Raw genomic sequence first — 57,671 nt, forward strand, 5'->3', positions numbered from 1 at the left:
TTATGGATTGGAGCAATTGTGGTGATGGATAATTTATCAGTACATACTGCTGCGGTGATTCAAGACTCAATTGAAGCAGTTGGCGCACGTCTTGTCTTTTTACCTCCTTACTCACCTGACTTATCTCCAATTGAATTATGCTGGTCAAAACTGAAGCACTGTTTGCGAGCAGCAAAAGTTACAACACATGAGGCACTAAATCAACTTTTAACTCAGATTGTGAATCAGCAAATTTCCTCTGATGATGCTTGGGGTTGGTTTGCCCACTGTGGTCTATTCATTTGAAAACTGCTGTAAACTGCTCAAAAATTTGCCCAAGTTATTGACCAAAAGCTGTCAAGTTATGGTTTTGGCGGATACTGCATTCAGTAGTGCCGATTTTATTCGCTGAAAACAACGATGATTGCAGGTTGGGAGATTTATAATTGTAGGTGGCTACAGCTAGATTTACGGATATTTGTAACTTCCACTCAATACGCTTCATAGGTTATTAGATAAGATCAAACACAAGAGCAGTTGCTGAGATCGCCTTAATACTCAATTGCCCCTAATGCTTTCAGGGTAGACTTTTGAGCTACTGTCAACCCGATCGCACCCTGAATATTCATGCCTTCATACAAGCGCTCAGCTCTCAGCGTTTTGAGACACTCACCTGTTGTCGGATTCCACAACTTAATGGTTTCATCCTGACTACCACTGACCAAAAGTGCATCTGAAGCGGATGGTAGGCTAACGTCGATTGGACTAAACTGAACCGAACAGACCCGACTGGTATGCCCTTGCAGTACTTTTTGGCAGGTGCCGTCTCGGACATCCCACAGCCGAATCGTTTGGTCGTCACTGCCACTGGCTAGGAAACGACCATTAGGGCTGAAGGCAACGGAGCGAACTCCATTGGTATGGTCGTTTAACGTTGTCAGGCACTTTCCGTCTCGCACATCCCACCATCGAACTGAGCCGTCCATGCTACTCGTCGCTAAAGTCTGACCATCGGGGCTAAAGGCAACGGACAAAACCCAACAGGTATGTCCKTGAAGAGTTCTAAGGCACTTTCCGTCTCGCACATCCCATAAACGCACCGTGTGATCATTGCTGCCACTTGCAAGGGTTTGTCCATCGGGGCTAAATGCGACTGCCCAAGCCCAACCCGTATGACCTTGTAGAGTTCTGAGACAGGTGCCATCTTGCACATTCCATAGCCGCACCGTTTGATCATTGCTGGCACTTGCAACTAATTGACCATCAGGGCTGAAGGCAACAGAAAAAACCCAACCTGTATGTCCATCAAGGATTCTGAGACAGGTGCCATCTTGCACATTCCATAGCCGCACGGTTTGATCATTGCTGGCACTTGCAACCAGTTGACCATTCGGGTGAAATGCCACTGCCCAGATCCAGCTTTCGTGTCCTGGCAAATCCTTGAAGCAAGTTCTCTGTCGCATATCCCATAACCGCACGAGAGCATCATAGCTGCCACTGGCTAAGGTGGAACCATCCGGACTAAAGCTGATTGAACAAATCCCATTAGTTCGCCCATGAAATGTTTTGAGGCAGGTACCACCTTGAACATCCCACAATCGAGCGGAAAGGTCTGCACTGCCGCTGGCGAGGGTTTGACCATCCGGATTAAAAGCAACTTTCCAAACACAACTGCTATGACCTTGCAGCAGTTTGAAACACTTTCCATCCTGCACATTCCATAATCGCACTGAAGCATCTTCACTGCTACTGGCAACCGTTTGACCGTTGGGACTGAAGCTAAGTGAAGTGACCCAACCTGTATGCCCTTGCAGTGTTTTAAAGCAGGTGCCTGTTTCTACCTCCCACAGTCGAATGGTGCCATCTTCACTCCCACTGGCAAGGAGTTGACCATCGGGGCTGAAGGTAACTGTCCTCACCCAACGGCTATGTCCCTGCAAGGTTTTGAGGGTAGTTCTGCGATCAACACTCCACAATCGGATCGAAGCGTCTTCGCCAGCACTCACCAGCAACTGTCCGTTAGGACTAAAGCGGACTGAAGTCACCCCGCCTGTGTGACCTGGTAAAACCGCCAGACATCTGCCGTCTTGGGCATCCCACAGCCGGATCGTCTGGTCATCGCTGCCACTCGCCAGCAGTTGACCATCGGGGCTGAAGGTGATCGTCCAAACTCGATGAGAATGACCCCGTAGTGTGTTGAGACAGGTTCCAGAGCGATGGCTAGAATCGCTTGCTGCATCCAGGTTTGCCGAATTGGATTGCTTAAGATCGATGCTCTGCACGTCCCACAACCGAATCAGCCAGTCATGGCTGCAACTGGCGAGCGTTTTTCCGTCGGGACTGAAGGTGACCGCCCAGATCCAACCCCCATGTCCCTGCACTGTCAAAACCTGTTGACCATCGACCACGCGCCACAGGTAAATCTTACCATCCAAATCGCCGATCGCCAGCAAACTACCATCTGGGTTGAAACTGACTGACATGACACTACTTAAGGTCTCTGCAAACACAGATGTGGTGAGATCAGCGTTGCGAAAATTGACACCCGCCAAGTTGACCTGCCGCAAGTCGGCTTGCCATACAGCTAGCTCCGACAAATCACAGCCTCGTAAATTGCTTTGCAAATACACCAGCAGATTGAGGAAATTACCCACAAGATAATTGGGCTGAGGTGCTTGTTTTTGCTGTTCCAACAGAGTTTTTAACTGCTGTTCAAGGGTTTGTGACTTGCCAAACTGAAGCTGCAATTGTTCAGCGATCGGCTCCACAATCAATCGTTTTTGCATCTCTCGCACGTAATCTTTTGCCTGGGCTTTAATCAGGGCATGGTTTTTGAGACGCTCTGGCGATTGGCTGGCAATTTCCCTGGAAATGCACTGCACGAGTTGGTCGGTGGCATACTCCATCACAACGGGTTGGAGAAAAAACCGCTCCCCCTCCTTTTCGATGAGCGATCGCCGCAATAACGACTGCATTGCATCCGGTAGTCTGCGCCTAGAAGCCTGAGTTACCAAATCCTGATTCAACTTGGAAAGCGAGACTGGTTCGCGATTAATCGCTAACTCAAACAGCATTTCCTGCTCAATCTCACTCAGGCGATCGAACTGGTGCTGGAGCAAGTCGCGAATATCATCAAAGACCGCAAACCCCTGCTGCACATAGTTCAATATTTCAGCAATGCTACCACTAAAGAGGTCTTGGGTTGTGGCTGCCACCAGCTTCAGCGCCAGGGGGTTGCCACCGTAATGGGTGACTAATCGCTCCCATTCTGAGTCGGTTCCCGCGAAGTTTCCTTTACAGCGAAATAGTTCTTGTCCTGCTTCTGGGTTCAGTCCTTTGAGTAGGAATGTTCTGACTGCTTGCTGCTCCCCTTCCAGTGGCACAATCTCTCTAGGCTTTTCCCGACTGGTAAGCAGCAAGCAACTCTGATGGGGAACTCCCCCAATCTCTTTGAATAGCTGACCATAGCTCTCATAACCTGCTCGATACTGTGCCGATTGTCCGGCACTCAGGATCGTCTCCACATTGTCCAAAATCAGCAAACAGCGCTTTTGACACAACCCCGACCTCAGCTTCAGCAGTTTCCCATCCAGGCTGCTTGGCACAGCAACATCTTCTCCCTGTGCCCGCAATAGCAGCGGCAGCACTGTCTCTAACCATTCTTCAAACAGTGGGGCATTTTGCAGCGATCGCCACACCACCACCTCAAACTTGGTTTGAATCTGCTGCACCAGTTTGACAGCTAGGGTACTTTTACCGATTCCACCTATCCCCAGCAGTGCTACGACTCGACAGCGCTCTGTCACAATCCATTGCTCCAGGGTCTGTAGTTCTCCAGCTCGCCCACAAAACTGGGTTATATCCATCGCCTCTCCCCAGTCAGCCCAGATATGAGGGAAAACGGTCACAGTAGGAGTGGCTGGAGATGCGGCATTCGGTTGTTCAACGGCTAGAGTCTGAGTTTGGGTGGCATCAATCAGCGATCGCCGCCACTGATGTTCTAATGCCCCGCGAAAGTTAGTTTTACTGACGGGTTCCCCGCAGGCTTGCTCCAGCACGTTCCAAAGTTTGGGGCCAACGTTGCGCTTGATATAGCTGAGTGAGTAGCCAGACACTTCAGCAATTTGCTCGTAGGTCTGCTCTTGCAGGGCACCCAGAAGAATGGCGACTTCTACTTCATTGAGCCGTCTACCTGCTTGGGCGAAGACGACGGAATTAGCAACATGCAAAGCATCTTCTAAATCCATCGTTTTTTACTCCATTAATGGTAGTGGACTGATTTTATCACCAGTTGAGGTGAACTTTTTGTTTTAAACACGACCAGACTAAAGCTTTGGCAAGAGAAGGGATTCAGCTAAATCAAACCAAACTCGATCGCAAAAAAGTTCACTTATCCTTTATTTAGCCTCATCCTATTGACCTCAAAGTAGTGAATTTATAGGCAACGACAAATCCAAAAAACTTCTCTAATGTAGTGACATCAGGTTCAAAGGTGCGAGGGAAAGGACATAGCAAACCGCTCACTCCTAGTCGCCTGATAACCTTCACAATTCCCTGATTTCTAGCAGTAACCCAATTCTACGATCGCTTAGCTAAGTTTCTGCTGCAAGGGATTCACTATTTAGGAGATTCAGTATGAAGATTGTCGTTATTGGTGGCACTGGACTCATTGGAACAAAACTCGTGAACAATCTGTGCCAGCTTGGCCATGAGGTCGTGGCAGCATCACCCAGATCAGGTGTCAACACCATCACAGGTGAGGGACTGGCGGACGCACTTAAAGGCGCTCAGGTTGTAGTCGATGTGGCGAACTCGCCTTCGTTCGAGGATAAGGCAGCGATGGAGTTCTTCGAGACAGCCGGTCATAATCTCCTTACAGCAGAAGCCGCCACTGGCGTGGGGCATCATGTGGCGCTATCGGTTGTTGGCACCGATCGCCTGCTAGAGGGGGGGTACTTCCGCGCGAAAATGGCTCAAGAGAAGCTGATCAAGGACTCCAAGATTCCCTATACCATCCTCCGCGCCACGCAGTTCTTCGAGTTCCTCAGCAGCATCACCAGCCTGAGCAGCATCGCCAACCTGAGCAGCGACGGGCAAACGGTTCACTCGTCACCTGCCCTTGTGCAACCCGTCGCGGCGGATGACGTTGCCGCTGCATTGACCGACATTGCAGTCGGGGCACCCGTAAACGGTACGGTGGAGGTGGCGGGTCCCGAAAAATTCCGTCTCGACGAACTTATCTGCCGATTGTTGAGCGCGAACCAGGACACACGCCAAGTGATCACAGACATCCACGCCCGCTATTCCGGCGTAGAGCTAAACGATCATTCCCTCACCCCTGGCGACAAGCCGCGTATCGGCACGACGAAATTCGATCAGTGGCTTGGTCACCAAGCGAAAGCCGCCTAGCCAGCCCATGTTTCTTCAAGTGATTGCTTCCTGCCCGTCGCGACAAGGCGATGGGTGGGAGTCCCAAGGAGCTAATTTACCAGAATAACTCTATGGAAAAACCCATTCGCATTTTGCTACAAACGACCATTCCGGCATCAGAAGATGATTGGAGTATCGAACGGTTCTCCTTGTTGCGCGATTACCTCAAATCTCTAACTGATCAAAACGGTTTCCCGCTCTGTCAGGTCGTGGCACGGAACCGGGAATCAGATGCTGAGGGAAACGACCCGATTTTAAGCACCCTTGAGCACTCAGAATTCGACGAGCTATGGCTGTTTGCTGTCGATACTGGCAACGGCATCACACCAGCGGAATGTGCCAGCATTAATGGCTTTCGTCAACGCGGTGGCGGTAGCCTGATTACACGCGATCATGAAGATTTAGGTTCCTCTATCTGCAATCTGGACGGAGTTGGGGCTGCACACTATTTTCACACGCACAATCCAGACTCAGATGAATCCCAGTGGCAGATTGACGACACCGAGACGACCTCGATTTCCTGGCCTAACTACCACTCCGGGCACAACGGCGACTATCAAAGAATCATACCCGTTGAACCCATTCATGAACTCCTGCATACCCCGGACTCCCCTTCCAGGTATATCCAATTCTTTCTATCTCATCCCCATGAAGGGGCAGTTGGAGTTCCCACAGAGGCTAACAATGCTCGTGTGATTGCGATGGGTAAAAGTCTCATTTCTGATCGTCTGTTTAACCTGGCTGTCGCCTTTGAGCGGGAACAGGACGCCGCAGGCAATACATTAGGGCGTACCGTTGCGGAATCCACCTTTCACCATTTTGCCGATCACAACTGGAACCCGGATATGGGTGCTCCCAGTTATGTCACTGAGCCTGTAGGGGATGGCTTAAAGCGAGAGCCACACACCCTTGAGGACATTAAGACCTACGTGCGAAACCTGGCTTTGTGGCTAGCTACCGCTTACCTGAATGCTGATGCACGTGCGTACAACCCAGTTCGATCGCAATCTTTACTCAATATTTCAAGGTGATCAATCATGAAAGCAACTGCAAGTTCTCAAACGATTTTGGTCGTGGGATTCATCCTAATCGCGTTTAACGTTCTATTTCTGTTTGGCAACGGACTGTTTATGCTGGTCGCTCCGCTAGCGTGGTATAACATCGTTCCTGGCGTGACCCACACGGGTTCCTTTAACCAGCACTTCATCCGCGATATTGGGATGATTCAGATGTTCCTCGGTGCTGCGTTCGCGATCGGGATGTTCCAGCCAGCGCACCGCTTTGATCTGTGGACTGCGGCAACATCGTGGCTAATCGCCCATGCCAGTTTTCATCTGTGGGAAGTTGCAGTCGGCATTTCCGCTCCATCAACTATCCCGCAAGACTTTCCTGCTGTCACTCTCCCGGCTTTGATTGGTGCTGCACTGACGACATGGGCTTGGCGCACCAGTCTACGCTTGGCATCGATCGGTCTGATGACCAGAAATTCTTTGTGATTTAAATTGCCAAGGAAGAGCCCAAATGTTCACTAAATTCCTCCACAGAGTTGCCTTCGCAGCACTCTCCATATTCGCAGCTTTTTTCGTATTTACAGCGCTTCCTGTATCCGCAGCCTCAGCCGATAACACGTCTACTGAGTCCAAAATAACACTGGTCTTTGATCATGCCCTTCCCAATGTGCCCGGCAAGAGCATGAAAGGCGTGCTAGTCGAATATGCGCCCGGTGACTCATCGCCTGCTCACACCCATCCAAGCTCGGCTTTCATCTATGCAACGGTTCTGGAGGGCACGATTCGTAGCAAAATCAATGACAATCCGGAACAGGTGTATCACGCAGGTGAGAGTTTTTTTGAAGTACCTGGCAATCATCATCTTGTCAGCGCAAATGCCAGTGATACTCAACCCATGCGGATGCTAGCTGTCTTTGTCGTCGATACCGATGCAACGAAACTGGTGACACCCGACAAATAGTGGAACGCAAAATTACACATCTCAGGGTCTGAGTAAGCTGAGCAATCTAGAAATGCACTGGCGGGAAGTTATACCGCTGTGTTTGATCAACCATTTACAAATTTAAGGAGAATGTATGACTGTTCAAGCAAAACCACAAAGGCTAAACATTTTGGAACTTGCAGATGATCCACGTCTTTCTCAGGGCACAAAGGCATTCTTGAAGGAGTTAAATTCAGCCGGTGTGGCGTTAGAAACACTCACTCCACTCGAAGCCCGGCAAGTCCTCGTGGATGCTCAAGTTTCTGTTCAAGTTGATCTTTCAGGCATTGATGAGTCTGAGAAAACGATTATTGCTGATGGTTATGCAATCACGCTCAACATCGTGCGACCTGCGGGTGTCAAAGGTACATTGCCCGTTTTCATGTTTATTCATGGGGGTGGATGGGTCTTGGGTGATTATCTAACCTACAGGCGTATGGTTCGCGATCTCGTTGTACTTTCAGAGTTTGCGGCTGTCTTTGTCAACTACACCCGCACGCCAGACGCGAACTATCCCCAGGCAATTAATGAAATCTATGCCGCCACAAAATGGGTTGCCGAGCATGGTGAGGAGATTGGAGTGGATGGCAAAAACCTGGCGATAGTTGGCAACAGTGTTGGAGGCAATATGTCAACAGTAACGACGTTAATTGCGAAAGAAAAGGGCAGTCCACACATCAAGCTGCAAATCCTGATGTGGCCGATCGTCAATGCAAATTTTGAAACGGAGTCCTATCACCAATTTGGCGATAAACGGTTTCTCACAACGCCGTTGATGAAGTGGATGTATGACATGTACATCGCTAATCCAGAAAAACGCAAAGACATTTATGCCTCTCCCTTGCAGGCTACAGTTGAGCAACTCAAAGGATTGCCCCCGACGTTAATTCAAGTTGCAGAAAGCGATATCTTGCGGGATGAAGGTGAAGCCTATGGACGCAAGCTCGATAAAGCTGGGGTAACTGTGACCACCGTGTGTTACAATGGTATGATTCATGACTTCGGACTGCTGAATGGTTTAGCCAAGCTTCCAGGCACCCGTTCTCTTTTTGTCCAGGCAGCCGCTGAACTGAAGAAATATCTGCAATAGGGAACGATTGGGTTTCTGAACCGATTTGCTCAATCACTCGAAATGCACTGGCGGGGAGTTATACCAATGTTTCTGAAGTTCCCCTAACCTTTTGCAATGACCCAATTTCCCAGCACTTTTTTAGAGAAATTAGAGGTTTTGTCTCATGGGAGTTAGTTACTAAGTCAGGCTGTTTAATGAAGCCGAAGACATTGATCAAACCGTTGCAGTTCAAGATGATCGCTACATTCTGGAAACGGCGGAAGAAGCAGGAATAGATTTGCCCTACTCCTGTCGGCAGGGTGTGTGTTCTACTTGTACGACAAAACTGATTGAACGCGCAGTTGACCAATCCGAACGATCCTCTCTCAGTGAAGAGCAGATGGCTGAAGGGTATGTGCTCATTTGCGTTGCTTATCCCAAAGCAGATTGTGTGTTAGAGACGCACAAAGAAGAGGAGTTGTTTGATTGAACACGTTGGTGAACCAGTAACGTAGTGAACAAATGATAGATTTTCCAAGCTTTTCTCATACTACTCAGGAAGTACTTATGGAACGATATAAATGTCCGGTCTGTAGTCACATTTACGATCCGGCGGAAGGCGATCCAAAGTCTGAAATTGCTCCAGGAACAGCGTTTGAGGATCTGCCGGAAGATTGGAAATGTCCAGTCTGTCGCACGAAGAAAGCAAAGTTTCAACCAGAGCTATCAGCGGCAGTTTAGCGGGTTGTGTCGTAAAAGGTAATACGTTCTAAACCGTAAAATATAGATTAAGAGACAAACTCATGAGTCGTGATTTGCAATGCCTTGACTCTACTCCTGTCGATAGCCTTGAAGTGTCGCGCAGCTTTCCGCAACAACACTTTGACTCCCGTTTGAATAGTGCGCTTACCTTTGTTGCACAAGAGGTGAGTGAATTACTTCAGCAAGCTTATTCGGTTCAGGTTGATGGCAACAACCCTGCTGGTACAATTGCTATTCGAGTGATCGAGCCAGAGTGCAGGCAAATTATTACGATTGAATCGTTGACTGAGCGCGAGTTAGAGGTATTGCAACTGATTGTTGATGGGCACAACAACATTGAAATCGCCGGGAAGCTTTATATCACGGTGGGTACAGTAAAGACCCATGTTCGCAATGTTTTGAAGAAGCTCTATGTGAGCGATCGCACTCAAGCAGCAATTCGGGCACTCCGCTCTGGTCTTGTCCACTAAAGTTACATCAACGGCATGATTTATGACTTCGGCTTGCTGAATGGTTTAGCGGAACTTCCAGCCACCCGTTCTCTTTTCGTTCAAGCTGCCGGAGCTCAAGAAATATCTGCAATAGGGAACGATCGTGTCAGAGACCCAATTTGCCCAATCACTCGAAATGCACTGGCGGGGAGTTATACCGCAGTGTCCCCTTGCTGGATCTTAGAGGAGAGCGATGTCAGAGATCCAGACAGTGCTGACTAACCATGACCGGAACGATGGGGAGTTTTTATCGCTTCCTCCCCTTTATTGCCACCAACGGCAGGCGAAACCCTGCATCAGAGCGGTCAGAGGAGGCGATGGCCTCCGGTCATGCCTACCTGTTTAGCCCTCACGTCCTCCGTTCAATCTAAATCACTACAAAAGGAATCACAACTATGTTATCGGGACTTAAACAAAATATTAAGCCCAAATGTAGCCCAAAGTGGCTTTATAAGCAGCAAAAAGGTCACGATTGAGAGTCAACCAATCGAAAAATCGGAAGGACATAGCTGTTCTAAAAGCCTCTAAAGCTTCAGTAAATGTGTTTAAAGGTTTGTTAGCCCACCTTCGTCTTAATCCTCCAGTTAACTGATGCCAAAGAATAAAACTATAGGCACAAAAAACTAAGATAAAATGTCGAATTAGACTTCTTTTATCTCGGACTTGATATTCTTTGAGTCCTAACCAACCCTTAGCCTCTCGATAACTGATATCTTGCACCTAACTGGATAAACACGGAATATGTAGAATTAAAGTATTAAGTATTGCATATTATTAAGTGACTATACTAGATGTATAGTTATTTAAAATACCTAATAATATTTTAACTACTTAGTCCGCTCAGTAACTAATTAAATAGAAAATGATAATCACGCTGAGGGGGTGATTATCATTTTCATCAGTCACTTAATTGCTCTCCAGTACAATTTAAAGCTGCTCTTATTGCTTAAAGTGAGCAAAACATGAGAGAAAAGGGCCTATTAACTCAATTTCTCAGCAAGAACAATGAAATATCTTCTTGCTCACGCCCAAGAGCTAGTTTACATCTTAGAATCATTAATTCCTTCTACTTACCAACAAGAAACTTTTAATGCCTTGTTGGGATTATTCTTGGAAGCAAAAGGTTATCCTCTACCACAGCACAGCCAAATCAAGTCTGCTAGTGCTATCAGTCGCTTCTTAAATATATATGATTGGCCGACCCGTCAGATCATTCGCACTACCCGTAAACACATACTGCAAGCAATTCTATCTTTTTGTCCCAAAGGCCGTAGACCTCAACTACAAGTCATCTTTGACCTAACCACCCTAGAAAAATGCGGTAAATTCAAAGCATTTGACCATTTAATCCGTGTGTACAACCGTAAACGTGGATTGCATCTAGTCGTGATGTATCTAGTTGTCGGGCAATGGCGAATACCTTGGAGTTTTCGAGTTTGGAGAGGTAAAGGTACACCATCTCCTGCTCAGTTGGGCTTAAAACTGCTCAAGAATTTACCCAAGTCATTCACTAAACACTTTCAAGTCATGGTTTTGGCAGATACTGCATTTGGCAGTGCCGATTTTATCGCTGGTGTCCGTTCTCTCAAATATCATGCCGTGACTGGTTTACTGTCGAGTCGCCAACTCACTGATGGGCGACGTTTAAGACGCTTGCACAAACGTGGTCAACAAGTTTATTTACAAGGTTTCAATTTCCCTGTGTGGGTGTCCTGGTTTTACCTCAAACGCCATAACGGCAAGCTTGAGAAACGATTTGTTTTATCTACAAGACCACTCAAAGCTAGCACCATCAACTGGTGGGGCAAGCGTCGATGGCAGATTGAGGGCTGGTTCAAAACCGCAAAACATCGCTTTGGGTTACATCGTTTCGGTACTGGAACGCTATTAGGCGTTTACCGTTGGTTAGTCCTTTCCTTCCTAACCTTCATCTTGGCACATTGGGCTTATTTATCTACCAACCCTAAAGATTTACCTGACTGGGGACAAGCAGCACTAACTGCCCTTGAGTTTATTTTTCCAAAAATTGTTGTGTCTTGTTTTTTACTTAATATTGCACACATAATTCCTCTAGCACGTAGTTGTGGATTTGACATCTCTATTTCCAGGTGCAAGATATGAGTTAACCAGAAATTTTCTGCGAGTTGTGTTGATTTACCCGACGACTTTCCTAATACAGCAAAGACACCCCGCTTTTTGTATGGCGACAAATTGCGTTGGATTGATTCTGATACTGATTGGGGAACTGCGATCGGCAGATTTTATAGCTTTGCTCCCCATCTTTGCTGCTGGACTTGGTGCTACCTGATTTGGTTGAGCAAAGATAGCCCTAGTGCCGCTTGGACATCTGCCGATATTGTTTGGGAACAAGATTTAGAACCAGTGGAAGGGTCGCTGCTATGACTAATCCGCGTCCTTTACACGTAAGAGAGCAAAATTTGATTGATCTATACAGCCATTGTCAACTAGGAATGACACCCAAGAATTTTTATGCCAAGTGGGATGTCAATCATGAAGCGATCGCTCAAATTTGTTCTCGTTCACTTTCAACCGTCCGGCGCTGGTTCTCTAAAGGGCGTAACTACCGCCGTCCCATGCTTTCCGATTTACGCCATCTTGCTCTGATGGACTTTCTACTAGAAAACTTTGAGGAAATTCCAGAAGAATTACAGAAGATGCTTTGTTTTCCTAACCCAAGGAAGTAGGAATTGAAAAGTCAACTAATTGCAATATCATCCTGACATTTTTTTACAAGTCATTCTCACAGTAGGGTGGCTTTTATTAATGACATAAGTATTTTGAGGGAGTTATTGTGACCTATATTGAGAGATTAAGCCCTTGGTGTATAGTTCGCTATTTTCCTAATATGCAGCATCAAATTGTTGGGCGTTTTCGCCGTCGCAGCGAGGCAGAGTCTCACTCACAAGCACTACGCCRACTCATTCCTAACGCGACTTTCACAATAATTTTTAATCCAGCAGTAGAACTGTCAGAGCAGACTCTCCCACAGTTCAGTAATTTAGGAAATAAATTGAATTTGTAGTGAGCTTATTTCACAAGATCTGACGCTCTTAACATCGCTACCACTTCGCTAACTCTAACTAACGCATTTCAATTATCTGACAAAAAGCGATCGCTTCATGATATTCGATTACATGAACCTATCCCACTAATAAGATTTATGCTACAAAGCTTAAGTTGATTGAGAACTAAAAATGAAAAATCAAGGTTTTGAAGCACATTTTATGACAACGATTAGGGATTTTTAGAATAGTGGGATAGGTTCATAGGTTTGTTAGTTAATAACGCTTCTGAGAGTTTGCCATCTCAGCAAAAGTCATAAAACACCTTTGACACCAACCATCCATCCATAACGCTGGAATTTTAAATCTTGCCCCACAGTTTGGACATTCTGACAGCAAGCTTAACTTGTGGTTCGCACATCCCTGCGTTACGTTCAACTGCCACTCAATTTTGTGACAAGGTAACTCAACATAACAAGCAGTACATAACCGAATCGGCTCCATTTTCATTCCCACCCCAGCAGGTGGTAACATCTGCACTAACTTATCGACATCAACCCCCACTACAACAGCCAATGCTTCCAACTGCTGCCGAGAAGGAGGTGGATTAAACCGAAACTTTTCCCAACGTGCGATCGCACCCCCAAGACCTGCTGCTTTACCTAACCAGTAGGCGTTAAATCATTTGCTCGTCGAAAGCGTCCCAAAAAATGACTCAGGCTTTCTCCTTGATATGGTTGAATTTTAAACAGCCAAGGCTTAATATTTTCTACTTCCATCACTTGTACTCAGCAGCTACTTTCTTCAAAGTTTCCAAATCAATTTTTTGCAATCCCTTTTTTAAAGCCCGGATTGCAGTCTCTCTCAGAATCATATCCATCAAACCGATATAACCTCCAGTTGCTTCCCCCAACGTCTTCAACATCGTCTTACTCGAAAGGTTGGAAGCAACTGGCAATCTGAGTATTTGCTTCTCCCAAATATCCACAGTTCGCTTAAAGTCTTCCCCCGAGATCTTCCCAAAACGGTGACAAGACCGAAAACGGTTATAAACCTGCTCATCGCCCTTAATCACTGCATTTAAGCGGTCAGTTCCTACCAAAATTACTGCTATTTCTGACCTGTCAAAAATATCACGCACTTCAGCAAAAGTTTTCGGCTTAAAGCGATCGGCTTCATCAATAATCAACATCTCCACTCCGCAACCTTTAAGAACCCGCAGTGTTCTATCTCGAATTTCTGCCACTGTTCCTTTAGTTACCTGATATTTTAAATGCTCCATAATTACCCCAAATAATTCCTTAGCACCGCACTCCTGGGGAATTTGGATATAAGCCACAGGTACAGTTGGAGGTTTTCCTGCAACTTGAGAGGGTTTATTCCTAAGCCTATACGCATCACAACCCATAGTTTTACCCGTTCTTGATTCACCCACCACACGTCCAGATTGCCTTGATTGGCGCTTTCCTTCCAACCAATTATGGAGAATTTGCACTTGTTCGAGTGGGACAAAATCTTTACGATTTAATCGTTGAATCTCCGCCTGTAATTTGTCGCTATTAACGGGAATATCACCCAATTGTTGAGCAACTGCTTGAGCTTCTTGTAAAGTCATTTTTACCATCCGTAATCTTCACGCATTTGTTCATAATCAAAAACTTCCGGCATCTCTTGTTCAGGTTCGCTGTCAATAGATACCGCCTCTACTGATTCTTCTGGCTCAACAGGTATAAGTTGTTTAGCTTTTTTGACCTCAGCCTGTTCTACTTTCTGACGCTCTTTTTTAGTTTTCTTTTGAGTTTGGAATGTTTCGCGTTCTCTAACTTCAGCCAAAATTGAGCGATTGCTCACAGCCTTACCTGCTTCTCTGACCTTACGGCTGCTAGCTTTTGCCTCATCTAGAGAGAGTTCCTCTGTCTCCAAATCTTGAGCATACGCACGGGCAACAAACACCTCTTTATTCCCTTCTGTGCAGTAAACCAAAATCGTTGTGATATCTCTGGGGTCATATCGCAACACCACACTTTCCCCTGCGTAACCCGCCAATAGTTCACCTCGATACATCAAGTTTTCAAATTGCAGATATCCTCCGCGTTGAATTTGTCGCCGTGTTTGCTTCATTAGGCAAATATCCAAATCCCTCTGTGAAAGTAAATCAGGGGAAGCAATTAAACCAGATTCCCAGCGTTGAAATCTGCCCTGACCGCCCATTCGAGCCTCAGCTCGCTGGTTATAGTTATTAACGATGTAACGCACCAACAATTGCTCTAACTGCCGCAACGTTAAGCAAGCTTCTTTCTCTGCTTCCTCTGGTCGCTCTTGAACGTTTGAACCTGTGTATCCTTGTAAAGTTGAGAATAATTCTGTGTTGAAAGTTTTAAACGGACGCTCAACAATACCACCTTCGGATGGGCGATCGCGCAAATGACAAACAAACCCTAACTGCACTCCTATTTGCTGTAAATGGTTGGAACGAAAATCCTTACCCCCATCTGTATAAAAGTGTTGCGGCAAACCAGAAGTACCCCATTCTTCATGAAGTCCATATTCTGAACCATATTGCTTGGGCAAAATTGCATGACGTAGCGCCAAAGCTACAACCTGGGAGCTTGGCTTGGTGCATTGTAGCCCAAGTTAATTCCCATAATGCAGCGCGAATAACTATCAATAACCGTTGTTAACCAAGGGCGACTAAGAATTTTGCCATGCCGATCTACTAATAAAACATCAACAAGGGTGTGGTCGCATTGCCAAACTTGTTTACTATGTTCTATTTGCAAGTCTTTTCCGTCACGGGTTTTAACTGATAAGCGCGAACCACGCCAACCCGGACTGCGAATACTTTTAGCTTGCTCAATTTTATCTATTAAGGGTTGCAAAATTCGGTAAACCGTCATGTGGGAAGGAGGCTTAACTCCCAGTTCATCAGCTCTGGCCTTAGCTTTAATAAATACCTGCTGGCGAGTCATCCTTTTACTTCCCTTATTACCCTCCTTATAGGTCTTCAAAATAAACTCTTGCCAGTTTTCATCAACTCGATGCTTCCCTTTATCCATCCGTTGATTTTGTGCCAGTCCAGCCAAACCCTCGTGTTCCCATTTGTCTACTAGCCGTCGCACTGTACGTACTGACTTACCAAGCTTTTCTGCCGCTTCCTTAAGCTTTTGAGTATATGTAGTGCGATCGCTTAAAAGCCACGATACTCAGCACATAGCAAGAATATCATACGTATAGCAAATTTGTTTGCATAAGGTGAAAATTTTTTGATATAGTGCCCGCTAGGTAGTTAGTTCATGACTAGTTACCTGAATAACTTCCTCTGCAATTCATTAGGTAACTAGGGAGCCAACCATATCGTGCCAGATTATTTTCAGGACACCCGTTTTAAAAAAGATAGAAAAGACTTAAATATTTTTCCAGGATTGACGATTCTTAAAGATAGAAAAGACTTAGATATTTTTCAAGGATTGACGATTCTTGTGGTAGATGATAGTACAGATATTCTTTTTTTAATTTCTTATATTTTTGAAAGTTATGGAATTCAAGTGATAACAGCATCTAATGCTTCGACAGCATTTGAGATTATTAAACGATTACCGGTGGATCTTTTAATTATCGATATTGCTATGCCTTTTAAAAACGGATATACGCTAATACAAAAAGTCCGTTCGCTTATGCCTCCACTCATCAGAGAAATTCCAGCGATCGCTTTTACTGGTAGTTCTGAAGATAAGATAGATAAAAAGGCTCTTGCTTCTGGGTTTCAAATTTATATCCAAAAACCTACAGACTTAGAACAATTTATCATACAAGTATTACAACTACTTCAACTCTCGTGTAAAAGGAAATGTCCTTTGTTTAGCAACTACTATCAGTTAAAGGATGTCTGAGAGGATGTTTGAAAAGTCCTCAAACGTGTGTTTCACTACCCTGGCTACCGAGAAACTGATACGAAAAAATCCGAGTTTTGGGATTTGAGACTGCACCGCTGAATTAGACTTGAAGCTCAAGTCAACCCTTTTCAAACAACCTTTTTCAAACAACCTTTCAAGAGCGATCGCTCACTTGAACTTTTTGCTGTTTACCTGCAACCAACTTTCTCTGCAAGGCAAAAGCTACACTCAGACTAAGTAAAACTCCACCAACTCCCTGAGGTTCGGGAACTGACTTCGGACTATTGAATCCATACTTTGCCAGGATTTTTTGTCCTGTTGGTGAAAGAATATAATTAGCTAGTTGTGAACCTCCAGGACTTGCACTTTTGAGTACTGTCAAACCATAGTCAGCTTGGACTTTTAAGCTATCTGGCAATTCCACTATCTGTAAACTTGGTGAAATTTGTTGAGCAGATAAAGCACTGGTGTAATAAACTAAATAGATGTCTGCTTTATTGATATCTTGCAAATAATAGACTATGCTACCGCCTGGACTATTCCTCTCTGGCGGCAATGTTCCTGATAATATTACGGCTTTTGCATTTAACTGGGCGAAACTACCTGGACTAATTTGTTCGGCTTTGCGAAATACTTCGACCCCGTAATCTCCCAAGGGATCGCTTATAGGTTTGGAAATACCTAATTTAATGTCGGGATTGAGAAACTTATCAAGCAGATTCTCTGTAGTGAGTGAGACTTCGGGTGCGGCGATCGCATAGATAGGATTTCTCGCAAAGGTTTCGACTTCTCCACTTAAGTTATTTTGATTCAGTATCATAGCGTTACCTAAATCAGCACTGGCGAAAACATCTGCTTTTTCTCCTGCTAATAACCTATCTTTTAATGAGCCAGAAGAGGCAAATTCTGTTTTAACTGGAATGCCAAATTCATCAGTAAAAGCACTAGCAACTTCTGACAGCGCACCCCTCAAACTACCAGCAGCATATAAAGTTACCTCGGAAGATGTGGTCAGCGTGGCTGCTAAAGTCTGTTTTATCAGGGCAATATGAACAGCGAATATAGTCAGCGAAGCAACAAGTAAATGCTTTTTCATAATTTTAATTGTCCATGAGAAACTAAAAATGGTGTTGCATCAATTCGGAATGAATTGACAGTTTAAACTATTAAAAGTTAGTAATAAATTGTGCAAAACTATTCGCTCATTTAGCAATACAAACAAAATAGTTTGTTGTTTTTAGTCAGCTAAAACACATATTTATTGGATAATCACTAGTCAGGCTTATTTACTACTGACAGTTGATACTCAACAGCCAACAAAACTGTACATGCTTTCAAAAAATTTGCCGCAGGTTAACTAATGCCTAAATAGTTCTCGATTTGAACATTTAAACTTTATAAATTATTCATCAGTATGTATTTATACGTGTTTTGATGTTTTATTGAAACTACAATACCAACTTAGTTAGAAAAAATCAATTCAATTACGTCATTAAAGGCTGACTTTATCAAAACTTCAAGTAACAAGTTTTTTAAATTGATGAGATTACGCACATGACAAGACTTCACGAGCAACGACGAATGTGGTATTTGTGTAAGCACAACCCAAACTCGATGCTCAACCTAAGGTACGAAGCTATATTAATCTAGACTGCACTAAAATTCGGCGTTATATGAAGTTCGTTGCGTGATTTAATACAAAAATCATACTGCAACTTAATTTGGAGTAGCCAGAGATGAAAATTCATTACTTGCAACACGTACCATTTGAAGGACTGGCTAGCATTGAACAGTGGGTGAGAAAGAAAAATTATATACTTTCTGTAACTAAGTTTTATAACAATGATATCTTACCATCTGTTGATGACCTAGATTGGTTGATAGTAATGGGTGGCCCAATGAATATTTATGAGGATGATAAATATCCTTGGTTAAGCTTAGAAAAACATTTTATAGCAGAAGCAATCAATAAAAATAAAACAGTTATTGGTATATGTCTTGGTTCACAGTTAATCGCTGATGTTTTAGGTTCAAAGGTTTACCAAGGTCAGGAAAAAGAAATAGGTTGGTATCCAATTAAAATGACAACAGAAGCACAAAAGTCTAGTATTTTTGCTTCATTACCTGCGTCTTTTACTGTGTTTCATTGGCATGGTGATACTTTTGATTTACCACCGTATGCTGTACCACTAGCCTATAGTGAAGCATGTACAAATCAAGCTTTCATTTATGGAGACAGAGTATTAGGTTTACAATTTCATCTAGAATCAACAAAAGACAGCGTTCGTCAAATTATTGAAAATTGCGGCTCGGAATTAGTTATAGGCAAATATATCCAGAAACCTGAAGAAATGCTCGCACAGAACGATAATTTTAGTAATATAAACACTTTAATGTCTAAAATTTTAGATTATTTTGCTACTTTGACGAAATAAATTCTTAAGGACTGATAAATAAAAAACATCCCAAATTTTCTTGTTGGGATGGGTGTCCTCATCGGTGCCATATTGGGTGGGGGCGGGCTTTTGTGCCGACCCCACAAGAAGGATAATTTATTTTCTACAATATCTTTTATTTCTCACGCAATACAGTTTAGCTAAGGCTCAAAACTAATGTAGGTTGGGGAGCGGCTGTGGACGGGTTAAGAGGCTTGAGGCGACGTTTGAGGAACATAGGCGCGGCCTTCCGATAGGGTAAATCAACGGGTTGAAATTCAAGTCTACAGGCGCAGCTAGCTGTGATACCTTACCTATGGTTTAATTACTTAAAAATTACTATAATTGTTATGAAAATTTACCGAGTGCAACTTGTTAATCGTCATAACTTGGTTATAGAGGTGGCAGAAAATCAGTATATATTAGATGCTGTAGAAGCCACAGGTTTGCGCTTACCGGTGGGTTGCCGATACGGTGCTTGCATCACTTGTGCAGCGCGTCTAATTGAGGGTAAAGTTGATCGCTGTGGGGCGATCGCACTTAAATCTGCACAAGAAGCAATGGGCTATGTTTTGCTTTGCATTGCCTATCCTCGCTCAGATTGCAAGTTTGAGGTGGGTGTAGAGTCCCAAGATCAGCTTTACATCAATCCGTTTAAAGGTAGTCGGTGAGATTACAGTCTTTTAAGGAATTTTAAGAAATAAATTATCCTATTTGAAGTTGCTGACTGATAACTGTATTTTTTATTTGTCAGTCCCTTAGGTGGGGCGCTCAATATATTTATATTCCAAATTGGGAAGAATAAAGTCTGGTGAGATTACACAAGCAACTGTAATTCATAAAATGAGGCTTTAATCCCTATGAGTTCTGATTTTCAACCCCCACCTAAAAGCTTGTCCATACTGGCTTCTGTAGGAGGAATAGTAACTGCGGCGATCGCGATCGCTGGTTTTAATTTTTGGTCTGGACAACTTTCTCCAACTTCCCGACAAAAACCTGAAATATCAACATCTCAAACTACTTCTGGGCAGTTATTACAACCGAAGGAACCCATACAGAGTACTCCTTTTACTGCTCAAGAAACTGAAACAATTGCTAACCTTGACGCTACATCTGTAGTTTTACCAGGTGAACCGATTGCTCCCAACCAATTAAGGATAGCTATTACTCCTTATGTTGCTCCTGGTGCAGGCTCGTTAACTAAAGAAGAAATTGCAACTGCTCGTCAGGCTTGGTCATACTTCCAGCGTAACTGGAATGAAGAAACTGGCTTGGTTAATTCTGTTGATGGCTTTGCCTCCGTAACTATGTGGGATCAAGCAGCAGCAATCGCCGCTTTAGTTAGTGCCAGAGAACTCAATATCGTGCCTGCGGCTGAATTTGAAGCCAAAATGAGCAAAATGTTAAAAACATTGGCTTCTGTGCCGTTATACAAAGAAGAATTACCTAACAAAGTCTATAATGCAAAAACTCTCATCCCCGTTAATTATGGTCAACTAGAAAAACGCGAAGAAATTGGTTGGTCTGCCATTGATTTAGGGCGGATGGCAATGTGGCTGAAGATTGTTGGTGCAAAGTATCCTCAGATGCGATCGCTCTCTAGTGACGTTTGGAAACATTGGCAAGTCAAGCGTTTGACCAAAAATGGGCAAATGTACGGTACTAGTGTTATTGAAGGCAAAGAACAGTACAACCAAGAAGGCCGCCTGGGTTATGAGAATTATGCTGCCTATGGTTTGAAGCTTTGGGGCTTAGATGTAAAAAAAGCCTTGGATTATCAATCCTATACTGCTTTTGTCAATCTTTACGGACAAGGAATTCCTTACGACCAACGTGACTATAAAAAATCTCAAGCTAATAACTATGTTCTCAGCGAACCCTATATTTTAGATGGTATCGAAACTGGGTTTCAAGCTTTGCCTAAAGCCTACGCCGATAGAATTTTAGCTGCTCAAGAATCTCGCTATCAAGCGACAAAACAATTAACTGCCGCCACAGAAGACAACTTGGATCGCCCTCCTTATTTTGTTTACAGCAGTTTATTTGTCAACGGAGAACCTTGGGGTACTATCACAGACACTCGACAACAGCGTAATGATTTGCGCTTTTTAAGTGCTAAGGCAACGGTAGGCTGGTATGTGCTTTATAACACTGATTACACGCACAAATTATTTGATTTCGTCCAAGCTAACCTCAAGTCAAAAGATGGTTGGTATAACGGTTTCTATGAATCTCTGCGTCAGCCGAATAAAACTCTGACAGCTAATAATAATGGGGTGATTTTAGAGAGTCTGCTGTACAAGCAAGTCGGACAACCGCTTACTGTTTGGGCAGGAGTTAACAAAAGTAACAAATCAAATTAAGCCAGTCGCCTGACGAAAAGAATGGAATACAGCCCCCGGATTCATCCGTGGGGTGATTGCTGATTTTCTTCCAGAGCAGCCGAAAATACAGATTGCGCTTGCTGCTGTATGAGCCAACTTTCATCAGCTTGGTAAAATTGAGAGCCTAATCCCGTGTTTGCTTCTGATATCAAGGCTTGCGTTTGTACATTGTTTGTGAAATACTACTTTTAAAATACGGTAAATCGATAAACATTAAGTATTTTATTAAATTTACCATCAAAAACGAAACTAAAAGCGGTTGGAAGCTAATCTCAAACGATGACAAACACAGAAATTCGCACTACTCAGGTTAAAGTCCCCAACGGTGATTTACAAATCGACGCTTACTTAGCGTCACCGACACGAAAAGGAACTTTCCCAGCTGTGATTGTGATTCAGGAAATCTTTGGGGTAAATATACACATTCGGGAAGTTGCCGAGAAATTTGCAAAACTTGGGTATGTAGCTATCGCTCCGACTTTATTTCAACGCACTGCTCCCGGTTTCGAGGCTGGATATAATCCTGAAGATATTGAAAAAGGGAGACAATATAAGCAGCAAACTAAAGCCGAGGAAATACTGAGTGATATTCAGGCTGCGATCGCTTATTTGAGAACTTTACCAAATGTACAACCAGATGCGATCGGTTCCATTGGTTTCTGCTTTGGTGGTCACGTTGTTTACTTAGCTGCCACATTAGCAGATATTAAAGTCACAGCTTCCTTTTATGGTGGTGGGATTACAAACTCAACTCCTGGCGGTGGAGAACCAACCATTACTCGCACTCCCGATATTAAAGGCCCCATCTATGCATTCTTTGGTCTCGAAGATCAAGGAATTCCCTTAGAAGATACAGAACAAATTGAAGCAGAATTAAAGAAATATCAGATTCCCCATGCTATCTTCCGCTACGAGGGAGCAGGACATGGTTTTTTCTGCAACCATCGCGCTAGCTATAATCCCGAAGCTGCTGCTGATGCTTGGAAAAACGTTGTAGAACTGTTCCAAAAGAATCTTCAGCTGCAAACTGTATAAATCTCTGTGTTAGTAGGGTAGCACAGCTGTGCTACCCGATGAATTGTGCGCCCCTACAAATAAAAAATAAAAACATAAAATTATTAACCGAATAGTATTACCTTTATGATTACTGCCTTCAAACAGCCACAATTGAAAATTTTTCAACAGTTTTCACTATTCGTCCTACCTGGATTATTAACAATCTCTACGACCTTAGTTAGTTGCTCAGTCGAAAACCCAAAATCAGAAAATAAAACTACTGGTTTTCAAGCTAAAGTTGTTCGCATGGGATATCAAAGTTCCGGAGATATTGTCAGACTAAAAGGATTGATTGAAAAGCGTTTACAACCTTTAGGTGTTTCTGTAGAATGGGCGCAATTTGCCGCCGGGCCACAWCTGATGGAAGCGATGAATGTGGGTAGAGTTGATATTGGTTCTGTAGGCGAAACTCCCCCAATATTTGCTCAAGCTGCTGGTACATCTTTAGTTTATATTGCTAGTAACAAACCCAATACTGGTAAAGGAAGTGGCATCATAGTCCAAAATAATTCACCAATTCATACTTTAGCCGACCTCAAAGGTAAAAAAATAGTTTTTCAAAAAGGTTCTGCCTCCCATTATTTATTAATCAAAGCTTTAGAAGAAGCCAGTTTAAAATATAGTGATATTCAAGCCCTGAGTCTACCCCCCTCAGAAGCTCGTGATGCATTTATTCAAGGAAAAATTGACGCCTGGGTTACTTGGGATCCTTATTTAGCAGTGGCAGAAAAAAAGGCAAATGCCCGTGTACTGAGAGATGCTAGCGGCATTGCTACTCAAGGCGGATATTACATGGCGGCGCGAAAGTTCACTACAGAAAATCCCAAATTAGTGCGATTAATCCTAGAGGAAATTGATAATACAGGTCAATGGACTGACAAAAATCGAGCGGAAGCTGTAAAACTTATCGCTCCTTACTTGAAACTTGATGAAGATATTTTAAAAACAATGGTTGAAAGGCGAAATTACGGTTTAAGACCAATTACTCCAGAAATTATGGAAAATCAGCAAAAAATTGCAGATTTATTTGCTAAAGAGAAAATAATTCCTAAGTCTATTAATATTAAGGAAGCAATGCTGACTAATGAACAATATGCAGCTATCACACCGGAAACTATCAGTCAAAGCAGCATTAGATAGTGTCTTAGGAACTGGGGGCTGAGGGAGAAGATATTAATAACCAATGACCGATAACTAATGACTAATAGCTAAATTAGGAACAGAGTGATTATGGAAGTTTTTTGGTATTTACCTACACAGGGAGATGAGCGTTATTTAGGCACTACAATTGGCAGGCGTCCAGCGACTTATCCTTATATGCAGCAAATCGCCCAAGCTGTTGATAAATTGGGTTACGGCGGCATGTTAATTGGTACTGGACAAAAACAGGATACTTGGATTGTAGCTAGTTCTTTAATTTCAGTTACCGAACGTTTGCGGTTTCTTGTAGCTTTTCGTCCAGCAATTATGTCACCTTCATTAGCAGTGAGGATGGCTGCTACTTTTGACCAAATTTCTAATGGTCGAATTATTCTGAATGTGGTAACTGGTGGCGATACAAAAGAATTAGCCAAAGATGGAATTTTTCTAAATCATGACCAACGTTATCAACTAACTGATGAATTTTTAACAATTTGGCGATCGCTGATGCAAGGAGATGAGGTCACATTCAATGGTCATCATCTGAAAGTTGAAGGTGCAAAACTGCAATTTCCTCCTGTACAAAAGCCTTATCCGACTTTATATTTTGGTGGTTCTTCTGATGCTGCTCTCCAAGTTGCTGCCAAACATATTGATGTGTATTTAACTTGGGGTGAACCACCAGCTCAAGTTGCCCAAAAGATTGCCAAGGTACGCCGATTAGCAGCAGAACAAGGTAGAACTGTGCGCTTCGGAATTCGGATGCATGTCATAGTCCGAGAAACTACGCAACAGGCTTGGGATGCAGCCAACGAACTGATTCAGTATGTGGATGATGAAACCATCGCTGCTGCACATCAGCGATTTGCTCAATCGGAATCAGAAGGACAACGCCGCATGGCACAACTACATAATGGTAGTCGCCAAAACTTAGAAATTAGCCCCAATTTATGGGCAGGTGTTGGCTTAGTACGTGGTGGTGCTGGAACTGCCTTGGTAGGAGATGCAGACACAGTTGCAGCGCGAATGCTGGAATATGCTGATTTAGGCATTGATACGTTTGTATTTTCAGGGTATCCCCATCTTGAAGAAGCCTATCAAGTCGCAGAATTACTGTTTCCACGCTTACCAGTGCAAACGCCAGCGATCGCATTACCGCAACAAGTTACAAGTACGTTTAGTGAATTTGTTACCAAAACAGATTTACTCAAACCACAGCCTGTTTAAATGGCATTGGGCATTAGTTAATTCTTCTAAATAGGAGAAAGAGAAAAATGTGAGTCACCGTCAAGTGGCGATCGCCTAATACCATTTTAGATTTTGGATTAGGAATCGCTTTCTAAATCTAGGGTTGTATCAATGCATTTATGACAATCATTTTTCAAATTGGTATAACTTCTGATCAAGCAAGTTTTACAGCAAAAAGGCTCAAGCATTATTGCCTAAGCCATAATTAAATTCAATTTTTGATTAGCTCTATATTCAACACATATCTAATCTGTATTGACCAATTCATTCAAGCTAGATATCTGATTGGACTTTGGATTAGTTTACGTATTTAAACACAGTTCCTTGATTAGAAGTGCCCCCACTAGAGGCAGTACCGTAAAATGCACTATTGGAAAGTTGAATTAGTGTGGAGTTCGGTGTTGCTCCATTCGTCCCATTAAAGCTAGATAGCAAAGTGATGGTTGCTCCATTCAATCGATAGATAGCCCCTTTGTTGCTTGCACCACCTGTAGAAGCCGTACCATAGAAGTTCCCATCAGTTGCTTTTATCACCGCCGCTGTTGGGTTGGCTCCATTCGTCCCATTAAAGCTAGCAACTAAAACTGGTGACCCACCACCGAGTGGAATTTTAAATATAGCTCCTTTATTACTGGCTCCACCCAGGTATGTTGTGCMGTAGAGAAAGCCACTTGATTCAATTAATCCTGATTGGGGACTTTGTCCATTACTACCAGTAAAGCTATATGAAGTTATTACTCCTGCAGGAGTTAGTCTAAACACCACACCTTTATTATTTGCTCCACCTGCGGAGGTGGTGCCATAATAGTTCCCATCACTTGCCAATTGCAATCTTGCCAATGGATTTGCTCCATTTGTGCCGTTGAAGTTGACTACAATTGTCGGCGTACCTCCAGTTAGGGGAACCTTAAATACAGTTCCTTTACCATTGACTCCACCTGCTGAGGTTGTCCCCCACAACCTACCATCAGCACCGGAAATCAATCTACCTGCTGGCCCAGCTCCATTAGTGCCATTAAAGTTAAACAGTGTAGTCAAAGTTGTAAAAGTTGTTTTTGCCAGTTTAAATATCGTACCGAGGTCATTGGTACCACCTGTAGAGGTTACTCCATAAAAATTGCCATCACTTGCTTGAAATAATCTGGCGATCGGATTATTTCCATTAGTGCCATTGAACTGAACTAGTGTAGTCAAAGGTGTAAAATTAGGAGCAGTTAATTTGAATGCTGTTCCCTTATTTTGCGAACCACCTGCGGAAGTTGTTCCATAAATATTGCCATCGCTTCCTARAACCACACCTGCTTTTGGGCTAGCTCCATTAGTACCATTAAAATTTACAACGGTCGTTAATGTGCCGGCAAAGGSTTGTTGCAAGGGTAATACTAATGGAGACATCAAAACAGCTAACGATGTTAAAATCAACAGCTTATTATTGTTTTGACTTTGTTTGCACAGATTGAGCTTGTTCATTTTTAATCTCACCAAAATTTAGCAAATCCTGAATCTTTGCTCTCACAAGTTTTGTTATGACTAACGCTTTTGACACTAACTACTAAAACTAGGTACTAAAAATTAGTATCTTCTAGTTTGAAGTCACTGAAGACATGAACGAGTTTCTAACTACCTTTGAAAGAGATTTAGAAAGGTTATAATTAATTCTTACCAATTCTCTATGAAGATGCGCCTTATTAAACCGCCCTCTAATCCCTCCTTACCAAAGGGGGACGAGTTAACTGGGAGGTAAAAATATATTGCAACTTGACAAAGAAATGGTATCAGCAATAAAGCCTGTATTACCGCTGAAGAAGTGATTTAAGCGATACAACTTCTGATTTCGCTTCATAGATAGCATACTTCACAGTTTAAGTAATAGATGTCGCCATCAACACAAAAAAAATTAACTTTAAATTAACTCTGGCTAGAGAAAAACCTGATAATGTAATTTGCTAATCATTTTCTTAAATTTAATGTTGGTTAAAAATTAATCATCCCAATTCAACATACTCAATAATTGTGCCATCAGGATGCATGGCTCGCATATTAACTCCCGTCGGGACTTTGTTCGGTTCCGCCAGAATTACTGCACCTTGCTGAGTCAGTGCTTCTCGAAAATCATTGAGTGAGTCAACAAGAAATGTTGCGTGTGTATTTTTAAATGGAGAGAGTGCTTCGGCTGAACCGGCAATTAAAAGAATAGAACCCACACCAGCGAGTTCCAACTCGGCTTCCGAATATTGAAACCACAACCAACATTTTTCTGTAAAGAGGTTTTCATAAAAAGCGATCGCCTCATCCAAGTCAATCGGACTAAGATAGACTCTAGTTAGTACTTTAAGAATTTGCATTGCAACCTGTGTATTAGGTAGCTATTGTATTCGATCCTGCTAAAAAACTTCGGTATTGCCTGCACAAAAGACTACATTGGAAACCTATCCAACGTAGTGACCGTTTTGAGTGCTGAATTGTTACTTTTAAACAAGGTGTTCAATGTGTTTACTTAGCTCAAGATAACGTTACTCGCTATTACTGAAAATGCATTTTATTTCTACACCTTTAGCCCTACCTCAGTCATCTGTATCGTTATTACGAATATATATACATGATTAAGCATCAGTACTTAATTTCAGTARCAATGGCAAGCACTAGCTTAAAAATGTCGGCACAAATCCTGATTATTTCGTCAACTAACAAAAGTTTTCGAGCTACTGAATTTGATTGATATGGATATTTAGGTTATCTAATTACTAGATTAACTATTGAGTTTTAACATTTTAAGAAATTTGTATAAAGTTGTTTAATATTTATCTCCAGCTATCCAAAATAAATTATTATGACTAACCTGCTTAACCCATAATGAAAGTTTTAGTAATGATGCAGCAGGAAATAATTTTCTCCATGCTCGATTATTACTGTACTTAAGAGCGATAAAACACCTTACATATACTTAGATTTTTCATAAATTAAATCAGATTCGTATATTTATTAATTGTAAGAGAAAGAAATAAAGAAATTTTCTTAAACTACATCCTACAACAAAGTTGCTCGCATCTGATAGCCATCTTTACTCATGCTTGAGTCAGGTTAATAGATATGCTATAAAATAGCGATTGAGCTAAGCTGGGTCTTGGCAGTCAATAGAAAGCCTAAAAATGTTTTAGCGATCGCATTGGCTGGAGGATAACTAATTAAACCTGGATTTGGCTGGAAGATGCACATATATATTTTAATTTTTAAAATTCATCTACCTTGTTTGGAGTAGTTGGGCCAGGGCATCAAAGAAGATATAATCCTGCTGATTTTGTCACATAATTTAGAAAAAATTAATCTGCTTGTATTTAAGCTAGGTGCTCAACCCATTCACCTGCACTCAGAACATAAAACTTAAAATATATTTATTATTTTTTAAAAAACTTGCAGCGATTTAGGTACGATAGATAGCTGAATAAGCTGTTTTACATAAAAGCTGCATAATTAAGACGGGCTTTTCGACCTACTTTACAAAAGTTTGATTTAAGGAATTTCAAGAAATAAATTACTTCAAATTTTATTTATACATTTGTCATGACGCACAACTGTGCGTCATGACGATGGAATGTTTTTTAATTGTCAGTCCCTAAGTCTGGCGTCTACCACCCTACATATACAAAGCTTTTAGGATTCATTGGGATTCACTATCGATATTATCAAAACTTAACTGAATTATTAAACTTCTGTTAAATTTTCAAAATTATTACTCTCGATATATGCTAAGGTTAATTTCGTTATTTAGAAATAAGTTAAATTAAATTATAGGTTGCTAACATTATCCCCAGGATCTTAATGTTTGATTTAAACACTTTGGCTGAGTTCTCTCGTGGCAACTGCGTGACTATTTGTACATTTCTTGTACCAGCAAATTTACTGTTTACAACTTTAACAATAGTTATGACAGTATTACGTCGCCCATTGCATCAAGTGTGGCAATCTGCTGCGATCGCTTGCTTTTTCGCTTCTGTGATGATCTTGCACGTGTATACTTGGTTTATGATTGGCGTGGTGATGGCTCCTACCTATATATTGATGTGGTTAGCAATCACCTGTTTGCTGAGTAATTCAGCGGCTATTCTTTTTCACAGACGCTATAGTAACAGCCCTAGTTTTTCCAACAACGTCTGATACTTATAAGACTGTCATTGTTCAATGACAAGAGATAGTCTTTTATTGAGATTTAAAATTTAATGAGTAAACCGATTGTCTGGGTACATGGAGACTGCCTCAGTCCATACAATCCCGCATTACAAGAATACCCAGATGCTCTTGCCATCTGGGTTTGGGACGAGGCCTTGATAGAAGAATGGCAATTGAGTTTCAAACGCTTAACGTTTATTTACGAATGTTTGCTAGAGTTACCTGTTGTAATCCGTCGTGGTGATGTGGTACAGGAAGTTTTAGCTTTTGCCAAAGAACAGAAAGCAGACTTAGTAGTAACAGCAGACAGTCCTAGTCCTCGGTTTGATGATATCTGCAATCAAATTGAGCATTCTATAAAAGTCGAAGTGCTAGAGGTGKAACCATTTTTTGATTATGATGGCTATATTGATTTGAAGCGGTTTTCCCGGTACTGGAAAGTGGCTCAAAATTATGTTTTTGTTGACGGTTGAGGGTTGACTGATGAGAGCCATTTGTTTCAACTCTTGAAACCACCAAGGGCACTCTGTTAATAGTCAACATTCAACAGTCAACTTGTAAGGGTGGGATAAGCTTATTCATTCTGTTTTTGCTGGTTGAGCATCTTCAACAGAACTAGCAATTGTAAAAGAAATAGACTCTCGAGATGCAGTGGTTGAATCTAACTGGGGGTGTTCGAGTGATGCTTCCATACTGGGATCAATTAAATCAGAACCAACAATCTTGTCGTAGTTAGAAGCAACAGCTAAAAAAGCCCCACCCAAAATATAGATTGGTAATGGCAAATTAAATTTTTGCAACCAGTTAAAAAATTCTGCCAACGCAAATAGTACCAAAAAGCAGGCAAGCCAAACTCTCATGTTTTCCATCTCTTGCATTCAAATAACTCTATTATTAGCTTAAATAGCCTCTACCATACTCCATGTATTAGAATATAACTGTCCCATAATCTCTACAACCCTAGAGAAAGGCGGCAAATATCAGACTTTTCTGAAAAATTGTAAGTAAGTATATAACAGTTTTTGCAGGAGAAAGTAAAAAATATCAGTGGTGGCTGTTGACTGTCAACTGTTAACTATATAACACTAAACAGTAGTAAGATTTCACTTTCTGATTTAGAACTGCTAGATACAAGGTTTTGAAACCAACCCTTGCAGATTCTCCTTCAAGATAATAATTAGGGTTAGATACCCTCACTGATATTTTAGACCAGAATAAATCTAGTTTTACTATTCTAGGCGTAGGCGTAGCCTGCCGCAGGTATCGCTATTATTTTCTAGTTTGAGTAGCTGCTAAAATCAAACTACTAATTCTCAGCCTCTAGTATAAAAATCAAGATACGATCACAGCAGATTTAAAGGAAAGTCAAGTACATTATTTAGGTTTGGTAGCTTGGCACAAACCCTATTGTAATTGGTGTCACCAATTATGACCCCAAGCCGCCCAGCGTCCTTGGTGAGGCTTTTGAATTTTGCTGTATTTAGTCTTATACTTTGACAGCTAAAACTGGCAACGCTCCTAGAAGTTTCATTTCACAGGATATAACTGATGGAGAAAAACCAATGAGGCGCTTTTAGCCAAATACTTAAAAAATCAGGAGCAGAAACTGTGACTGCTGAAATTCAGCCAATCATCCCCCAAAATATTCAAGAAATCTTAGCTAGGATCAGTGATGCCTTCGTCATATTGGATTGTGAATGGCGCTACACCTATGTCAATGACAAGCTAGTTGAACTAGCCCAAATGAATAAAGAAGATTTCTTAGGTAAAAGCATTTGGGATTTTCCTGATACGGGAAATAGCATACTTTACACCCAAATGCATCGGGCTGTTGCCGAACAAATTACAGTAAATTTTGAGTATTTAGACCCAAGATGGCATCGTTGGTTAGAATACCGCGTCTATCCTGGGGAAAATGGCGTATCAATATTAATTACAGATATTACTGAACAAAAACGTAACCAACAGCTTTTATCTGCACACTACATAGTCACCCAGATTTTGGCTGAGACTACTGTTTTTGCCAATGCTGTTCCCCTGCTTCTGGAATCCGTGTGCCAAAGTTTAGGCTGGCAAGTTGGTATTTTCTGGAGTGTAAACGAGGAAATTAATGCTCTGCATCGGATCGGCAGTTGGCATTCATCGGATTTGAGCCTTGAAAATTCCCAACTATTGAACCAGCCTTCAACTCTTGCTCTGGGAGAAGGGTTAACTAATCAAGTTTGGACTAGTAGTCAACCTATTTGGATTTGTGAACTTGGCTTAAATCAGAATTTTTTTGCGGCGGCTATCGAATTGCCGATTGTGCTGGGTAATAAAATTTTAGGTGTGATGAAATTCTTCACCAACCAAATTTTACAGCCTGACTTAGATTTACTCCAGAAAATGAGTGCGATCGCTACTCAAATTGGTCAGTTCATCGAACAGCAGCGAAGCAAGTCAATGCTGGAATCAACACAAGAAAAATATTGCCGGATTTTAGAAACTGCCGATGCTGCAATTTCAGAGAAAGATTGTACCCTGCCAAATAATTTAACTGCTCGCGTCGAAGCCCAAGAGGTAATAGGTTTGCAGCAGTGTTTGCTCGAACAGCAAACTGCACTACGCTATCGTCAGCTCGTAGAAGAAAATCTCCGTCACAGTCAAGCACGCTACCATTGTTTAGCACAAGCAAGCGCATCGATTATTTGGAGTGCGGCACCTTGGGGCAACGTTATTGATGAGATTCCTAACTGGCAAGCGTTTACTGGTCAGAGTTTTCAAGTGTACAAAGGCTGGGGTTGGGTAAATGCACTACACCCAGAAGACCGGACATCTGTAGCTGCAATTTGGAGACAAGCTTTTGATGGACGCAGGGTTGCAGTTGCAGAATATCGTGTCCAACGCCATGACGGTGAATACCGTCACATGTCTATACGCGGAGTGCCCATACTCAATGAAACAGGGGAAATCATCGAATGGGTGGGGATGTGTGTAGATATTACTGAACGCAAGCAAGCAGAGTCAGAACGTGAGCAACTCCTGGCGCTACTAGAAACAGAACAGACTCGCTTGATGGAAGCTAACGTGCTGCTTGATACCATTTTTAATAAAGCGTCTCTGGGAATTGGCGTATGGGATGAAAAATTAAGATTTGTGCGCTTGAATTATGCTTTAGCTGAAATCAACGGTCTGTCCCAAGAGATGCATATCGGTAAGACTGTCGCCGAATTGCTGCCTGGGTTGGATCTTGAGGTTACGGAAGCTTTGCGCCATGTAGTGGAGACTGGAGAATCCATTTCCCAAGAAACCAGTGGAGAAACACCTGCTGCCCCTGGAAAGCAGCAGTACTGGTCAGTTAATTACTATCCGATTCAACTACCCGGTAATATCACTTGGGTGAGCGCAATTTGCCAAGAAATCACTGAACGCAAACAAGCAGAAGTTGAACGCGAGCAACTGCTGGAGAGCGAACGTCTGGCTCGTCTTGAAGCTGAAAATGCCAAAGAGCAAGTTACCACAATTTTGGAGAGTATCACTGATGGCTTTGTTGCCTTTGACAGTGAGTGGCGCTTTACCTATCTCAATCACGAGGGAAGTAGAACTTTAGGGCGTTGCTGTGAAGAACTGCTGGGAAAGAAATTGTGGGAAGAGTTTCCAGAATTAGCTGATACTGGTTTTGGTCAACTTTTTCAAAGAGCCGTCGCTTTAGCACTACCGCTTGAGTTGGAAGATTATTACCCGCCCTTTGATGCCTGGTTTGCCGTCCGTGCCTATCCTTCCGCTACAGGACTATCACTATATTTCGCTAACATTAATGTTAGAAAACAAACACAAGCAGCACTAGCAGAAAGTGAAGCACGTTTTCGACTGCTGGCTGAGAATTCCACTGATATTATTTCACGTAGTACAGTAGACGGAATTTTGCTGTATGTTTCACCAGCTTGCTACACAGTACTAGGGTATCAACCAGAAGAACGAGTGGGTCGTCATAATCGTGAGTTAGTTCACCCAGACGATTTAGCTGAGATTGCCAAGCATTATCCAATCAATGCTGATTTACCAGATATTTATACCCTTACTTACCGCATACGTCACAAAGATGGGCATTATATCTGGCTAGAAACAACTGCTCGAGCAATTCGCGATCGCCAAACTCAAGAAATTTTAGAAATCCAAGCGTGTTCGCGAGATATTACTGAGCGCAAGCAAGTGGAAGATAGACAGCGCTTTTTAGCTCAGGCAAGCGGAATTCTGGCTGCATCATTGGATTATGAAACAACTTTAGCAAGTTTAGCGCGTTTAACAGTACCCGAAATAGCCGATTGGTGTTTAGTTGATATCTGTGACCATCAATCAGTCCGTAGGGTTGCAGCCGCCCATGCCGACCCGGCAAAACACCAATTGGTAGAACAGTTACAAAATTATCCGCCTGTAGGACAAACACAAGGTATTGCTGAGGTAATACGCTCTGGCAAATCACAAATTACTCATTTTATTTCCTTAGAACAGATGCAAGCGGTAACTTCAAGTGCCAGCCACTTGAAAATCCTGCAACAGTTAAATCCTCAGTCTGTAATGTGTGTGCTGCTCATGGTTCGGGGACGGGCACTAGGAGCTATGACTTTAGTATCTTCTGGCAATCATCGCTACGATAGTCACAGCTTAATGTTAGCTGAAGAATTGGCCGGGCGTGCAGCGATCGCCCTTGATAATGCCCGATTGTACACACAAACACAGCAATCTCAACAAATTGCTGAAAGCGCCGCATTTCGCACTGCCCGTTTACAAGCGATTACTGCGGCGCTTTCGGAATCTCTAACTCCCGCACAAGTGGCTGAAGTAATTGTAGAGCAAGGTATGGCAGCTTTGGGAGCTAGTTCTGCTTTAGTAGCACTCGTGACTAACAACGGCAGTGAACTGGAAATTGTCCGTGCAGTTGGTTACCAAGAAGAAACATTAAATTTATGGCGGCGATTTTCGATTAATGCAGCTGCGCCACTGGCAGAAGCAGTACGGACTAAACAACTTCTCTGGCAAGAGCCAACAACAACAAGGGTGGCTCGTTACTCACATCTAGCTCAAGAGTATGCTAAGTATAATTATTTAACTTGGATTTCCATTCCATTAATTATCGAGGGACGAGCGATAGGCGGAATCTCTCTAGCTTTCGCTGAGACTCGCAAATTAAACCAAGATGACCGTGCTTTTGTACTAGCACTAGCACAGCAATGCGCTCAATCAATTGAACGTACCCGTTTATACGAAGCAGAACAGACTGCACGAGAAGCAGCAGAAAACGCCAATCGAATTAAAGACGAGTTTTTGGCAGTTCTTTCGCATGAATTGCGATCGCCACTCAACCCAATTCTCGGGTGGTCAAAATTACTCCAAACCAGAAAACTTGATGAAAAAGTAATCCCTCAAGCGCTTAAAACTATCGAGCGCAATGCTCAACTACAAGCTCAACTAATTGAAGACTTGCTGGATATTTCCCGGATTTTACAAGGTAAACTCAGCTTAAATATCTACCCAGTTGATTTGACATCTGTAATTACCGCAGCAATGGAGACAGTACGGCTCTCAGCTGAAGCCAAGTCAATTGAGATGCACATCAGCATACAACCAAATTTAGAGCAAGTTTTAGGTGACTCTAGTAGATTGCAACAAATTATTTGGAATCTACTTTCAAACGCCATCAAATTTACACCAGAGAGGGGACGAGTTGATATTCGACTTGCAGCAGTGGGGACTAGGGAAGATGAGGGAGACGCGCAAGGGACGCAGGACAAGGCGATAAAAAGAATAACTTTTAACTCCTCACTCAACACTCCTCATGCCCAAATCATCATTAGCGACACTGGCAAAGGCATCGATCCCAATTTTATCCCCCATATGTTTGAATATTTTCGTCAAGAAAACAGCACCACCACTAGAAAATTTGGGGGATTGGGGTTAGGATTAGCGATCGTCCGTCATTTAGTGGAACTGCATGGCGGCACAGTCGAGGCAGAAAGTCAGGGTGAAAATCGCGGGGCAACTTTTACCGTCAGACTTCCGCTAATTCAACAGCCCTCACAAAGCAAAGAAGACAGTATCGACTCTGAGTCATCCTCAAATTTAAATGATGTCAAAATTTTAGTAGTGGATGATGATGCGGATACGCGAGAATTTATTGCCTTTTTGCTAGAGCATTATGGGGCAAATGTGACAGCAGTGGCATCAGCAAATGAAGCATTAACTGCCTTAAGGCAATTGCAACCAGATGTTCTGTTAAGCGACATTGGAATGCCAAACATTGATGGATACATGTTTATGCGACAGTTGAGGACATTACCACCAGAACAGGGAGGACAAATTCCAGCGATCGCACTTACTGCCTATGCTGGAGAAATGAATGCCAAACAAGTACTTGCCGCCGGATTTCACAAGCATATCGCCAAACCAGTAGAGCCAATCGAATTAATCCAAGCGATCGCCAACTTAATAGCTTCTTAAATAACGCTACACTAACAACTTGCTGCAAGCCTTAGCTCCAATGCCAATTGCTTTGTGACACAAGGCGCTAAGCTAGCACTGGCTCGACTTTTCGCAGAATTATAAATCTAAAATATAGCAGTCCTAAATAAGAAAGTGAAATATTGCTGCTGTTAACAGTCAACAATTAACTGTTACTACTGATATTTTTTACAACTTAAATAGGATTGCTATAATATAACTATTTATTAGCTAATACCTCAGAAGGAGTAATTTTAGCATACTCTTCAGGTGTCAAAAACCCGACTTTAACATCCACCTTCTTTGGTATAAGTCCGAGATTGTACCATTTGTCTGCAACCTCTTGTTGCTTTGTAATAGTTTTCTCAGTAATTGGTAGCAATCCATACTCATATTTACTATGCATAATTTCTAAAATAGGGGGGTCTAGTTGAGTTACAGGAGCAAGTAGTTGTGCTACTTCTTTCGGATGCTCTTGAGTCCAGATATCTGCTTTTTCCAGTTCTTCTAGAAATACTTTAATCACATCAGGATGTGCCTGATAAAACTGACGTGAAGTCGAGTAAAAGTTTCCTGTATCCCGCAACTCACCTCCATCTGTCAAAACACGACCTACTTTATTTTGTACATTTCTAGTAACAAATGGCTCCCAAATAAACCAACCATCTACTTTTCCCTGACTAAAAGCCACATTAGCATCTGGTGGTGGTAGAAAAACTGATTGGACATCACTTAGTTTCAATCCTGCTTTTTCTAATGCTTTGACTAACAAGTAATGACCTATAGAGGCTTTTTGGAAAGCTACTTTTTTACCTTTTAAATCAGCAACACTTTTAATCGGAGAGTTGGTCGGAACTAAAAGTGAAACTGATTTTCCACTGGAGTATGTAGTAGCTAAATAAACAAGAGGTACTCCTGCTGCTTGTGAAAATACAGGAGGCGACTCAGCTGTAGATGCAATATCAAGAGCGTTTGCATTTATAGCTTCTAGCTGTTGCGGCCCAGCTGCAAACTCACTCCACTGTACTTTAAAACCTAAAGGTTCCAATCGCTTTTCTAAAGACCCCTGCTTTTCTAATACTGCTAGACCAGTAAGTTGTTTTGAACGCACAATTCGTACTACTTGCTTCTCTGTGGTGTTAGATGAAGCTGATGAAGCTGATGAAGCTGATGAATCAGAAGAAGCAGGGGACTGCTGAGCATTATTTTTAGCTTCACTACAACTGGATAAGGTTGTCGATAATACTAAGCAGTAGCCCAGAGCAAACAATAAAGAACGACGTGTTATTTTCTGGTTTTTATTAAAGTCAAACTTTTGTTTTTTAGCTGGCATAGGTTGTTTTACTTCTTGTTATCTAAGGGATAGAAAAATTCTAATGAATTAAAAAATAAACCAAAAATATTATTTATTGTTTAGTAAATTCCAGTAATTTAAAAGAGTAAGTAGAGTGAGTATTACCCCACTCTATACCGACTATAGGAACTTGAGTTGAAGATTTGTGAGGTAGAAAATTAGAAAATGCACAATGCTATTTCTTCCAAGCAACTGAGATTGTAGCTTTAAGTTCTTCTGCAAAATGTCCTGACGGTTCAACTTTTAGCAATGCTTCTTTAAGGTCTGCTTCAAAAGCTGGGATGTTATCGCCATAGAAAATTTTCAAAGAAAAAGCTGTGGTATATAAGTAGCCAAGATAGCTATCAACAGTCCAAGATTTTTCAAATGGCACTTCATAGACTTCTTGACGAGCAAAAGCTGAATTGGCAATTACAACATCATGAGGAGGATCGACTGGCTTACGAATCCCTTCTCCTCGTTGTCCAGTCCGGCGTCGATCGCCTAACCATTTCTTCACGACTCCAACAGCAGCTTGTTTCCAAGGTAGAGAGCTTTCCCAAGGATTATCGCCAGTATTCAGCAGTGCTAATCCACCATCATCAGTAAGCAATTCATAAAGGCGCTCAAGCACTGATTGGCGTTCCATCCAGTGGAAAGCTCGACCAATAGTAGCTAATTTAAATGTCCCTAAACTAGAGTCGATGAACTCTGCCCCTTGTTCAAGCCAAGTAATATTGTTTGCTCCTACTGCTGCTGCTTGGCGTTTAGCTTCTGCAATCATATCGGGATCGGGGTCGATCGCCACAACTTCTTCAAATTTAGTTCGCAAAGGAATTGCAATTAATCCTGGCCCGGTACCCAAATCCAGCAATCGCCCTTGACCATTAAGATTAAATATTTCCGCTAATCTATCAAATACAACAGGCGGATATTTAGTTCTGTATTGAGTGTAGCCTTCAGCGGCTCCCTCAAACAAGGTTGGATCATAAGTAGGAAGTGTTTTGAGTTGAGTCATATCGATTTTAGATTTGAAATTTTGTAGAGACGCGATTCATCGCGTCTGGTTGTGACATAACCAATGCCCCATACCCTATGAATATTGTGTGATAACAGGTAGCTGTTCATTAAGTACCCAATCACCTATAGCTCGCAATTTATAGTCCACAGGATCATGGAGGGTAAAAGTTCGCAAATCTCGCCAGTAACGGTCAAATCCATATTTAGTTCCAGTGGCGCGAGTTCCTGTGACTTCAAAGATGCGATTGGTAATATCTATACCTACACGGGTAGCTAATGCTTTGGCTGCGGAAACTGCGATCGCTACTTCTCCCCTCTCTTGATGAGTCAGGGCTATATCCTTGTCCCAAGCTGCTTGCACCTTTTCGGCTGCTAAGTCAGCTAGAGCGATCGCACCTTGGATTTCGATCCAAAAATCACCGTAATTATGCAATATATACGGGTCTTGAGTAGCACTATCTACTCCTGATGTAATCCAAGGACGAGTATTAGTTTTAGTATACTCACGAGCTGCGGCGAAAGCTCCTTTGGTAATTCCTAGATAAACATTAGTTTTTGTTAACTGGGCAATAATACCAAGAAAAGTTGAGAAGGCATTATCAGGAGGTTCTGGTGGACCTAAAATTTCATCTTTCTCTACTAGGACATTATTAAATGTATAACTACTACTATCAGTGCGACGTTGCCCAATATTGTCCCAATCTTGATTAGAAATTAAGCCTTCTCTTTCCTTAGGAATTATGAATATGAAGGGCAATTCTACACCATCTTGCAAAGCTGAGAATACCCGATAATCTGCAACAGCAATACCCGTACCAAAGCTTTTAACACCGTTAACCCGAAAATTTTCACCTTCTGGGCTAATTTTCAGCCTAGTGTCCCGCGTATTAATTGCATTTGCCCAAAATAAGTTATTCTTAGCAGTTTCACTATAATATTTTTCCTTTTGGGCTGGTGTACCAGAAACATGACCCAAAGCCGTCAAATTCAAATGATTACCATATAACTGACCAATTGAACCATCAGCTTTTGATAGTTTTCTAATAATTTTTAAGGCATCAATCCAAGTTGCCCCAGTTCCACCATATTGTTTAGGCACAATTAATGGTAGTAAGCCAGTTTCACGTAGCCGATTAATTTCCTCTTCTGGAACTCCGGCTTTAGCATCCCTTTCAACTGAGGATTGAGCAAGTTCTTTAGATAAAGAAGCTGCTACATCAATGTAATCCTTTGGTTTTGTAATATCTAGTACCATAAAAAATCATCCTTGATACTTTAGTAACTTGTAATTAGCTGAACACAGAAAAATACTTATATAAGTTTCGATTTTAGATTGGTAATAGTGAAATAAAACCTACTTTCCAAATTTGTTGATGCATAATTTAGGAGAAATGTAGAGTGAGTTTTTTTCACTCTACAACTAAACAGAGGAAATGGAACATGGAACACTTTTATTGATTGGATGGGCATTAGGAAAGTTATTTCCCAGTCCCCACTTACTATTTTTCTTCCCAATCTTTTAATTGAAAGTCTGACTTTGCTAAACCTTGCGAAACTAAAAACTTTTTAGTACCTTCTAAAAGTTTGACTCCCTCAGGTGGCAATGGTTCTTCTGATACTTGTTGAAGTGGGTAGGATACTTTGATGATATCAACGGGATATTTAGTAATTTGCGCGTGGTATTGATAATATTCTTCAGAATTAGCTTTTAAATCTTTGGCTGCTTCTGTGAGAATGGTGTTAAATTTCTCAGCAAAATCAGGCTGTTTTGCTAAAAAGGTTTCAGTTGCTACAATTAATGAAGTTCCTGATAAACCATTATGATTTGCTGAAGAATCAATCACCGGAAATCCTTGGGATTTCAGAAAAGGCCCCATATCACTTGAAGTCGCATAAGCCGCTACGTCACCGTGTTCTAACGCTGCTTTTGCTTCAGTACTCATCAAGTGAACGATTTTTACATCTTTGGTAATTTTAGTTTCAGCTAATAAACCCAACAGGTATCGATGCATATAAGAACCTTTTTGGGTAGCTATTTTTTCTCCTTTTAGTTCAGCAAGCGATCGCGGGCCATTCTTTTTCGCTACTAGCCAAGCAATTGTATTAAATTGAGTAATCCGTAGCAGTCGAGTTTTCTCTCCTTTGGCTCTCAAAACAATCGCTGGTGTATCGCCTAAAGAACCAACATCTAATTGACCCGCAACAAGGGCTTCATTTAAATCCGGGCCGTTCGGAAATCGCGCAAAAGTAATGTTTTGAAATCCAACTTTTTTGAGTTCCCGCTCTAATATTCCCTTTTTCTTCGCCCAACCAAGTGGGCCTGTAGGTTCTGCACTACCCACATAACCTATACGCAAGGTAGATATATTGTTAGATGCAGTAACAGAACCAGTGCTATTGGCATTAACAGCTTCAATGGATTGAGCAGATTCACTTTTGTTTTGGCTACATCCTGTAGTTAATAGCAGCAAAACACAAGCAACTGAAGCTAATAATTTCAAACTAAATTTATTTTGACTGACAGAACCTATTGCTAACATGAACGACAGCATGACTATTTTCTCCGCTGTACTATTTCATTTGCTTGAGAATTTGGAATGTTGAATCGCTTTTTGCTGTTGATGTCCGTTTATGTCCCCAACCAACGTTTTCACGGTAACTACCCAGCAAGCCGACTTCTACCAATTCTGCTTCGTTGACTGAAGTCTGCATGTCACTTTGGGGTGCTACATAAAGAGCGTCAACTGGACAATACAATTCGCACATATAACAGGTTTGACAGTCACTTTGTCGGGCAATAGTTGGCGGTGCATCAGGTACGCTCTCAAACACGTTGGTTGGACAAACGTTCACGCAGATATTACATTGTATGCACCGCGATTCGCTGACCAACTCAATCACACTGCGGCTCCTATTTTAGATTTTGGATTTTCTGCTTTTGCTGTAGTATCTAGCGGCTGAGTCTTGACCCAGACTCGATCTAATCCACCACTAATTAAATAATGTTGTTGGTTAGGATCTTGTTCGGGATAGTCTAAATGTTTGTGCATACCACGAGTTTCTTTACGTTCAAGGGCACTGCTATACATCCATCGTGCTGTAGCTACCATCGCCGCAGCTTCTCTAGCCCGAATCAGTTCTTGATTTGAGGTTACCTCGCTACTGCGGATTTCTTGCCAGAGGTGATTGAGTCTAGCTAGAGATTGAGTTAAGCCTTGTTCTGTACGAAATAAGTTCCGTTCGTAGGGAAATACTTCGGCTTGGACTGCCTGAATCACTTCAGCAGTTGCAAATTTATCAAAGCGATCGCTCTGACTCTTTAATGCTACCTCTCCGACACCCTTGAGGTGAGGTTGAGTTTTCTGTTGTCTGATGCGGCTATATTGGGCAGCTGATTCGCCTGACCAATAGCCAGAAGATATTGCCCAAGCGGCATTGTGGCTACCACCGCCAGTGAATCCGCCACAAATCAGTTCTCGTGTGGCTGCATCTCCAGCAGCGTAGAGTCCGCGCACAGAGGTGGCGCAGCTATCATCTAAAATCCGAATTCCTCCTGTACCGCGTACAGTTCCCTCTAGACGCAAGGTAACAGGGAAACGTTGAGTAAATGGATCGATACCTGCACGGTCAAAGGGTAAAAAGAAGTTAGGCTGCGCCAAACGCATAGATGGGCGCATCGATTCGGCTGCTTTATCCAAAATGGCGTAAACTGGCTGTTCGAGCAATGTCTTGGCTATTACCGAACGTCCCCTTTGAGAACCCGCACCAGGAATCACGCTGCCGTCTTCGTAGGTGAAAGTTGCCCAATTGTAAAACAAGGTTTTGGTAACTGAAGAAAAAGCTGGGGAGATGCCGTAAGCGTTGGAGAATTCCATACCCGACATCTCGGCACCTGCTTCAGCAGCCATTAAATAACCATCCCCTGTTAGGACGTTGCATCCTAACGCTTTACTTAAAAACGCACAACCACCAGTGGCAATGATTGTGGCAATTGAACGCACCATCCATCTTCCACCAGTCTGACGGTTCACACCCGTGGCACCGCCAACACCACCATCTTCATCTACTAATAGTTCTAAGGCGGGGCTGTGGTCTAAAATCTTGACTCCTGCGCGTTGAACTTGCCGCCGCATCAACCGCATATACTCGGGCCCTTGGAGCGATCGCCGATAGGGTTTGCCTTCATCGTCGGTGGGAAAAGGATAACCCCACTCTGCTAACCGATTGACGTTAACATACGTCTGATTCAGTACCCGATCCATCCAATTGCGATCGCATAAAAACCCACCTAATGATTCCCGACTTGCCTTGGCTGTTTCCCGTGCTTCGGGGTCGGGTGGCACATACCATACACCATTACCAGATGCAGCTGCACATCCAGTCGTCCCACAATATCCTTTATCTACGAGGACAACTTTAGCTCCAGTTGATGCAGCACTCCAAGCCGCCCAAGTTCCAGCAGGGCCACCGCCAATTACTAGGACATCTGCTTGCAGGTCGAGTTCAAAATCAATTGTCAATGTCTTGAGCATCTAAAATATTTCTCCCCATCGAGCGAGTCTTAAGCATCAAATTTTCACCCCATTGACGCCGCATACTATCAGATTCTTTGCCTATCCTAATTAAGGGTTTTCTACTATCCTCAATTTATGGCTCTTTTAGTTAGGTTGCCTGTAAATTAAATTTTACTATACTACTTTATCTTTAGCGATTAACCGTAGTTTTTACATAACAAAGCTTTTCACAATTTCTGAGAAAAAGCAAGTATTGTCACAAATAAATTCAAATATAAATTTCTGCAAAATAAACTTTCGATATCTGAATATATACTTGCTTTTTACATAGTTTTGTGCTTTGTCAGGTTATGAGATGAGGGAGATGTGGTTCGACTTCGCGATAGTTGAGCGTAGTCGAAACTCACCAACCAGGAGATGAGGAAGCTTTTTCATCATCTCTCCACACTCCCCACACTCTATAATGCCCCAGTTTCTACAAAGGACAAAGAACAAATGACTAATGACTAAAACCTAAAGACAGTACGAATCCAACCATATAAACTATCAGGATTACTGCTATCAGAGTTTGGTGCAGTAATCCAGATTAAACCTGGCGTAATCTCAATATTGTCCCCAATTTTATATTGGTAAAATGCCTCAACGTGCAGAGAGGTATCTTTATCTGCTTGCCCGAAACCCGATCCCAAATTTACACTATCACTCAGACGGATCATTTTTGGCTCCATACCAACTAAAAATCCCCCAAGAGCGCCTTGCTTAAAAAGATCCGGGAATGCCAGTCCTACCGCCCAATCCATAGCTGCGCCATCTCCGCGTCCTATATAGCGATGGGATGCATAACTTACCCATCCATTGATTGCCAGCTTAGAACTAATTTGATAGAACGCCTGTAGACCATAAAGGTTACCTATGGTTCCCGCCCCAGCCACAGTACTGTTTACCAGGTTACTTCCCACTGCTGGACCGAAGTTTGTTCCACTAAAACCTTGGGTATTTGGTGGGCTATAGGTATTGACGTAAGTTCCAGCTACTCGAAAATTTCTATTACCTGAGTAGTATATTATCTGTGCTAAAGCTAAATACCTGCCTGAAAAAAAGCCATTATTAATTGCTGGATTATTACCATTTGGTGTACTGTATGCTAATCCAACTTGAACCTGTTTGCCTAAGCGCTGGAGTATGGCAATTCCGGCGCCGCTATCTCCATAGTTATAGACCAAAGACCGTCGTGAAAATCGTGAAATTCCATTAGCACCAGTTGCAGAAGACGATTCAAAATATGGGTTAACCGGGCCGGAAAGACCTATCTCACTAGCTCCATCGGATAAGGCATAGATATTTACTTGGGTATTTGGATTAGGCAAAAACCGATAGCGAACACCACTGAGAATAATCTGATTGAATGGAAAAGTAATACTGGAATTATCAGCGGTTCTCCCTTCATAAGTTCCTAAGTATCCAGCTCTTGTTTGTCCCAACGATGCTTGATTTCCACCTGTCAAGGCTATGCTGAGTGAGTCTGTTCCGTTAAAACTGGAGTTTAAGCGTAAGGTAGCCGAGCCTTGAAGTGTGGGATTGCGAGGTGCGCGTGTCTTAGTCACAACATTATTGCCTGCAAAAAGCGAGCCCAAGACAATCTGAGTTCTAGCTATAAGTTTGGTTGTAGTTGAAAACTGAGTTGCTGCTAAGTTGGCAGTCCGCATTTCTAAGTTATCTAAACGTCCCCGCAATTGAGCAAGTTCTGGAGAAAATTGTTCTTGTAGTTTTTTGATGGTATCTAAATCTTCCCGTCTGACTAAATCTGTCGTTGAAGTAGCTATTAGTTCATTGAGACGCTCTAAAGTTGCATTCAAACCAGCAGCAAATTCGTAGCGCGTCAGAGGGCGATTTCCTTTGAATGTACCATCTGTATATCCAGCAATGACACCATAGCGTTCCACCAAAGACTGTAGTGCTTGAAATGCCCAATCTGTCGGCTTCACGTCTGATAGTTGGGAGACGGATGTTACTTGTTCAGCAGAATTATTGGTAGGTTTTTTCTTAGTCGATGCTGCAGCTCCAGATAATTCCGAGACAGATGTTACTTGTTCTGGCTTTCTAGTTTTTTTAGTAGTTACTACTGGAATTGAAGTTTCTACTGTTTGATTCACAATTGGTTCTGGAGGTTTATTTACCTCTAGTTCAGTAATTGAAGTTTGTACTGTTTGATTATCAATTGCTTGTTGAAGTTTGTTTGCTTCTAGTTCTTTAGGCAGTTCAGCCGAACTTTTAGCTGGATGAAAAACCACGACAGCTAGAATATTTAGTAATGAAAGCAGGAACAGTATGGATTTATAATTCCAGCGAAAATTGGACATGACTCTTTAACTCCTCAACCCAAAAAACGAATAAACTAGCTCTAAATTCGACAAAAAACTAGCACAAATCCCTGATGCAATATTTGTGCTACACCTTTAATAGGACTTAAGGTTTCATTGATGAGAAAATGACAAATATTCAGATATCAAAACGACTACTAAGTAGTTCAATATAAAATCCGAAAGTCGCAGTAAATTATTAATTCTGGCGCTTCAAAGGATAGTAAGACGATATTTGAAAAGTGGTGGCTGATAATCAGCTACATTTTGACAGCATCAATTATTCCTAAAGTACGATAAATCGATAGATTTACCGGTTTATTCAAAATTATCTTTGCATAGACCTTGGTACAATGCAAGACCTAGTAGTTCTACATGAGGCAAAAATATGTCAAAATTATTATTGGCTAACTCAACTCGCTAACTGCGATCGCTTGACTTTTATCTAGCTCATAGCAACGTAGATAAAGGTCTCAATTGTTTTACGTAAAAGAGCGTAGTCTTTAATCGTAGAGCATCTTGAAGACTACTAATTCCTAGCTTCTTAAAGAAAATTTAAAGAAAAGTTGTTTCTAACACAGTTATTTTGAGATGAAAGTGTAAAAATTACTGATTAAGGAACTTTTCATATCAGCAGCCATTTTTGACTAATGGTTAAATAAGGGTTGATTTTTACGTAATATCAAGTACAATTTTAACTGTAAACTACGGTAAATCGGTCGACTAAACGTAAATTATAAACCTCCTACCTGATAAACTAATGCAAATTCTTTGGTTTATTCCAACTGGATCTCATGACGGACGCTATTTAGGCACAGACATTGGCTCTCGTATTGCTACACCTGATTATTTGCAGCAAATTGCCCAAGCCGTAGATAGTTTAGGCTATACAGGTGCATTACTACCTACAGGCCGTTCTTGTGAAGATGCTTGGATTACTGCTGCGGCTTTTATATCTGTTACTAAGCAAATGAAATTTCTCGTAGCAATTCGCCCAGGAATCACTTCTCCTGGGGCTGCGGCAAGGATGGCAGCAACATTTGATCGGATTTCTAAAGGAAGATTATTAATTAATGTCGTGACTGGTGGAGATCCCGTACACCTTGCTGGAGATGGCTTGCATCTGAGTCATGACGATCGCTATGATTTAACCGATGAATTCTTAAGTGTTTGGCGAGGTATTGTCAGCGGGGAAACAGTTGATTTTAAAGGAAACTATTTAGATATCAAAGGCGGTAAACTCCTATTCCCACCAGTTCAAAAACCCTATCCACCCTTGTGGTTTGGTGGTTCATCTACTGCTGCCAAACGGGTTGCTGCCAAACATATAGATGTCTATCTGACTTGGGGAGAACCTCCACAACAAGTTGCACAAAAAATTGCTGAAGTTCGGCAACTGGCGGCAGAACAAGGTAGAACAGTACGTTTTGGCATTCGTTTGCACGTAATTGTGCGATCAACCGAGTCTGCGGCTTGGGATGCTGCCAATGAGTTAATTAAGTATGTAGATCAAGAAGCGATCGCCACAGCTCAAAAAGACTTTGCTAGTTCTGATTCTGAAGGACAGCAGCGCATGAGTCAACTACATAATGGCTCTCGCCAAGCCTTAGAAATTAGCCCCAATTTATGGACAGGAATTGGATTAGTGCGGGGTGGTGCTGGCACAGCTTTAGTTGGAGATTCCGACACCGTTATCGCTAGAATGCTGGAATATCAAGAACTAGGAATAGAAAGTTTCATTTTCTCTGGATATCCCCATTTAGAGGAAGCGTATCGCACCGCAGAATTATTATTCCCACACCTACCTTTGCAGAACCAACCTGCACCTTCAACACCACAAGTGTTGAGTCATTTTGGCGAAACAGCCGCCAATGAAAAATTTGCTAAACAACTAACAACTGCTTCATAAGGTAATAAGTTGCTCAACCTAATTAAATATGAGATGTCATCACGAGCAAAACTGAGTGTACACACGTTCGCGCAGCCCAACGTAGAGAATAGAAGGGAAGCGAAATAATCGTAAAGATTATATTTTAGATTTTTATGTTGACCTACTTAATTTGTAATTAGATTCTAATCCAAAATATTTTCATCCCATGACTATCACCCTTAAACACAACAAACGTAATAACATCTCTCTAAATGCAGTGCTAGAAAGCCCACAAATGGAAAAAATAGTTCCTTGGATTGTGCCTGTTCTTGTACTAGTACTTTGGGAATTTGCTTCCAGAACTGGTTTACTTTCCAGTAGAATTTTACCAGCGCCTAGTGGTGTAATTATTACAGCAGTTAGATTAGCTTCAACTGGAGAACTGTTTCAACATATTGGAATTAGTGCTGGGCGTGCCATATCTGGTTTTATAGTCGGTGGCAGTATTGGCTTCGGTTTGGGATTACTCAATGGCTTTTCTCGTTTAGCAGAAAAGTTATTAGATAGTTCTTTACAAATGCTCCGTACTATCCCTAATTTGGCATTAATTCCTTTAGTAATCCTCTGGTTTGGTATTGGCGACCAAGCTAGATTATTTTTAGTATCTATGGGTGTATTTTTCCCATTGTATCTCAATACGTTTTATGGAATTCGTAGTGTCGATCCTGGTCTGATTGAAATGGGAAAAGTGTATGGATTGAAAACACCACAACTTTTGTGGCAAATAATTTTTCCTGGGGCTTTATCTTCGATTCTTGTTGGTGTCCGTTTTTCCTTAGGAATTATGTGGCTGACACTAATTGTTGCCGAAACCATTGCAGCAGATTCCGGACTTGGCTATATGGCAATGAATGCTCGTGAATTTATGCAAACTGATGTTGTAGTCTTGAGTATTGTGATTTATGCCCTGCTTGGTAAATTAGCTGATACCATCGCTAGAGTGTTAGAAAGAAAGTTTTTGGCTTGGAATCCTAATTATCAAGGTGCATAAATTTCATCATTAATCAAAAATTAAAATAGTTTGTTTGATTTTTGATTAATGACGAAAATTGCATGACAAATTTTGATTTGATTACAAAATTAACCATATATACTTTGTAAACAAAGGAGATTGTTCGAGTGAGTTTAAATGTACAAGGTACACAATTAAGTATTTTGGAGCTAACGAAGGAATTTGGCAAAAAAAGTATTTTAAAATCATTGAATTTAGAAGTCGCACCAGGTGAGTTTGTTGCTATTGTTGGACGTAGTGGTTGCGGTAAGAGTACCTTATTGCGTCTTGTGTCAGCATTAGATAAACCAACTTCAGGGGGAATACTACTAGATGAAGAACCACTTCGTAAACTTACCCGCTCTGTAACAGTGATGTTTCAAGACCCCCGTTTACTACCTTGGAAGCGAGTTATTGATAACGTAGGGTTAGGCTTGCAAGGGAATTGGCGTGAAAGAGCAAAGTGGGCACTCCAGAAAGTCGGACTTGAAGATAGAGCTGATGAGTGGCCATATGTATTATCTGGTGGACAGCGCCAACGGGTGTCATTAGCAAGAGCATTAGTCGGTCAACCGCGTTTGTTGTTGCTAGATGAACCTTTGGGAGCATTGGATGCTCTCACTCGCCTAGAAATGCAGCACTTGATAGAGAATTTATGGCAAGAGCGTAAGTTTACTGCGTTTTTAGTTACTCATGATGTAGAAGAAGCAGTAGCATTGGCAGACCGAGTAATCCTAATTGAAGCAGGACAGATTACTTTAGATTTACCTGTGAGACTTTCACGTCCGCGAGATAGAACTAACGAACTGTTTATCAATATTAGAGAAACAGTTTTACAACGAGTAATGAGAAATGAAACTACTCAAGCAACGAACCAATTAGCACAGTTGAGTAGTTGAAATTTAAGCTTTTTTAATCAAGTAATATTAAACTTGAGGTAGCTACAGTAAAATAGGCTACTTCGAGATTAAAACTTTATTTTAAAAAGTAGCTACAGTAATCTAAAATTGTTTTTGAACACTCAAAATTTGTCTCAAGTCTGTTCTCTATATCTTTAAGTAATTTTTTCTATATTCACGACGCAGATAAACTAAAAAAAAATAATTTATATTACTAATTTAAAATAAATAATAAATATTTATTCCTTGTATTTAATCTAATGAAAATTAGAAAATTAACAAAATATGATGCAGAAGATTATAGACTAATTAGATTAGAAGCTTTATATAAAAATCCAGAATCATTTGGCACAACGTATCATGAAGAAGCAATTAAAACGATAGAACAATTTCGGGATAGAGTTTCAGTTGATAGCAATAATTTCATTTTAGGCTGCTATAAGGATAAAAAGTTAATTGGAATAGTTGCATTTAAACAAGAATTAAGAATAAAGCTCAGGCATAAAGCATATATTAGTAGTATGTATGTTCAACAAGAGTATCGAGGAAAAGGTATAGGTAAATTATTAGTAAATGAAGTAATTGAAAGAGCAAAAATTATTAACGAGGTAGAAATATTATTACTGGATGTTGTTGAAAGTAATTTTTTAGCAAAACAACTTTATTTATCATTGGGCTTTCAAATATATGCAGTAGAGAAAATGGCGTATAAATTTAATAATCAATATTTTGATTTAGAATTGATGTATTTACATATTAAATATAACTGAATTTTTCTAAATATCATAATTTATGCCAAGAGACAATGGCACTTAATTTTTTGATTAAACAGAGGTAATTTTCGGAGATGATCCCGTAAAGAAAAAAGAGGTAATCTACAATGAAGCTCATTTTGCCGCTCGACCTCGTTGCTGATATTGAGCCACATCTACCACCCAATACACAAATTGTACGCGTAGATATTGATGGTAATTTAGATGGCGATCCTAGCGATGCTGAAGTTTATTTCAGTTGGTTTTTATCGAGAAGTCCTGTATTGCATAAAATATTAGAAGCTGCACCTGCTCTGCGTTGGCATCATGCCCCCAATGCAGGAGTGAATCACATTCTGACACCAACTTATTTGAAAAGAGATATCATCCTCACAAATGGGGCGGGAGTACATGGAATTCCCATCGCCGAATTTGTAATTACTTACATACTTGCTCATGCTAAGCATTTGCCAGAATTATATAGTTTACAAGCAGAACATCACTGGAAAAGAGGCTTTAACATCCAAGAATTAACAGATGCAACATTGCTAATTATTGGCGCTGGTGGCATCGGTCAAGAAATCGCCGCCCGTGCTAAACCCTTCGGCTTGAAAATTATTGGCAGTCGCCGTCATCCCCAAGAACTACCAAATTTTGATAAAGTAGTGGGTGCTGATGAATGGCGATCGCTTCTTCCCACAGCAGACTATGTAGTGATTGCAACACCACTCACACAAGAAACTAAAGAATTTATTGATGAATCTGTATTGCGATCGCTCCCTTCCCATGCATACTTGATTAATATTGCTCGTGGTGGCGTCATTGATGAATCCGCATTAATCAAAGCACTTACTGAAGGTTGGATTGCAGGTGCAGCATTAGACACAGTTAACACCGAACCCCTACCACCAGAAAGCCCTTTATGGTCGCTTCCAAACATCTTTATCACACCTCATACTTCTGGTCATTCGCCAAAAAGTCAACAGCGTTCAATAGCTCTATTTATTGACAATCTTAACCGCTACCAAGCTGGTAAACCGTTACGAAATGTAGTAGATAAGGAAGCAGGGTATTAGGGAATGGGGTAAACAGGGAGTGTGGGAGGAAAAGGGGGTATGGGAGGATGGGGAACAAATGCAGGTGTGGGAGGAAAAGGAGGTGTGGGAGGATGGGGAAGAAATCTTGCCCCCTCTCTCCCCACACTCCCTACACTCCCTGTTTGCCCCATGCCCCAGTCTCTTTAAAATCAGGGAGTAAAAAATATGGTGAAACTAATTTTACCCGATCATCTAATTGGCGAGATTAAGCCGCAATTACCATCTGATGTGGAGTTCGTAGAGGTGGATAGTGAAGGCAATTTTGATGGCGATCCTAGTGATGCAGAAGTTTATGTCAACGGATTCTACCTCAAGTCCTCTACCCTTGACAAAGTACTGGCAGCAGCACCGAAGCTGCGTTGGCAACAATCACCGAGTGCTGGTGTGAATCATATTCTCACGTCTAATTTTTTGCAAAGGGATATTATCCTTACAAATGGTGCGGGAGTTCACGCGATTCCAATTTCGGAATTCGTACTTGCATTCATGCTCTATCACGCCAAAAATCTGCGGAAATTGCAAACTTTGCAGGATGAACACACTTGGGTAAGAGGAGTGTTTCTCGAAGAGTTGGCAGATGCGACTTTACTAATTATTGGTACAGGAAATATCGGTCAAGCGATCGCATCTCGTGCTAAAGCTTTTGGAGTGAAAGTTTGGGGTAGCCGCCGCCATCCGGAACCCTTGCCCAATTTTGACAAAATTGTTGGTGCGGATGAGTGGCGATCGCTCCTCCCTAATGTAGACTATGTAGTTATTGCAACGCCTTTAACACCAGAAACTAAAGGTTTAATCGATGAAGCGGCATTACGCTCTATGCGTCCATCCGCCTACTTAATTAATATCGCTCGTGGCGCAATAGTGGATGAAACAGCATTACTTACCGCCCTACGTGATGGATGGATTGCGGGCGCTGGATTAGACACTACTGCCACAGAACCCCTACCAGCGGAAAGTCCCTTATGGTCACTACCAAACGCTTTTATTACACCACATTGTTCAGCCCTATCACCACGACTTAGAGACCGTATAGCAGCATTGTTTATCGACAATCTTAAACGCTACCAAACTGGTCAGCCTTTACGAAATGTTGTCGATAAGCAAGCAGGATACTAAATGTTGGGCATTGAGTATTGGTAAGAAGTTAAAACTGTGAAAAATTTGACAATACCTCCAAAGATAGAAATCATCTACTGATTTTGAATAAATCGTGGGGTAATATTTGCAGTGGATGTATTTAGTTGCAGTTTTGAGTTAAGGAATCAATTAAGTGTCTAGATTATGATTACTGAAAAATGTAACTGTTCGTTAAGCTATGACAAATTTGGAATTGATCATTTTTGATTGCGATGGTGTGTTGGTAAATAGTGAACCGATAGTGAATCGTATTTTTGCCGAAACATTAACTGAAGGTGGATTGACAATTACCTACGAAGAAGTCACCCAACAATTTATGGGGAAGTCATTGGCAACTTGTTTGGAGATTATTAAGAAAACCTACGGAAGACCAGTTCCTGCTAAATTGCTTGAACGCTGTAAGGAACGAGAAATCGCTGCATTGCAACAAGAACTCCAAGCAACTGAGGGAATTGCTGCCGTTTTAGAACAGATTACATTGCCAAGATGTGTAGCATCGAACAGCAGTCCTCGGCATATTCAATTCGTTTTACAATTAACGGGATTGTTGCATCAATTTGATGGCAAGCTATATAGCTCTCACCATGTTGAACGCCCTAAGCCCTTTCCTGATGTGTATCTGTATGCGGCTAGCCAAATGGGTAAGACTCCAGCAAATTGTTTGGTAATCGAGGACTCGGTAACGGGGGTGCAAGCAGCATCTGCCGCCCGAATGCAGGTATTTGGTTATACTCCACGAAGTAATCAAGGCAATTCTTCGCATCACGATGCTTTGATTGCTGCAGGAGCAAAGCTAGTCTTCGAGGATATGTATCAATTGCCGATTTTATTGAAATTGTTCAGTTAATTGTCGCACCCTTCCCGGAAAAACAGCGAGGCTCCGACCAATTTTTCTTTTGAGCGCCTTCTCAAAATCTATTGACAATTACTTACAGCTTTAACTTGTGACGAATGGGCATTGAGAGTGTTAAGTCTTGACAGATAACAGATGACTGTTAAGTGTTGAAAGCCAGTTGCTCTACAGGAACGCTAAAAGCGAACAACGGGGAAAATACACAATGCACTGGCTCCTGTTGAGCAAAGCCGGAGATTCGGTTAGGAATTCTACCTTTTGTTTACTCCTCATTTCCCCATTACCCATATCCCCAGAGGAGACCCCACCTTCTCCAATCACTTAACTTTCAGTGCCGATTTTCCTAAAGATTGGCAAATGACATCATTTTGCGGTGTGTGGATACGGCTGCACAGAACGTCACGGTAGTGTCGTTCTAAAGGATTCTTTTTCAATAGCCCAGGATTACCAATTAGTTCCAACCCAATCTCTACGGCACGAATCAAGTTAGTTGTAGTTAGATATTTAACAGCTTGTGCCTGTAATCCTACGTTAGGTTCATATTCCCCGCGATCAATATCTTTAGCCAAGCCATAAATCAGTGTACGACTAGCAAATAACAGTGCTTCCATCTCTCCCACAGCAGTTTGAAAGCGTGGTAGAGTTGCTAGTGGCTCTCCTAGATTAGATGGCGATCGCTCCCAAAGATATTTGGTCAACCAGTCTCGCGCAGCAGTAGCCACACCGAGATATAAGGCACTCACTGTCAAGCTGCCCCAAGCGGAGATCAATGGATCGAGAGAAGGCGCAGCACAGATGGGACGGATATCAACGGCGTATTCTGAAGGAATTAGTACATTCTCCAAGATCAGGTCATGGCTGCCGGTGGCTCTCATCCCTAAGTGATCCCAAGTTTCAACAATTTGCAAGCCAGGAAGATTGCGAGGAACTAGAAAATTTCCTACTTGTGGTTCATCTTCTGTTGTTAGTGCCCAAACAACGAAGTAACTGAGGATAGGACTACCTGTGGTGTATTGTTTGTGACCTGTTAAACGCCAACCCTCTGTTGTGCGTTCAGCAACGGTAGCAGGCAATCCACCTCTGGCTGGTGTGCCTAACTCTGGTTCTACACGCGCTGCGTTCAGTAAGGCAATACCTTCGATTGATTCACAGCACACCCGTTTATATACTTCTGGATGCCAACGACGACTACGAGCTGCATGGGCATGTTGGAGATAGTGCATTGTCAGTACTAGTGCTGTGGAAGCATCACCGTGCGCTATGCCTTCAATCACTCGGCAGATAGTTTCTAGCCCCAAATCCTCACCGCCCAGTTGGCGGGGGATGGTGAGGCTGAGCAGTCCTGCCTGATGCAAAGCTGTAAAATTCTCGAAAGGAAACGAACCCTCTTTGTCGTGTACCCCCGCACGGGTAGCAAAGTCCTTGGCCAAAGTCTCAACCCGGTGGAATATATTGGGGGTAGTTTCTAAGCTTTTGGCTATAAAGGTGTCTGGCAGCGCTTGTTCCAACTGTGACATAATATACTCCTGGTTGAGGTAAGCTGAAGTCTTTTCAAGACGGCCAGATACTCGTCTTGCAAAAAAAGTTGATGTTTCTACAAACTTAAGATGCTTTCATCAGATATTAGGCGATGTCTGATCACAAGCTGCTTCTGTTGTCTACGAGAGGCTGTGCCAATGAGACACTTTGCGAACGCGTCTATGCACCAAAGATTATAACAATTCACCAAAACTTTGATAAAGTTTGCGATCGCTTTTACGAGTACTCCAGCCATCTGATAAGCTGCTCTATCCACGTAACTAAATGAATATGATTGCATATTACGAAAATATACTGCATTTACCGTATTATTTTTTTATAAGATAACTCTATAGATTGTTTTTATAAGCAATAATCGATCACCTAGATTTTCAAGCTATCGGTTTATGGGTATCGTAATCATAGATTTATAGACACTGATTACCCAATCCCCAGTTCTTTTACGCTTCTCAAAAGTAAATATTTATCTCTAAAAGTAGAGTCAAGATGTTGATGAAGTTTTTTCAAACTCATCGGTTGCTTAGGATTGCGATACCTGCGGTAAGCACAACCATTTCCTTGCCTCAAGGGATTGAAGCAGCAGAGGATTTACACATAGGACAATGGTTTGAGCTTAAGTTGACACCAATAACAAGATACCCACCCCACAAGATTGATATAACTAAATAATCTAAATTTTTGTAGTTATCAGGTTAATCACAATGATTAGCGGGATTTTTGAAAATTGTGTTGGTTCAAAGGATATTGAAGCTAGTCTGAAATATTGGAATGAGTTCGGCTATCGAGAGGTCAACAGGGGAGAATTTTCTACAGAAAACGCAAAATTACTCTACGGTCATGGCTCAGATTTAACATCACTGCGACTGCAAAATGGTAACTCATCAGAACATGGACTTGTGCGAGTAATGTGGTGGGAACAACCGCGCAATGAAGGACTAGGTGATACCTTGCCAGTGGTCGAGGGTAGTCGGTGGTTTGCTTCTCTGACTCAAGATATCTATGCGATCGCTGATGCTTTTGCCGACGACAAAGCTAACGGCGGAGACTGGATTTATACCGAACCAGTGCGTGGCATCGAATTTGTTGGCAATGTGGGGACGGGATTATATAACCGCTTTGTCGGTGTCCGGGAAATGTTTGTGATTGGTAAAGAGACACGACAGGCGTTTTTCCAGCGATATAACTATGACCGCCCTGGTTATGGCACTATTAATCAGAGTTCTGGGCTATTACTGAGCGAGGGCACTCACTCTAGTTTCATCACTTCTGACCACAGCCTCACCTCTTTTTACACAGAGGTTTTTGGACTTGTGCCATCAGAGAATAACCCCAAGCTGTCCGGCTATAAAAATCTCTCAACTCGGCAGATTATGATGCTGGATGAAGGGCAAGAATTTTATCTTTCGGTTTTCGCTTCACCAAAGACCAATGTTGGAGTTTTTCAAGTTTATAGCCCACTTTATCCTACAAGCGATCGCCGCGAATATGCTCAACCAGGTTCGTTGGGCATAAGCCTTTTTACTTATAAAGTTGAGGATATTGAGGCTTTTCATCAACGCGTCATTGCCAGCAACGCTACTAATGTTAMACCAGTCATTCCTAACGAATTTGGCGAACCTTCTTTTGGATTAGTTGCACCAGATGGGATGTACTGGGTAATTGTTGGTTAGTCAAAGCTTTTGGTTGGGGGATATGGAGAGACAAGAGGACAAAAGAATAACTTTTAACTCCTCACTCAACAGTTAACAGTCGTTAGTTATCAATTAACACTCATTAACCAGCACTCCATATTTACCCCATATCTGTATACATTAAACTTCTCTACCGCCTGTATGCGAAGAAGTTAACGTCAATAGATAGCCGTCTGGGCCAGTCAAGATAAATGAACTGTGGATTCTGCCTGGTTCTATTTCAGAAACAGTCAGTCCCCACTCTCTAAAACTATCTCTAGTGGCAAAAACATCATCTACCATCAAATCAAAAGGTGCCTTGGTTCCAGAAGTAATAGCCTCTGGTGTTGTTCTCAAAACTAAGTGCGTTCCTCCCCGTAATTCTAAAACAGCTATTTGTTCTGATTGGGTAATTAGCCGTAGCCCTATTCTGACGAAAAATTCACTAGCCTCCGGTAGATTACTCACATACAATCTCACATGACCAATCGCCAAAGGAGGACGAGTATCTTTTTCTTTTACAATAGTTTCTGATAGTGACATAGATTCAATCCAAAAATATTTAGATTAATGTTCAACTCTGTTGACTTCATCAAGCTTGGCATCTCCCAAATCAGCTTTGCCAAATTCAGCAGTTTTGGGTAAATTTATCTCAGTATTTGATATAGTATCAACTTTTATTTTAGCATTTTTAAACTGTCTATCTAAAAGGTAATTAATGTAACCTGAATTCGACGGATAGGAAAGCCCAAAAAGGTTGCTAGATATGAATTTGCTCAACTTGTCAGGCAAAAGCGATTGATTGAGAATTGATAAAAACTCACAAAAAAACGCCGACACTAAAAATATCTAAGAAAAATAAGGGTCTCGGCTGTCTTGGAAAGTTCTTTGATTAATGAAGTGTTTATTTTATTCGTAGCGAGGGGATTTAATATTTTTGACTTCCCCTTCGTGGGGCACTCCTAAGAAAACGCTGTTTTCTTTCGCCCTTACCGTAAGTGCGCCTTCGTTGAAGATTCACGTTATCTTAATCTCTCACAGATGGTCTGTGACCCTTTTATATGTGGACAGAGAAAAAGGAATTCCAGGAAGAAACGATTCCTTCGTAAAATAGGCTACTGTCTCTACGCACAACTTTCACGTCATGTATCTCGGTTCAATACCATATAATTTGCAGTATGCTTATGTCCTACCTCAGGAGAGAGTTGGATGATTACCCTGCCTGGAGTTGCCATTCAATGCAAAATCTATGAGAGTTCAACCTCTTTAGTGTATCGAGGCATCCGAGTGCAAGATGGTCAGGCGATCATCGTCAAAATGCTCAAGCAAGATTATCCCTCACCTAAAGAAATCAAGCGCTATAGACAGGAGTATGCCATTACCCGCTCTTTGAACATAAAAGGTGTAATCAAGGCGTACAGCCAGGAGGACTATCAACGTACGCTGGTCATCCTCCTTGAGGATTTTGGTGCAGAGTCCTTGGACTACTGGATGCGGCAGCACTCAGAGATTTTCTGCCCGATGCCTGTATCCACTTTTCTTTTGCTTGCCGTCAAGCTCACACAAATTCTAGGTGAGATCCATGCCGCGAATATTATTCATAAGGACATTAATCCTGGCAATATCGTTCTCAATCCTAATACAGGCGTGGTCAAGATTATCGACTTTGGGATTGCCACTCAATTTAACCGCAGCAATCCAACCTTCACAAGCCCCCATGTATTAGAAGGAACCCTTGCCTACCTATCGCCAGAGCAGACCGGACGAATGAACCGTTTGCTCGATTACCGCACCGATTTCTATTCGCTCGGCGTGACGTTTTACCAATTGCTCACTGGACATCTGCCGTTCGCAACAACGGATATCTTGGAGCTAGTGCATTGTCATATTGCTAAAGAGCCGATTCCTCCGTGTGAAATTAGGGGTGTGGGGTGTGGGGGAGCCACTCCAGTCTTGGGGTCTCACGCCACTCCCCTCAAGTCGGGAAACTCGCCCACGGGGGTGGCTCCCCAAGTAGAGGATGTGGCGTTGTGGGGTGTGGTGGATGA

General features: G+C 42.0%; 52 protein-coding genes and 4 pseudogenes (1 of these 56 running past the window's edge). 32 read left to right on the forward strand and 24 right to left on the reverse strand.

What is annotated here, in order from left to right:
* Positions 1–285, forward strand: a 285-nt coding sequence (locus FCR06_RS34365; RefSeq protein ID WP_138503730.1) for a transposase, incomplete at its 5' end; no start/stop codon positions are given.
* Positions 286–319: 34 nt separating this feature from the next.
* On the opposite strand, the gene FCR06_RS32910 is transcribed toward FCR06_RS34365, so the two are convergent.
* Together FCR06_RS32910 and FCR06_RS22610 are read right to left on the reverse strand one after the other, a co-directional pair.
* Positions 320–484: a hypothetical protein gene (locus FCR06_RS32910; protein WP_189523535.1), complete on the reverse strand. Its 165-nt coding sequence runs from the start codon at positions 482–484 to the stop codon at positions 320–322.
* A 46-nt stretch (positions 485–530) separates the two neighbouring features.
* On the reverse strand, positions 531–4,226 hold the full coding sequence (locus FCR06_RS22610; RefSeq protein WP_138503732.1) for an NB-ARC domain-containing protein: 3,696 nt from the start codon (positions 4,224–4,226) through the stop codon (positions 531–533).
* A 388-nt stretch (positions 4,227–4,614) separates the two neighbouring features.
* Between FCR06_RS22610 and FCR06_RS22615 the strand changes: the two genes are divergently transcribed.
* The 8 genes and pseudogenes from FCR06_RS22615 to FCR06_RS33750 all read left to right on the forward strand — a co-directional run.
* Entirely contained in the window at positions 4,615–5,388 is a 774-nt protein-coding gene (locus FCR06_RS22615; RefSeq protein WP_138503734.1) for an SDR family oxidoreductase, read from the forward strand.
* A gap of 92 nt (positions 5,389–5,480) precedes the next feature.
* Positions 5,481–6,440 (forward strand): hypothetical protein, encoded by a 960-nt coding sequence (locus FCR06_RS22620; RefSeq protein WP_223280244.1) that lies wholly within the window; start codon positions 5,481–5,483, stop codon positions 6,438–6,440.
* 6 nt (positions 6,441–6,446) lie between these two features.
* Positions 6,447–6,905, forward strand: coding sequence for a hypothetical protein (locus FCR06_RS22625; protein ID WP_223280245.1), 459 nt, complete (start codon positions 6,447–6,449; stop codon positions 6,903–6,905).
* A 25-nt stretch (positions 6,906–6,930) separates the two neighbouring features.
* Positions 6,931–7,380, forward strand: a complete 450-nt coding sequence (locus FCR06_RS22630; RefSeq protein ID WP_138503736.1) for a cupin domain-containing protein — start codon at positions 6,931–6,933, stop codon at positions 7,378–7,380.
* A 115-nt stretch (positions 7,381–7,495) separates the two neighbouring features.
* Complete coding sequence (locus FCR06_RS22635; protein ID WP_138503738.1) at positions 7,496–8,491, forward strand: alpha/beta hydrolase; 996 nt, start codon at positions 7,496–7,498, stop codon at positions 8,489–8,491.
* Between the two features lie 169 nt (positions 8,492–8,660).
* The gene (locus FCR06_RS22640) at positions 8,661–8,942 is read left to right on the forward strand and encodes a 2Fe-2S iron-sulfur cluster-binding protein (protein ID WP_189523543.1); all 282 of its coding nucleotides are present in this window, start codon (positions 8,661–8,663) and stop codon (positions 8,940–8,942) included.
* A gap of 32 nt (positions 8,943–8,974) precedes the next feature.
* Entirely contained in the window at positions 8,975–9,193 is a 219-nt protein-coding gene (gene rd / locus FCR06_RS22645; protein ID WP_317616836.1) for a rubredoxin, read from the forward strand.
* Positions 9,194–9,495: 302 nt separating this feature from the next.
* Positions 9,496–9,684: pseudogene (locus tag FCR06_RS33750) on the forward strand (helix-turn-helix domain-containing protein); the annotation flags it as partial.
* 441 nt (positions 9,685–10,125) lie between these two features.
* Here FCR06_RS33750 and FCR06_RS22660 read toward each other — a convergent pair.
* Positions 10,126–10,419: pseudogene (locus FCR06_RS22660) on the reverse strand (IS701 family transposase); the annotation flags it as partial.
* A 291-nt stretch (positions 10,420–10,710) separates the two neighbouring features.
* Here FCR06_RS22660 and FCR06_RS22665 point away from each other — a divergent pair.
* The 4 genes and pseudogenes from FCR06_RS22665 to FCR06_RS22680 form a co-directional block, all read left to right on the forward strand.
* Positions 10,711–11,769: pseudogene (locus FCR06_RS22665) on the forward strand (transposase); the annotation flags it as partial.
* A 132-nt stretch (positions 11,770–11,901) separates the two neighbouring features.
* Positions 11,902–12,108, forward strand: a complete 207-nt coding sequence (locus tag FCR06_RS22670; RefSeq protein ID WP_138503747.1) for a hypothetical protein — start codon at positions 11,902–11,904, stop codon at positions 12,106–12,108.
* Entirely contained in the window at positions 12,105–12,410 is a 306-nt protein-coding gene (locus FCR06_RS22675) for a helix-turn-helix domain-containing protein (RefSeq protein ID WP_138503749.1), read from the forward strand. The genes FCR06_RS22670 and FCR06_RS22675 overlap by 4 nt, the downstream gene beginning before the upstream one ends.
* Before the next feature lie 107 nt (positions 12,411–12,517).
* Entirely contained in the window at positions 12,518–12,748 is a 231-nt protein-coding gene (locus FCR06_RS22680; RefSeq protein WP_138503751.1) for a hypothetical protein, read from the forward strand.
* 256 nt (positions 12,749–13,004) lie between these two features.
* On the opposite strand, the gene FCR06_RS34645 is transcribed toward FCR06_RS22680, so the two are convergent.
* From FCR06_RS34645 to FCR06_RS33760, 4 genes are all read right to left on the reverse strand, one after another.
* Positions 13,005–13,304 (reverse strand): hypothetical protein, encoded by a 300-nt coding sequence (locus FCR06_RS34645; RefSeq protein WP_317616837.1) that lies wholly within the window; start codon positions 13,302–13,304, stop codon positions 13,005–13,007.
* A 202-nt stretch (positions 13,305–13,506) separates the two neighbouring features.
* Positions 13,507–14,343, reverse strand: a complete 837-nt coding sequence (locus tag FCR06_RS22690) for a TniB family NTP-binding protein (RefSeq protein ID WP_138503753.1) — start codon at positions 14,341–14,343, stop codon at positions 13,507–13,509.
* Positions 14,344–14,345: 2 nt separating this feature from the next.
* The gene (locus FCR06_RS33755) at positions 14,346–15,320 is read right to left on the reverse strand and encodes a Mu transposase C-terminal domain-containing protein (protein WP_223280246.1); all 975 of its coding nucleotides are present in this window, start codon (positions 15,318–15,320) and stop codon (positions 14,346–14,348) included.
* A 2-nt stretch (positions 15,321–15,322) separates the two neighbouring features.
* Positions 15,323–15,847 carry a helix-turn-helix domain-containing protein gene (locus tag FCR06_RS33760; RefSeq protein WP_223280247.1) on the reverse strand — a complete coding sequence of 175 codons (525 nt, stop codon included), beginning with the start codon at positions 15,845–15,847 and terminating at the stop codon, positions 15,323–15,325.
* Between the two features lie 237 nt (positions 15,848–16,084).
* On the opposite strand from FCR06_RS33760, the gene FCR06_RS22700 reads away from it, so the two are divergent.
* Positions 16,085–16,618 carry a response regulator gene (locus FCR06_RS22700; protein WP_223280248.1) on the forward strand — a complete coding sequence of 178 codons (534 nt, stop codon included), beginning with the start codon at positions 16,085–16,087 and terminating at the stop codon, positions 16,616–16,618.
* Between the two features lie 157 nt (positions 16,619–16,775).
* On the opposite strand, the gene FCR06_RS22705 is transcribed toward FCR06_RS22700, so the two are convergent.
* Positions 16,776–17,717, reverse strand: a complete 942-nt coding sequence (locus FCR06_RS22705; RefSeq protein ID WP_138503755.1) for a substrate-binding domain-containing protein — start codon at positions 17,715–17,717, stop codon at positions 16,776–16,778.
* 640 nt (positions 17,718–18,357) lie between these two features.
* On the opposite strand from FCR06_RS22705, the gene FCR06_RS22710 reads away from it, so the two are divergent.
* The 3 genes from FCR06_RS22710 (at position 18,358) to FCR06_RS22720 (ending at position 21,419) form a co-directional block, all read left to right on the forward strand.
* Positions 18,358–19,056 (forward strand): type 1 glutamine amidotransferase, encoded by a 699-nt coding sequence (locus FCR06_RS22710; RefSeq protein WP_138503757.1) that lies wholly within the window; start codon positions 18,358–18,360, stop codon positions 19,054–19,056.
* A 350-nt stretch (positions 19,057–19,406) separates the two neighbouring features.
* Positions 19,407–19,727 (forward strand): 2Fe-2S iron-sulfur cluster-binding protein, encoded by a 321-nt coding sequence (locus FCR06_RS22715; RefSeq protein ID WP_138503759.1) that lies wholly within the window; start codon positions 19,407–19,409, stop codon positions 19,725–19,727.
* A gap of 189 nt (positions 19,728–19,916) precedes the next feature.
* Complete coding sequence (locus tag FCR06_RS22720) at positions 19,917–21,419, forward strand: DUF3131 domain-containing protein (RefSeq protein ID WP_189523536.1); 1,503 nt, start codon at positions 19,917–19,919, stop codon at positions 21,417–21,419.
* A 41-nt stretch (positions 21,420–21,460) separates the two neighbouring features.
* Here the strand turns inward: FCR06_RS22720 and FCR06_RS34370 are convergent, their stop codons facing one another.
* A complete protein-coding gene (locus FCR06_RS34370) occupies positions 21,461–21,592 on the reverse strand; it encodes a hypothetical protein (protein WP_262984703.1) in 132 nt (43 codons plus the stop codon).
* Between the two features lie 127 nt (positions 21,593–21,719).
* On the opposite strand from FCR06_RS34370, the gene FCR06_RS22725 reads away from it, so the two are divergent.
* The 3 genes from FCR06_RS22725 (at position 21,720) to ssuD (FCR06_RS22735) (ending at position 24,863) form a co-directional block, all read left to right on the forward strand.
* Entirely contained in the window at positions 21,720–22,475 is a 756-nt protein-coding gene (locus FCR06_RS22725; protein WP_138503761.1) for a dienelactone hydrolase family protein, read from the forward strand.
* Between the two features lie 105 nt (positions 22,476–22,580).
* Positions 22,581–23,636: a sulfonate ABC transporter substrate-binding protein gene (locus FCR06_RS22730; RefSeq protein ID WP_138503763.1), complete on the forward strand. Its 1,056-nt coding sequence runs from the start codon at positions 22,581–22,583 to the stop codon at positions 23,634–23,636.
* A gap of 90 nt (positions 23,637–23,726) precedes the next feature.
* Positions 23,727–24,863 (forward strand): FMNH2-dependent alkanesulfonate monooxygenase, encoded by a 1,137-nt coding sequence (ssuD, locus tag FCR06_RS22735; protein WP_138503765.1) that lies wholly within the window; start codon positions 23,727–23,729, stop codon positions 24,861–24,863.
* A 318-nt stretch (positions 24,864–25,181) separates the two neighbouring features.
* Here ssuD (FCR06_RS22735) and FCR06_RS22740 read toward each other — a convergent pair whose 3' ends face one another.
* The 3 genes from FCR06_RS22740 to FCR06_RS34375 all read right to left on the reverse strand — a co-directional run bounded on the left by FCR06_RS22740 (position 25,182) and on the right by FCR06_RS34375 (position 28,100).
* Complete coding sequence (locus FCR06_RS22740) at positions 25,182–26,354, reverse strand: choice-of-anchor tandem repeat GloVer-containing protein (RefSeq protein WP_138503767.1); 1,173 nt, start codon at positions 26,352–26,354, stop codon at positions 25,182–25,184.
* A gap of 515 nt (positions 26,355–26,869) precedes the next feature.
* Positions 26,870–27,229, reverse strand: coding sequence for a VOC family protein (locus FCR06_RS22745; protein WP_138503769.1), 360 nt, complete (start codon positions 27,227–27,229; stop codon positions 26,870–26,872).
* Between the two features lie 748 nt (positions 27,230–27,977).
* On the reverse strand, positions 27,978–28,100 hold the full coding sequence (locus tag FCR06_RS34375) for a hypothetical protein (protein WP_262984704.1): 123 nt from the start codon (positions 28,098–28,100) through the stop codon (positions 27,978–27,980).
* 603 nt (positions 28,101–28,703) lie between these two features.
* On the opposite strand from FCR06_RS34375, the gene FCR06_RS22750 reads away from it, so the two are divergent.
* Both FCR06_RS22750 and FCR06_RS22755 read left to right on the forward strand, forming a co-directional pair.
* Positions 28,704–29,039 (forward strand): hypothetical protein, encoded by a 336-nt coding sequence (locus FCR06_RS22750; RefSeq protein WP_138503771.1) that lies wholly within the window; start codon positions 28,704–28,706, stop codon positions 29,037–29,039.
* Between the two features lie 62 nt (positions 29,040–29,101).
* Positions 29,102–29,524 (forward strand): deoxyribodipyrimidine photo-lyase, encoded by a 423-nt coding sequence (locus FCR06_RS22755; RefSeq protein WP_138503773.1) that lies wholly within the window; start codon positions 29,102–29,104, stop codon positions 29,522–29,524.
* Between the two features lie 105 nt (positions 29,525–29,629).
* Here the strand turns inward: FCR06_RS22755 and FCR06_RS22760 are convergent, their stop codons facing one another.
* Positions 29,630–29,911, reverse strand: coding sequence for a hypothetical protein (locus FCR06_RS22760; protein WP_138503775.1), 282 nt, complete (start codon positions 29,909–29,911; stop codon positions 29,630–29,632).
* A gap of 748 nt (positions 29,912–30,659) precedes the next feature.
* Here FCR06_RS22760 and FCR06_RS22765 point away from each other — a divergent pair.
* Positions 30,660–35,528 (forward strand): PAS domain S-box protein, encoded by a 4,869-nt coding sequence (locus tag FCR06_RS22765; RefSeq protein WP_138503777.1) that lies wholly within the window; start codon positions 30,660–30,662, stop codon positions 35,526–35,528.
* Positions 35,529–35,748: 220 nt separating this feature from the next.
* On the opposite strand, the gene FCR06_RS22770 is transcribed toward FCR06_RS22765, so the two are convergent.
* The 8 genes and pseudogenes from FCR06_RS22770 to FCR06_RS22800 all read right to left on the reverse strand — a co-directional run bounded on the left by FCR06_RS22770 (position 35,749) and on the right by FCR06_RS22800 (position 44,755).
* A complete protein-coding gene (locus FCR06_RS22770; RefSeq protein ID WP_138503779.1) occupies positions 35,749–36,861 on the reverse strand; it encodes an aliphatic sulfonate ABC transporter substrate-binding protein in 1,113 nt (370 codons plus the stop codon).
* A gap of 196 nt (positions 36,862–37,057) precedes the next feature.
* Positions 37,058–37,879: a class I SAM-dependent methyltransferase gene (locus FCR06_RS22775; protein ID WP_138503781.1), complete on the reverse strand. Its 822-nt coding sequence runs from the start codon at positions 37,877–37,879 to the stop codon at positions 37,058–37,060.
* A 75-nt stretch (positions 37,880–37,954) separates the two neighbouring features.
* Complete coding sequence (locus tag FCR06_RS22780) at positions 37,955–39,136, reverse strand: acyl-CoA dehydrogenase family protein (protein ID WP_138503783.1); 1,182 nt, start codon at positions 39,134–39,136, stop codon at positions 37,955–37,957.
* A gap of 244 nt (positions 39,137–39,380) precedes the next feature.
* The gene (locus FCR06_RS22785) at positions 39,381–40,433 is read right to left on the reverse strand and encodes an ABC transporter substrate-binding protein (protein WP_138503785.1); all 1,053 of its coding nucleotides are present in this window, start codon (positions 40,431–40,433) and stop codon (positions 39,381–39,383) included.
* Between the two features lie 19 nt (positions 40,434–40,452).
* Positions 40,453–40,713, reverse strand: a complete 261-nt coding sequence (locus FCR06_RS22790; RefSeq protein WP_317616838.1) for a 4Fe-4S ferredoxin — start codon at positions 40,711–40,713, stop codon at positions 40,453–40,455.
* A 21-nt stretch (positions 40,714–40,734) separates the two neighbouring features.
* Positions 40,735–40,782, reverse strand: a pseudogene (locus FCR06_RS34650) (hypothetical protein); the annotation flags it as partial.
* Complete coding sequence (locus FCR06_RS22795) at positions 40,779–42,413, reverse strand: FAD-dependent oxidoreductase (protein ID WP_138503789.1); 1,635 nt, start codon at positions 42,411–42,413, stop codon at positions 40,779–40,781. The gene FCR06_RS22795 and the pseudogene FCR06_RS34650, both read right to left, overlap by 4 nt.
* A 488-nt stretch (positions 42,414–42,901) precedes the next feature.
* Entirely contained in the window at positions 42,902–44,755 is a 1,854-nt protein-coding gene (locus tag FCR06_RS22800) for an iron uptake porin (RefSeq protein WP_138503791.1), read from the reverse strand.
* Positions 44,756–45,515: 760 nt separating this feature from the next.
* Here FCR06_RS22800 and ssuD (FCR06_RS22805) point away from each other — a divergent pair.
* The 5 genes from ssuD (FCR06_RS22805) (at position 45,516) to FCR06_RS22825 (ending at position 50,403) form a co-directional block, all read left to right on the forward strand.
* Positions 45,516–46,664 (forward strand): FMNH2-dependent alkanesulfonate monooxygenase, encoded by a 1,149-nt coding sequence (gene ssuD, locus FCR06_RS22805; RefSeq protein ID WP_138503793.1) that lies wholly within the window; start codon positions 45,516–45,518, stop codon positions 46,662–46,664.
* 187 nt (positions 46,665–46,851) lie between these two features.
* Positions 46,852–47,676, forward strand: a complete 825-nt coding sequence (gene ssuC, locus FCR06_RS22810; protein ID WP_138503795.1) for an aliphatic sulfonate ABC transporter permease SsuC — start codon at positions 46,852–46,854, stop codon at positions 47,674–47,676.
* Between the two features lie 128 nt (positions 47,677–47,804).
* Positions 47,805–48,575 carry an ATP-binding cassette domain-containing protein gene (locus FCR06_RS22815; RefSeq protein WP_138503797.1) on the forward strand — a complete coding sequence of 257 codons (771 nt, stop codon included), beginning with the start codon at positions 47,805–47,807 and terminating at the stop codon, positions 48,573–48,575.
* Between the two features lie 260 nt (positions 48,576–48,835).
* Positions 48,836–49,345 (forward strand): GNAT family N-acetyltransferase, encoded by a 510-nt coding sequence (locus tag FCR06_RS22820; RefSeq protein WP_138503799.1) that lies wholly within the window; start codon positions 48,836–48,838, stop codon positions 49,343–49,345.
* Between the two features lie 110 nt (positions 49,346–49,455).
* The gene (locus FCR06_RS22825) at positions 49,456–50,403 is read left to right on the forward strand and encodes a D-2-hydroxyacid dehydrogenase (protein WP_138503801.1); all 948 of its coding nucleotides are present in this window, start codon (positions 49,456–49,458) and stop codon (positions 50,401–50,403) included.
* Here FCR06_RS22825 and FCR06_RS32915 read toward each other — a convergent pair.
* Entirely contained in the window at positions 50,400–50,555 is a 156-nt protein-coding gene (locus FCR06_RS32915) for a hypothetical protein (RefSeq protein ID WP_189523537.1), read from the reverse strand. The two genes, FCR06_RS22825 and FCR06_RS32915, sit on opposite strands and share 4 nt — an antisense overlap.
* 34 nt (positions 50,556–50,589) lie before the next feature.
* Here FCR06_RS32915 and FCR06_RS22830 point away from each other — a divergent pair, with 34 nt between their 5' ends.
* Positions 50,590–51,540, forward strand: a complete 951-nt coding sequence (locus FCR06_RS22830) for a D-2-hydroxyacid dehydrogenase (protein WP_138503802.1) — start codon at positions 50,590–50,592, stop codon at positions 51,538–51,540.
* Positions 51,541–51,739: 199 nt separating this feature from the next.
* On the forward strand, positions 51,740–52,408 hold the full coding sequence (locus FCR06_RS22835; protein WP_138503804.1) for an HAD family hydrolase: 669 nt from the start codon (positions 51,740–51,742) through the stop codon (positions 52,406–52,408).
* 323 nt (positions 52,409–52,731) lie between these two features.
* Here FCR06_RS22835 and FCR06_RS22840 read toward each other — a convergent pair whose 3' ends face one another.
* Positions 52,732–53,931: an acyl-CoA dehydrogenase family protein gene (locus FCR06_RS22840; RefSeq protein ID WP_138503806.1), complete on the reverse strand. Its 1,200-nt coding sequence runs from the start codon at positions 53,929–53,931 to the stop codon at positions 52,732–52,734.
* Positions 53,932–54,654: 723 nt separating this feature from the next.
* Between FCR06_RS22840 and FCR06_RS22845 the strand changes: the two genes are divergently transcribed.
* The gene (locus tag FCR06_RS22845) at positions 54,655–55,623 is read left to right on the forward strand and encodes a VOC family protein (RefSeq protein ID WP_138503808.1); all 969 of its coding nucleotides are present in this window, start codon (positions 54,655–54,657) and stop codon (positions 55,621–55,623) included.
* A gap of 141 nt (positions 55,624–55,764) precedes the next feature.
* Here FCR06_RS22845 and FCR06_RS22850 read toward each other — a convergent pair whose 3' ends face one another.
* Positions 55,765–56,166, reverse strand: coding sequence for a VOC family protein (locus tag FCR06_RS22850; RefSeq protein ID WP_138503810.1), 402 nt, complete (start codon positions 56,164–56,166; stop codon positions 55,765–55,767).
* 666 nt (positions 56,167–56,832) lie between these two features.
* Here FCR06_RS22850 and FCR06_RS22860 point away from each other — a divergent pair.
* A protein-coding gene (locus FCR06_RS22860; RefSeq protein ID WP_223280249.1) for an AAA family ATPase crosses the window boundary here: on the forward strand, positions 56,833–57,671 show its 5' portion. Its footprint extends 5,230 nt past the window's final position; only the first 839 of its 6,069 coding nucleotides appear in the window; the start codon lies at positions 56,833–56,835; its stop codon lies off the right edge, out of view.

This window comes from Nostoc sp. PA-18-2419, assembly GCF_005869855.1.
Classification (GTDB): Bacteria; Cyanobacteriota; Cyanobacteriia; order Cyanobacteriales; family Nostocaceae; genus Nostoc.

What these genes read in the sequence shown, in the direction of transcription:
- FCR06_RS32910 (WP_189523535.1), bottom strand. Translation starts at nt 484, where the DNA reads ATGAAGCGTATTGAGTGGAAGTTACAAATATCCGTAAATCTAGCTGTA.
- FCR06_RS22615 (WP_138503734.1), top strand. Translation starts at nt 4,615, where the DNA reads ATGAAGATTGTCGTTATTGGTGGCACTGGACTCATTGGAACAAAACTC.
- FCR06_RS22620 (WP_223280244.1), top strand. Translation starts at nt 5,481, where the DNA reads ATGGAAAAACCCATTCGCATTTTGCTACAAACGACCATTCCGGCATCA.
- FCR06_RS22625 (WP_223280245.1), top strand. Translation starts at nt 6,447, where the DNA reads ATGAAAGCAACTGCAAGTTCTCAAACGATTTTGGTCGTGGGATTCATC.
- FCR06_RS22630 (WP_138503736.1), top strand. Translation starts at nt 6,931, where the DNA reads ATGTTCACTAAATTCCTCCACAGAGTTGCCTTCGCAGCACTCTCCATA.
- FCR06_RS22635 (WP_138503738.1), top strand. Translation starts at nt 7,496, where the DNA reads ATGACTGTTCAAGCAAAACCACAAAGGCTAAACATTTTGGAACTTGCA.
- rd (WP_317616836.1), top strand. Translation starts at nt 8,975, where the DNA reads ATGATAGATTTTCCAAGCTTTTCTCATACTACTCAGGAAGTACTTATG.
- FCR06_RS22675 (WP_138503749.1), top strand. Translation starts at nt 12,105, where the DNA reads ATGACTAATCCGCGTCCTTTACACGTAAGAGAGCAAAATTTGATTGAT.
- FCR06_RS22690 (WP_138503753.1), bottom strand. Translation starts at nt 14,343, where the DNA reads ATGACTTTACAAGAAGCTCAAGCAGTTGCTCAACAATTGGGTGATATT.
- FCR06_RS22705 (WP_138503755.1), bottom strand. Translation starts at nt 17,717, where the DNA reads ATGAAAAAGCATTTACTTGTTGCTTCGCTGACTATATTCGCTGTTCAT.
- FCR06_RS22710 (WP_138503757.1), top strand. Translation starts at nt 18,358, where the DNA reads ATGAAAATTCATTACTTGCAACACGTACCATTTGAAGGACTGGCTAGC.
- FCR06_RS22715 (WP_138503759.1), top strand. Translation starts at nt 19,407, where the DNA reads ATGAAAATTTACCGAGTGCAACTTGTTAATCGTCATAACTTGGTTATA.
- FCR06_RS22720 (WP_189523536.1), top strand. Translation starts at nt 19,917, where the DNA reads ATGAGTTCTGATTTTCAACCCCCACCTAAAAGCTTGTCCATACTGGCT.
- FCR06_RS22725 (WP_138503761.1), top strand. Translation starts at nt 21,720, where the DNA reads ATGACAAACACAGAAATTCGCACTACTCAGGTTAAAGTCCCCAACGGT.
- ssuD (WP_138503765.1), top strand. Translation starts at nt 23,727, where the DNA reads ATGGAAGTTTTTTGGTATTTACCTACACAGGGAGATGAGCGTTATTTA.
- FCR06_RS22745 (WP_138503769.1), bottom strand. Translation starts at nt 27,229, where the DNA reads ATGCAAATTCTTAAAGTACTAACTAGAGTCTATCTTAGTCCGATTGAC.
- FCR06_RS34375 (WP_262984704.1), bottom strand. Translation starts at nt 28,100, where the DNA reads ATGTGCATCTTCCAGCCAAATCCAGGTTTAATTAGTTATCCTCCAGCC.
- FCR06_RS22750 (WP_138503771.1), top strand. Translation starts at nt 28,704, where the DNA reads ATGTTTGATTTAAACACTTTGGCTGAGTTCTCTCGTGGCAACTGCGTG.
- FCR06_RS22760 (WP_138503775.1), bottom strand. Translation starts at nt 29,911, where the DNA reads ATGAGAGTTTGGCTTGCCTGCTTTTTGGTACTATTTGCGTTGGCAGAA.
- FCR06_RS22770 (WP_138503779.1), bottom strand. Translation starts at nt 36,861, where the DNA reads ATGCCAGCTAAAAAACAAAAGTTTGACTTTAATAAAAACCAGAAAATA.
- FCR06_RS22775 (WP_138503781.1), bottom strand. Translation starts at nt 37,879, where the DNA reads ATGACTCAACTCAAAACACTTCCTACTTATGATCCAACCTTGTTTGAG.
- FCR06_RS22780 (WP_138503783.1), bottom strand. Translation starts at nt 39,136, where the DNA reads ATGGTACTAGATATTACAAAACCAAAGGATTACATTGATGTAGCAGCT.
- FCR06_RS22785 (WP_138503785.1), bottom strand. Translation starts at nt 40,433, where the DNA reads ATGCTGTCGTTCATGTTAGCAATAGGTTCTGTCAGTCAAAATAAATTT.
- FCR06_RS22795 (WP_138503789.1), bottom strand. Translation starts at nt 42,413, where the DNA reads ATGCTCAAGACATTGACAATTGATTTTGAACTCGACCTGCAAGCAGAT.
- FCR06_RS22800 (WP_138503791.1), bottom strand. Translation starts at nt 44,755, where the DNA reads ATGTCCAATTTTCGCTGGAATTATAAATCCATACTGTTCCTGCTTTCA.
- ssuD (WP_138503793.1), top strand. Translation starts at nt 45,516, where the DNA reads ATGCAAATTCTTTGGTTTATTCCAACTGGATCTCATGACGGACGCTAT.
- ssuC (WP_138503795.1), top strand. Translation starts at nt 46,852, where the DNA reads ATGACTATCACCCTTAAACACAACAAACGTAATAACATCTCTCTAAAT.
- FCR06_RS22820 (WP_138503799.1), top strand. Translation starts at nt 48,836, where the DNA reads ATGAAAATTAGAAAATTAACAAAATATGATGCAGAAGATTATAGACTA.
- FCR06_RS22825 (WP_138503801.1), top strand. Translation starts at nt 49,456, where the DNA reads ATGAAGCTCATTTTGCCGCTCGACCTCGTTGCTGATATTGAGCCACAT.
- FCR06_RS32915 (WP_189523537.1), bottom strand. Translation starts at nt 50,555, where the DNA reads ATGGGGCAAACAGGGAGTGTAGGGAGTGTGGGGAGAGAGGGGGCAAGA.
- FCR06_RS22830 (WP_138503802.1), top strand. Translation starts at nt 50,590, where the DNA reads ATGGTGAAACTAATTTTACCCGATCATCTAATTGGCGAGATTAAGCCG.
- FCR06_RS22835 (WP_138503804.1), top strand. Translation starts at nt 51,740, where the DNA reads ATGACAAATTTGGAATTGATCATTTTTGATTGCGATGGTGTGTTGGTA.
- FCR06_RS22840 (WP_138503806.1), bottom strand. Translation starts at nt 53,931, where the DNA reads ATGTCACAGTTGGAACAAGCGCTGCCAGACACCTTTATAGCCAAAAGC.
- FCR06_RS22850 (WP_138503810.1), bottom strand. Translation starts at nt 56,166, where the DNA reads ATGTCACTATCAGAAACTATTGTAAAAGAAAAAGATACTCGTCCTCCT.